This window comes from Paracoccus sp. (in: a-proteobacteria) (genome assembly GCF_030538495.1).
GTDB lineage: Bacteria > Pseudomonadota > Alphaproteobacteria > Rhodobacterales > Rhodobacteraceae > Paracoccus.
Map to the genome: position 1 here is coordinate 1 of NZ_JAUNTW010000002.1, position 54,597 is coordinate 54,597.

The window sequence follows — 54,597 nt, forward strand, 5'->3', positions numbered from 1 at the left end:
TTCACCAAAAAGTTGATTAGGCCCTGATCCTGAGACGCGGCAGCTTTCCGTTTCCGGTTCATTCCGCGCTTTCCGGTGGTGGCGTGCTGCCGCTGACCTCCAGTCACAAGGACGCAGAGATGCAGGCGAACCGACCCGTAACCATCCCGTTCAGCGCGCGGGGGGGGGGGGGCGCGTCACAAGCAACTGATCTCGGCAGCGGTGCAACTGGCGGTTCAGGCGCGGGCTGGTCGGGAAGCGGGCCTGTAAACATGGTTTCACCCATGAATATGCAATGTGCTGGAGGTCGTGAGCCAGCTTCCGTGACTCACGAATCTGGTTCAACCTGTGAATGAATAGCCCCGCGTTTCTTAGACGCCGTCGCGCCTCATCACATGCTGTCGTTCAAACTCGGTGGGCGACAGCATCCCGTTCCTCGTATGTTTTGTTCCTCGGCTTTCGCCGCCAGACGGCCATCAGCAAAGCCTGCGAAACGGCATCGATTGTTTGACGGCTCTGCATGGACCGCGCCGATCACGCGCCGGGAACACGGCCGCATCTTGCGCTTTTGCAATAATCAGACATTTTCGCGCAGAACCTCGTTTATATTTGCCGGGATCCACCATATCGGCGATAAATCCTAAGCTGACTGCCAAGGTCTGCACTGATCATTTGGTCGTCCTGTTGGCGAGCATAATGATAGGCGGTTTGATAATAGCTATTAACACGCCGATCATTGAGGCGTTCATTTCTGATTTTCTGCAAACCTGCCGGATCGGATTTGCGGCATTCTGGCTGCCGGCGGGTTAGTCAAGCATCGCATCTTTGGCTTCGCGGCGCGGGCCTATCCGCGGTGCAGGTGTTATTTCGCAAAACGCCGATAGGCGCCCGTTACAGCTTGTGCGTATGCCAATCAGCCCCCTCTTTTTTCCTCACCTGAAAAAAGGGGCTGTATTTTAAAAAGCTGACAAATCACACCGCCCCAGCACTCAACCGCCCACGATTATCCCGAACAACATCACGCAAAAATTCCGCAACCACCTGAATACGCGGGGCCTGCGCAAGGTCGGAATGGGTGACAAGATAAATCGCCTGATCAATGTCCAGATCGGCCGCCACACAATCCAAACCCGCATCTTGGGCCAGAAAATGCGGCAGCACGCCGAGGCCCAGCCCGGCTTTGACCGCAGCGATTTGCGATGACAGCGATGTGGTCGTCAGGGCTGGGGGGCGGCCGCGCAGGGTGCGTTCGATCCACTGCGCGGCGGGCAGATGCGCGTGGGTTTCGTCCCAGCCGATAAAGGCGTCGGTGTCGTCCCCACGCGCCCGATAACCCGGCGCGGCATAGAGGCCGTAACCCAGCGTCCCCAGCCTCTGGACCGTGACATTCCCGCGTTCCGGTTCCACCATACGCAGCGCGATATCGGCGTCCCGGCGATGCAGATTGGCGGTTGCGATGTCGGTCACGCATTCGATCAACAGGCCCGGATGCTTGGCCGTCAGTTCCGGCAGCCGCGGCAGGATCAGGCCGGTCGCCAGATTTTCGGCCGTGGCCAGTCGCACGGTGCCGGCGATTTCGGCCCGCTGGTTGGCGCTGCGCAGCTGGGACGCCGCCGTCTCCATCAGGGTCGCGCTTGGGATCAGCTGTTCGCCATCGGCGGTCAGCGTATAGCCGGACTGCTGGCGGGTAAACAGCGCGACATTCAGCGCCTGTTCCAGCCGGTCAATGCGGCGCGAGACCGTCGCCAGACCCAGCCCCAATTCGCTCGCCGCGCCGCTGAGCGTGCCGGTCCGCATGACGGCAAGAAAGACCTTGGCGTCATCCCAGACCAGCCGTTTGTCGATGCGCTTTCCGATAATGGAAATCCCCTCTCCGCAGTTTGCTGAATATGTCGCGGCGGTGTTGTGGCAATGTATCGCTGCACAGATCGCGCGTGCAAGGCAAGGAAATAGGGGGCGTTATGGAAAAACGAACATTGGTCGACGGGTTCCGCGTATCGGCGCTGGGTCTGGGCTGCATGGGTATGTCCGAATTTTACGGCCCGCGCGATGACGCGAACGCCATGCAGGCGCTGGCCGCTGCGGTCGATTTGGGCATTGATTTCTTTGACACCGCCGATATGTATGGACCGCATCACAATGAAATTCTGCTGGGCCAGTTTCTGCGCCAGCACCGGGCGGATGTGAAAATCGCCACCAAATTCGGGATCGTGCGCGAACCGGGGCAATACAGCCGCCGCATCGACAACAGCCCGGCCTATGCGCGCCGGTGCTGCGAGGCGTCGCTGCGGCGGTTGGGTGTCGAACGGATCGACCTCTATTATGTGCATCGGATCGAGAAAGATCGGCCCATCGAAGAAACAATCGGCGGACTGGCCGACCTGATTTCTGAAGGAAAAATTGATCGCATCGGGTTGTGCGAGGTCAGCGAGGCGACCCTCCGCCGCGCCCATGCCGTCCATCCGATTACCGCCGTGCAAACGGAATATTCGCTGTGGTCGCGCGATGTGGAACGCGCGATCCTGCCGACCTGTCGCGAACTTGACATCGGGTTCGTGCCGTATTCGCCGCTGGGGCGTGGGTTTCTGACGGGACGATTCCAAGGCGGCATGGATATTGATAAGACCGATTTCCGCAACGCGCTGCCGCGTTTTCAGGATGGCGCGGTTGATGCGAACCGTCGGCTGGTCGATGTGGTTTTGGGCATGGCTGCGGATAAGGGGTGCAGCCCGGCGCAGCTTGCTTTGGCGTGGCTCTTGGCCAAGGGCGACGATATCGTGCCGATCCCCGGGACAAAGCGCGTCAGCTATTTGCGCGATAATGCCGGTGCGGTTGATGTGCGGCTGTCGGTTGATGACGTCGCGCGGCTGGAAGCGGCGGTTCACGCGCTGCCGGTGGTGGGCGCGCGATATACCGACGAAGGGATGAAGGGGGTGGATGTCTAGGCGGGCGCGCGTTACCGTTCGCTGAAGGACGGGGGGCGTGGAATGTCAAATAACGGCATGATGAACGTCGATATTTTGCTTTACGATATTGATCTGTTCGACGTTCAGGGCTGAGCGGATCGCTTGGCCGTCATGGAAGCCTTGCCAGATTTTGGAAACCGCGACGATTACATCCAAGAGGCTCGGCGCATCATTGCATTGCAGCGCGAACATGGCCTGATCCCCGACGCGCCGGAATACCCGCCGATGACCAGCGGTGAACGGCCTGCGGTCTTGTCCGAACGCGCGCAAAGGGAATTGGACGCCATCCGGCGCATGCTGGAACCCTGTGTCAATTCACCGATAAAGGGCCGGTAAACAGGAAACCCCGCATATGGCAATTCTGATCGACGACGATCTGTCGCTGGAAATAAAATACCGCGAATTAGAAGATGACTGGGTTTATTACGACATTTGGCTGCGTTGGCGCGGTGAGCCGGTGATCAATGACGCGATCCTGAAACGGTTGAGCGACCACTGAGCCAAAAGCGGATATGGCGCGATCACGGGGTGCGAATATCGGGAATGTGGGATTCTGCCCCTGCTGCGCCGCGTTCTGAAAGCAAACGAAGCCGATTATTGGGAACCTACGGAACCCGACATTCTGCTGGCACTTTATCCGAACGACGTTTTTCCGTTTCTGCCGCCAAAATGGCGGACAGTGGCACATATAAAAGGCGCCGATCATACGCCGCGTCCCGATGATTGCCTTGAAATGCTGCTATTCGTCGATGTTTATAACTTTGAAGGTTCGGCGGCCTTATGCCGGGTCGGGGCTGTGCTTTCGTCCGGGGTCCACCCGCGCCCGGATGCAGGCATTTTACGACGAATTGCGGCGCGAATATGTGGCCTTTCGCGACACATGGCAGGTGCAGGAAACGAACGAAACGGATTGGGGTCCGAGTTATAAACCCCCGCCGTTTTGATTGGCGGGACGCCCTTTAGCGCATAATCCCGCCAATAATAAAACCCGCCAGATGCGCACGCTGCAACCGGGCCAGCCTATCCAGCCCCCACGCCACAAAACGGCGCAACCTTTGGTTCGGCTCTGTATCCATCAATAATCCGTGCAATGGCGACCCCGGAAGGGCTCGAACCCTCAACCTGCCGATTAGAAGTCGGCTGCTCTATCCAGTTGAGCTACGGGGCCGTTTGCGTGGTGATGGCGCAAAACGCGCCGCAGGGCAATGGGTTTTGGTGGGTGCAAAGCGCGGCCACATCTGCTATCGCCACCCCAAATCACCAAGGAGCATCCCGTGCAAGACGAGCGTAAGCAATCCGAGGCGCTGTGGCGCGGTTTCATGATGCGCTGCCCCAAATGCGGCGAAGGTAAGATTTTCAACGGCTATCTGACCGTTGTTCAGGAATGTGACCATTGCGGCGAACCTTTGGCGAAATATCCCGCCGCGGACGGGCCTGCGTTTTTCACCATCACCATTGTGATGCTGCTGCTGATCCCGATGATCGGGTTTTCTTGGGTGCTGTTCCGCTGGGATCCGATCACGCTGCTGTTGGTGAACGGCATCGCCAGCACCGTCATCACGCTGGTTTTGTTGCGCTATATCAAAGGGATGTTCGTTGGCTGGCTCTGGGCCAAAAACGAACGCGACCGGGGGGCGTGACGCGCCTTTAGGCCGCGTCGTAATGGGTGAACACCTGCGCCGTGCCGTCGCGCGCGATCAGGAACACGTCGAACGCGTCGCGCTGATCCCACGGACCCATGCCGGGCGAGCCATAGGGCATCCCCGGCACGGCCAGCCCCACGGCATCGGGGCGCAAGGCCAGCAGGCGGCGAATATCGGCGGGGGGAACGTGGCCCTCGATCGCGTAACCGTCGATATGGGCGGTGTGGCAGGATGTCATATCCAGCGGGATCCCGCTGTCGATTTTGTGACGCGCCAGAACGGTGCCGATCTGGTTTTCCATCGTCACGCGGAACCCGTCATCCTGTAACACCCGCGCCCATTCGGTGCAGCATCCGCAATTGCGATCCTTGACGATGTGGATGACGGGGGCGTCCGCCGCGCGCGCCATCACCGGCACACACGCAGCCCCAAGGATCATAAACTGACGGCGATTCATGGCTTGTCCTTTCGTGGTTGATGACAGATGACCGCGAAATGCCGCCATGCCAATGCGTGTCACGCAGATGTGCGGCGGGACGAAAGGACGCATCATGACGCGCGCATTGCTGATTTACACGCTGACCGCATTTGCCGAAATCGCGGGCTGTTTCGCGGTTTGGGCATGGTGGCGGGCGGGGGCCTCGGTTCTGTGGCTGATCCCCGGCGCGGCGTCGCTGGCGCTGTTTGCGTTTTTGCTGGCGCTGTCGCCGGCGGAATTTGCGGGGCGGGCCTTTGCCGCCTATGGCGGGGTGTATCTGGGCGCCACGCTGATCTGGCTGTGGGCGGTCGAGGGACACCGCCCCGACATTTGGGACATGACGGGCGCGGTGCTGTGCATCATCGGCGCGGCGGTGATTTTGTTCGCGCCGAGGGCGGTCTAAACCTCGTCCTCGGGTGACGGGTCATCCCAATCGCGCGCGTTGCCGTCCCGCGCGCCCCAGACCGGAACCTGCAACGGCAAAATCCAGTCATTCCGGCGCAGGGGGTGGTTCTGAACCGCCGTCAAATCCACCGTCGGATCAATGAATTGCTGATAGGGGCGACCGTTCAGCGATTTCCAGATGTCGGCGCGAACCTCGATATCGGCATAGCCTTCGGCCCGGTATTCGCGTTCCAGATGCGCGGCAAAGGCGTGGATCATATCGGCGCGGGTCATCATTTTGCCCGTCTGGCGCGCGGTCAGATAGTGATACGGGTCAATCAGCCAAACCTGATCGGGGGTGCCATCCGCAGTCCGCGCCGTCACCAGAAAGCTGCCGAACGCGTCACGGTCGTAAATCCGCATCCGCCAGCTGAAGCGATGCCCTTCGCCGGACCAGCGGATGTCGCTGTCAAACATCGCGCCGCGCACGGGCAGGGCGATCTGCACCGCCAGCCACAGCGCCATGACCGCCAGCACCGCACCCGGCAGGCGGCGCGTGGCGGGCGCGGGGGCTGACGCGCGGCCCAGCAACCGCCCCGGCCAATCGGGGGCAAAAAAGATCGTCGTGGCGGCAATCGTCATCCACGGAAAAATCCCGATATTGAAATAAAAACTGTTCGAGATATGGAACGCGCAATACACCAGAAACACCGCCAGCCGCGTGCGTTTCCACATCAACAGCGGCGCGCCCAGCACATGCAGCGCGATCACGCCCCAACTGGCCAGCGGAAAAAACCAGTCATAGGCGAACAGAAACCCGAACGGGCCGGGATTATCTGCGCCACGCAGCCACAGCTCTAACGGTTGCCCCGCCAGCCAGTCGGGCGTCAGTTTGACCAGACCGGCATAGATCAGCATAATCTCCATCTGCGCGCGCAGCATGAACGGCGCGGCATAAGGCACGGTGTCCGACCGCAGACCGGGCCGCAGCCACGCATCCAGCGACCAGGCCCGATGCGCGGGCATCACCGCCAGAAGCGCCGCGAACAGGATCACCAGATAGAAATGGTTCAGATATTCGGCCCGATCCAGCAGAAAGAAATAGCTGAAGATCACCAGCAACGCGACACTGGCCACCCGGTAAAACAGCCCCACAGCCACCATGGCCGCCGCAACGCCCATCCCGATCCACAGCCCGGTCAGGTAAGGTTCCGGCAGTGGCGTGACCCAACCAAACCCCGGATAGGGAAACAGCACCTGCGGATCGGCCCAGTATCGCGCGATGCGGTCGTATTTCACAAACCGCCAGCAATCCCACACCAACAACAGGCCAAACATAATCCGAAACGCGGCCAGCGACTGGATGGATACGGGGGTGGACAGGTTTTTCATGGCGGTGTTCCTCTGCATCTTGCGGAATAACGGGCGGCGCGGCACGTTATTCCGACATGACAGATGAAAATTCACTTATCGAAGTTGTTTATGACGGTGAATGTCCGTTCTGTGCGGATTTCACCCGCATGGTCGCGTTGCGCCGTCTTGGGCCGGTGGATCTGATCGACGCGCGCGGGGATGATCCGCGCGTGGCGCAGATCGGCGCGGGGCTGGATCTGGATCGCGGTATGGCGGTGCGTCATCGGGGGCGCGTGATGTATGGCGATGGGGCCATGGCGTTTTTGCTGGCGATGTCGCAGCCGCGCGGGGTGTGGGGGCTGGCGCGTTGGGTCTTTGCCAGTCCGGCGCGGGGGCGGCTGGTCTATCCGGTCCTGGTCGCGGGGCGGCGGATTGTGCTGCGTTTGCTGGGGCGGCGACCGATTGGCGCGAAAAATCGCGATGCGGCGGAATAAACCCGGCGGGCGCGCGTAACTCCCACACATGACCAGCAGAAAAGGAGATCGTCATGTTTCGCACCATCGGAATCGCCGCCGTTTTTGCCGTCATGGCTGGCGGCGCAATCGCTCAATCGGCCGAAAGCCACATTCGCCAACAACTGCGCGCCCAAGGTTTTAGCCAGATCGAAATCGAACGCGACGACGGCAAGATCGAGGTCGAGGCCCGTCGCGGCAATCAGAAAATCGAACTGAAATATGATGCGCGGACGGGGCGTTTGATCAGTCAGGACATTCAGCGCAGCGACCGCCGCGACGGCAACCGGGCAACGCCTGCGCGCAATGCCCGCGACAGCGTGGTCCGCAGCCGCGTGAATGATGACGACGACGATGACGGTCGCGTCAGCAACAGCCGCAAATCGCGCGATACCATCTCCCGCAGCCGCGTGAATGACGATGACGATGATGACGGTCGCGCCAAACGCGGCAAACGATTGGGGCGCGACGACAACGACGATGACGATTGATCGTCACGCCAGATCGGCAAAGGGGGCGCAGATGATGCGCCCCTTTTCAGTTGTCCGTGCATCCGGTCGGGGGCGTCAGCAGCCCATGCCCGAACACATCGTCATGCCCCGCCGCCCCCAGATCGCGGGCTGATCCGCGCAGGCGGTCGCGCAACTCTGCCGCGTTCAGACCCGGTTCGTTTTGCAACAGCATCGCCGCCGCCGCCGTGACAAAGGGCGCGGCAAAGGACGTGCCGGTTTTCGTGCGCGCGCCGCTGACCGATGCGGCGGTCCACACATCCACGCCGGGCGCGGCAAGGTCGATATGCGCCCCCCGGCCCGCGCGGCGATACACCTGTTCGCGCCGGTCAACCGCCGTCACCGCCAGCACGCTGTCATATGCCGCCGGAAAGGCCGGTTCCGCGCGCGGCCCGCCATTCCCCGCCGCCGCGACCAACAACACGCCCGCCTGTTCCAGCGTTTCAACCTTTTGCGCCAGTAAGTCGTTATCGGGTCCTGACAGCGACAGGTTGATGATCCGCACATCCTGACCCGCCAACCAGTCCAGCCCCGCGATCAGGGCAAAAGCATCGGCGCGTTCATCGGTGTTGTCGCGGTGAAAGGCGTCCACGGCCAGCAAGGGCAGATGCGGCATCAACCCCGGCGACCGTGTGTCAGCCGCGCCGACCAGCAGTGCGGCCACAGCGGTGCCGTGCATCGCGGCGGATGGGGCGGCGTCGGTGTCCAGACGGTGAATGGTCAACGCGGCATCGGTCAGCGCCGCATGACCCGCGTTCAACGCGGTGTCGATCATGCCCACGCGCGGCGGGCTGCCGCAGGATGTGTCGCGGGGCCAGTCGATCATGGCGCGCGCCGGGCAGTCGGCGCCCCGGCAATCGATGCCCTGTTCTCCGCGATAATAGTGGTTGAAATCGGCCCGCGCGCCGGCGTCCTGAACCCTCTGCCGTGCTTGATCCATGGTCAGGCTGGCCGGTTTTTGCAGGCGGTGCAGCACCTGACCGTCGCGCAAAGTGGTTTCGCGCAGCGTCGTAAACCCATCCGCCACCAACCCGGCCAGCCCGTCCGGCGTCAGCCCGCGCGTCAGAATTTCGTTATCCGCCCGCACTGGCGGGGGCGGCGGGGCAGGCCGCGCCTGTTGGCGGGCTGGCGCGCGGCGGATCACGCGCGGGCCGTCGCGGTCGCGCGACAGGCTGGGGCCGTCATCGTCGTCGTCATCGTCACGGCTGCCGTCATCGTCATCATCGGCCCATGCCACCGACAGCACAGGCCCACCGTCCCGCGGGTGCCAGCCCGATGACAGGGCCAGCGAAAACATCAAGACTGCAATGACGATCCGCGGAATCATTCGGACTTTCCTTCTTGGCTTCACTCAGGATAGACGCACAGATATGTTAATTATTCCTCAATATCCGCAAAAAAAACACTGGATAACATGCCCCCTGATTTCGCTGACAACCTGATCGGGCTGCTGCCGAATTTGCGTCGTTACGGCCTGTCGCTGTCGCGCAAGGCTGATATTGCTGACGATCTGGTGCAGATCACGGTGGAACGCGCGCTGTCCAACTGGACCAGTTTTGATGCCCAAACGCGGCTGGAACCGTGGCTGTTTCGGATCATGCGCAACGCCTTTATCGACATGACGCGGCGGGACCGGACGCGCGGAACCGGCGTGGATGTCACCGAACAGCCCGAGGTGTTGGCCCATGACCCCGCCGCCGGGATCGAGGCGCGGATGATGCTGCAAACCGTTGAACAGGCAATGGAAACCCTGCCGGATGCCCAGCGTGAGGTTCTGCACCTCGTCTGTGTGGCCGACCTGTCCTATGCCGAGGCCGCGCAGCTTTTGGGTGTGCCGGTCGGAACGGTCATGAGCCGCCTGTCACGCGCCCGCATCGCTTTGGCCGAAAAATTAGGAATAAATTCATAACTGCGGCGTATAGGGTGTGTAAGACGATGCAGGACGGACGAAAGATGCAGATGGATGACGACATTCTGATGGCATTTGCCGATGGTGAACTGTCCGCAGAACAGGCGGCGCGGGTGGCGGATGCGGTGGCCTCTGACCCGGCGATTGCTGCGCGTGTCGATCTGTTTCGCCAGACCCGCGCAATGGTGGCGGTGACGCGCGACGCGGTGCCTGCGGGGGATGATTCGGATTTGATTGCGCGGATCAGGGCCGCGCAGGTCGCAGCGCCGCCGGTGGTGGCGGCGGTCGAAACACCCGCGCCCGCAAACCGCAACTGGGCGCCCTTGGCAGCGGCGGCGTCGTTGGTGATTGCGGTGGGTCTGGGCTGGTGGTCCGGCTTTTTCGGCGGCGCGCAACCGGCGTTGCAGCCGGTGACTCCTGCGATTCTGGCGGCCTTGGACAGCGTGCCTTCGGGCGAATCCGCGCCGGTTGAGGGCGGCGAATTCACCGCGATTGCGACGTTCCGCGTGGCCGATGGCCGTGTCTGCCGCGAATATGACGTGACGGGCGATAACGCGCAGGTGGCCGTTGCCTGCCGCACCGATGGGGCATGGCAAAACCTGTTCGCTGCGGCGGCGACCGAATCGACCGGATATGTTCCCGCATCCGGCGATATTCAGGCGCTGGACGTGTTTCTGACCCAAATCGGCGCAGGTAACCCCCTGACCGCCGAAGATGAGGCCGCCGCCCTGAAATGATTCAGATCCGCGATGCCGGGGCTGATGATCTGCCCGCGATCATGGCGATCTATAACCACGCGGTCGAACATTCGACGGCGGTGTGGAACAGCGCCGTCGTGGATCTGGCCAACCGTCAGGCATGGTTAACCGACCGTCAGAACGCGGGTTTTCCGGTGATTGTTGCCGTGGGCGCGGACGGCGTTCAGGGCTATGCCAGTTTCGGGCCGTGGCGGGCCTTTGACGGCTATCGGCACACGGTCGAACATTCGGTTTATGTCCGCCATGATCTGCGCGGCGGCGGGGTTGGCACGGCGCTGATGCGGGCGTTGATAACCCGTGCGCGGGGTGCGGGAAAACACGCCATGATCGCCGCGATCGAGGCCCGGAATACCGGGTCGATTCGCCTGCATCAGCGTTTCGGATTTGAAAAAGCGGGCGTTTTTCCGCAGGTTGGCACGAAATTTGGCGGCTGGCTGGATCTGGTTTTCATGCAGCTTTTGCTGGACAATCGGGCGGTCCCGGATCACCCACCGTCCTAATAATTGTGTATTGTCACAACCACGTCATCACGCAGCGTTAACCAAAAAGGGCATTTTCCCGGAGGTAACAATGCGTCTTCAACTCGCAACTGCAATCAGCCTTGTTCTGACCGGTGCCGCTGGCGCCGAGGTTACGATCGCGCAAAAAGAATCCAAGTGGTTCACCGATGCGCAGGCTCAGTTGGCTGAACTGGAGCAAATCACCCATAACACCAACCGCGCCAAGAACATCATTCTGTTCATCGCGGATGGTAACGGTGTTGCGACCAACTATGCCACGCGTCTGTGGATGGGCCAGCAAGAAGGTGGCCTGGGTGACGATTACGTCATGTCATATGAAAAATTCCCGCATATGGCGTTGATGAAAACCTATACCAGCAACGGTCAGACGCCGGATTCGGCCCCGACCGCCAGTGCCATGAACACCGGCGTGAAATCGCGCAACGGCACCATCAATATCGACGATGCCGGCGATTACCGCGATTGTAACGCGGCTGCCGAACACGGTCTGACGACCTTTGCCGAACTGATGACCGCTGACCGCGACATGAAAATCGGCATCGTGTCCACCGCGCGCCTGACCCACGCAACCCCGGCCGCCGTTTACGCAAAAACCGCGCATCGCGACTGGGAAGACAATTCGCGCCTGCCGGAAAACTGCGCCCAGAAAGACATCGCCGCGCAGATGGTTGACGCCATCGAAGAAGGCCGTCTGCATCTGGCACTGGGCGGCGGTCGCCGTCACTTCCTGCCGACCACCGTCACCGACGAAGAAGGCACGAACGGCAACCGCACCGACGACCGCAACCTGGTTCAGGAAATTCAGGACAAGGGTTGGCAATATGTCTGGAACGACGAAACCTTTGCCGCTGCGGATAAATCGCAGCCGGTTCTGGGCCTGTTCGAAGCCAGCCATATGAAATACGAAAACGACCGCGTGGGTGAACCGTCGCTGGCCGAGATGACCGAATTCGCCATCAACGCGCTGGACGGTGCCGAGGGTGGTTATTTCCTGGAAATCGAGGCAGGCCGCGTTGACCACGCCAACCACGCCGGCAACCTGCACCGCGTTGTCACCGACGGCGCCGCATTCGCCGACGCGATCGCCAAAGCGGCGGAAATGGTTGACCTGAACGAAACCCTGATCATCGTCACCGCTGACCATGAACATGTTCTGTCGTTCAACGGTTACTGCGGTCGCGGCACGCCGATCACCGGCCTGTGCTTTGACGTGGACGACAACGGTATCGAACACACCGGCACGCCCTCGCTGGCGCTGGACGGCAAGCCCTATACCGTTGCGGGTTACCTGAACGGCCCCGGCTCGATCCTGACCCATGAAGAGGGCCAGAACGACTGGACCGGTTCGCGTCCGGAAATCACTCAGGAACAGGCAACCGACCCGGATTATCTGCAACAGTCGCTGATCCCGATGTCGTCGGAAACCCATTCGGGTGTTGACGTTCCGCTGTTCGCCGCAGGCCCGTGGTCGCATCTGTTCCAAGGCGTGATGGAACAGAACCTGATCTTCCACGTGATGATGAAGGCCGTCCACGCGGACGAAAGCTGATAACATCCGGCCGGGCCAATTGCGGCCCGGCCATCCCAACAGGGGCCCAACAGGGGGAACCACCATGACCAATATCACCCGCCGCGCCACGCTGTCGTTGGCGCTTTTGCCGTTTTTGCCGCGCATGGCCGTTGCGGCACAGGAATCGGTGCGTTTGCGTGAACTCTATAACCGCGACATGTCCTTTTCCGATCTGGCGCTGGAATTAGAGGGTAAGCGCGTCACCATCGACGGCTTTATGGCCCCGCCTTTGCGCGCCGAAAGCGATTTTTTCGTGCTGACGAACATTCCCATGGCAATCTGCCCGTTTTGTTCCAGCGAAGCCGAATGGCCCAATGACATTATGGCCGTATACACCAAACGTCAGGTGCGCGTGATTTCGTTCAACGCCCCCATCGCGGTGAATGGCGTGTTGGAACTGGGAACCTATACCGACCCTGAACTGGGCTTTGTCAGCCGGGTGCGGTTGATGGATGCGGAATACGGGCGGCGCTGATGCGACTGACGGCGCAGGATGTCACCGTGCGCGCCGGGGATCGGGTGCTGCTGCATCTGGACCGGCTGGAGCTGCCTCGGGGCAGTTTGACCGGCGTGATGGGACCATCCGGCGCGGGCAAAACCACGCTGTTGAACGCGCTGTCGGGGTTAACGGCGGCGCAGGGGGCGCTGCGTTGGGATGACACCGATCTGGCGCGGATGGGGCAGGCGGCGCGCGTCCGGTTCCGCCGCGATCATATCGGCCTGATCTTTCAGGATTTTCTGTTGCTCGAAGAATTGACCGCCTTGGAAAACGCCACCATTGCGCGGGCGTGGCGCGGGGACGCGCAGGCGCTGACGCAGCGGGCGGCGGCGTTGTTTGACCGGCTGGGCATTGCGGCGCTGACGCATAGGCGGGCCGAACGGTTGTCGGGGGGCGAACGCCAGCGGGTCGCCGTGGCGCGCGCGCTGGCCCATGATCCGGCGATTTTGCTGGCCGATGAACCCACGGCCAGTCTGGACCGCACGACCGCCGACCGCCTGATCGGCGATCTGGCCGCTTTGGCCCGCGACGAAGGCCGCACGGTGCTGATCGTCAGCCACGACCCGGCGGTTCATGCCGCCATGGACCGGATGCTGACCATTCGCGACGGGGTGCTGATATGACGGATTGGTGGCGCGGCCTGTCCGCCACATCCCAAGACGCGTTGATCTTGCTGGCGATTTTGCTGCCCGCGCTGATGCTGGGCGTGCTGGTGTGCCGAGGCTTTTCGCTGCGTGTGCTGCTGCGGGGGTTGCTGCTGCGGTATCTGTGGACGAACGCGGCCTTTGTTGTTCTGGTTGCGCTGTCGGTGGGCTTGGGCGTCGGGCTGATCGCGCAGGAACGCGGCTTGCGTCAGGCGAGCGCGCGGATCGCAGAAAAGTTCGACCTGATCATCGCCGCACCGGGTGACGAAGTGTCGATGCTGATGGCGACGGTTTATTTGCAACCGACCGCCGCCCCGCTGTTGGATGGCGCGGTGTATGAGCGCGTCCAGAACGCGCCGGGGGTGCGGTTTATCACGCCGCTCGCCTATGGCGATTCATGGGGCGACAGCCCGATTATCGGATCGACTGCGGATTTCGTCGCCCATCTGTCCGGCGATCTGGACGATGGCCGCATCTTTGCCCGCGACGGAGAGGCGGTGATCGGCGCGCGTGTCCCTCTGGATTTGGGCGCGACCTTTGAGCCGGCGCATGGCCACGGCGCGACGGCGGAACATGGCGCGCATGACGGTGTGCAGATCACCGTCACCGGGCGTATGGCACCGACGGGCAGCCCGTGGGATCGCGCGATTATCGTGCCGGTGGAAACCGTCTGGCTGACGCATGGTTTCGGCGACGGCCACGCGGAGCAAGACACGCATCTGGGTCCGCCCTTTGCGCCCGAATTTTTCCCCGGCACCCCTGCAATTCTGGTCGTGACGCGCGATCTGGGCGCGGCTTACGGGCTGCGCGCGCAGTTTTCGACCGATCAGACGATGGCCTTTTTTCCCGGCGCGGTGCTGACGCGGCTGCATGGTCTGATGGGGGATGTGCGGCAAATCATGTCGGTGATGTCTTTGGGAACGCAGGTGCTGGTGGCCGCCGCCGTCATGACCGGGCTGATCGTTCTGGCGCGGCTGTTTGCGCGGCGGCTGGCGTTGCTGCGGGCCTTGGGCGCGCCGGGGCGCATGGTCTTTGCGCTGGTCTGGTCCTATGCCGCTGTGCTGCTGGGGCTTGGCACCGTGCTGGGGCTGGCGGTCGGGCTGGTCGCCACGCGCGCGATTTCCACCGTGCTGACCGCGCGCACCGATCTGTTGATTACGCCGCGTTTGGGATGGCCTGAACTGCACCTGACGGCGGCGTGTTTTTCGCTGGCGCTGATTGTGGCGCTGGCCCCGGCGGTGGTCGCGCTGATGCGCCCCGTGACCGATGATCTGCGTAAATAAGGATGAATCCGATGAAAAAAGCCTTTGCCGTTCTGGCGCTGTTGGCCGCACCGGCCTTTGCGGGCGATGACCATGATCACCATGTGACCGAGGTGGACGGCATCCGCATCCAGCATGTCTGGACGGTGGCCGGTGCCGATCCCGCGCCGGTTTATCTGGAGATCATTAACGATAGCGATGTGGAACTGACCCTGACCGGGGCGGAATCCGACTGGGCCGAATTTGCGCTGGTCGGTGCTTGGCTGTCGGGCGGGCAATCGACCGCGCAAGGGATTGACGCCCTGCGCATCGCCCCCGGCGCGCGGATGCATCTGGAACCGGGCGGGGTGTCGCTGATGGCGGGGCCGTTGTCGGAGCCTCTGACGGTGGGCGACCATCTGGATATTCACCTGCACTTCAACGACTTGGAGATCGAGGCCGAGGCCGAGGTCTTTCCCACCGGCACCAAACGCCACCCCCATGCGGGGCATGACCACTGACCAAAGGGGCAGGGCGGCGCGACGCCGCCCTTTACCATTTTGACACGTCGCTGCCGCCAAATTGTCACATCGCGGGCCTACCCTGACCCCAGGTAAACCACCCAAACCGGAGCCTGTGATGCGTCTGACCCTGCCGCTTTCGTTAACCCTTTTGGCCGCGCCTGTGATGGCGCAGGACACCTTTCCCGCCACGCTGGCCGGTCATGCCAAGCTGCCCGCGTTCAGCATGATCACGCCCCCCGCCGATGCGCCGCGCGATCTGTGGGTGTCGGGCAAATTCACCGGGGCCGAGCGCAACGATACCCCCTTCAGCGTTCCGGGCAATACCGGGTCGGGCTATGGCAACCACCCGACGGGCATTTCCATGCCCTTTATCGGGCAGCCTTTGCAGGGCTTTTCCGGCTTTGCCATGGACCGGGACAACAACGGCAATTGGTTTGTGCTGACCGATAACGGCTTTGGGTCCAAGGCCAACAGCCCCGACGCGATGCTGTTTTTCAGCCTGATGAACCCTGATTTCGACACCGGCACCGTGGAGGTCGTGGAAACCGTGTTCCTGCATGACCGCGACCACAAGGTGCCGTTCCGCATCGCCAACGAAGGCACCGACAGCCGCTATCTGACCGGCGCGGATTTCGACCCCGAAAGCATCCAAGTGATCGACGGCGATATCTGGATTGGCGAGGAGTTCGGCCCCTATCTGATCCGCGTGGCGCGGGATGGGGCGGTGATGTCCGTCCATGAAACCAAGCTGGACGGGCAGGTTCTGAAAAGCCCCGACACGCCGGGCGTCCGCGTTCCGGCTCAGCCGGGCGTGGATTATCAGGTGCCGCGTTCGGGCGGGTTTGAAGGCATGGCCAAGAACCCCGACACCGGCCATCTGTGGGCGATGCTGGAAAAGCCGCTGCTGGTCGCGGGCGGTGACAACGAAGGCGATTTCCTGCATGTCATCGTGTTTGATCCGGCGGCGGGGGAATGGACCGGCGACAGTTACCGCTTTGCCCTGACCGAAGGGGCCAAGGCGATTGGCGATTTCAACTTTATCGACGCGACGCGCGCTTTGGTGATCGAACGCGACAATGGCGAAGGCGACGCGGCCCGCGCCTGCGCGCCGGGGGCGACCGACACCTCCGATTGTTATCCCAACCCCGCCCGCGTGAAAAACGTGGTTCTGGTCGATACCGCGACCGTTGACGACGACGGTTATATGCGCCGCATCGGGCAGGTCGACCTGATGAACATCGCCGATCCCGACAACCGCGCGCTGCCCGGTCTGTCACAGGCGGATGGGCCGTTCACCTTCCCGTTCTTTACCATCGAAAACGTCGCACGGGTGGATGACACGCATATTATGGTCGCCAATGACAACAACCTGCCATTCTCAGCGGGGCGCGAGATTGGGCGCGCGGCGGATAATGAATTTATCCTGCTGTCCGTGCCGGAATTGCTGGCGGCGGAATAAATAAACAAGGTTGATCCCGTCATGCGCGGCGGGATCAATCCTTTTTGGTTATTGAGTGCGCTTGTTATCAGGTTTTTGTTTTGATCAATGCATTGGCATATTAAAGTCGGCCAGAGCGTTTGGGTGAAATAATTCTGTGATTCCTTGATGATAGCGTCAGGGTGTTTCGTTATCCGCGCGCGCCAAAATATCGACACCTGCACGGCGATAAACGTCTTCATGCTGTCCGCTTTAACTGATCCAAAACAAATAACCGTAATGCCGTGGCCAATCCCACCTGAGGCGGGCGGGCATGGTCGATCTGGCCGATCAACGCCGCGCGGGTCGTGCCGCGCATTTCGGCCAAGCGGGCCAGTTCGCGCCAGAACGCGTCTTCTAACGTCACGGATGTGGCGTGGCCGTCGATGGTGACGGACCGTTTCACCGGCGCGGCCATGGGGGGCAGGTTAATCATCGCGCTGATGCTGATCCAGATGCGTTTCCGCGCGGTCTCGGTCGTCTTGTTCGCGCCGCCGCTGCGCCGCCGTGCGGCCGAATTTCGCCGCGTTTTCATCGCCCTGCTGACGCGCCTGTTCGCGGGCTTTTTGTTTGCGGAAACGGTTGAGGTTGGTGATCTGGGTCATTGCGGGGTGTGCATTAGCGGTATGTTAAGACATTGGTGTTAGGCATGGAACCATCGGTAAACGGGGAACTATGCGCAACTTTGGCATCAAAATGGCCGTTTGGCTGATTATCCTAGGCGCAATTGCGATCTGTGGCGTGGTCATCTGGAAAACCACCGGCGGGGTGGCTGCGATGCTGTTTATTGTGGCGGGACTGATCCGTGTTAATGTCAGTTTACGAACGCAACGGGGTGCTGCGCAATGGCGGGCTATGGTTCCACCCTGACACTATGAAAAAGGGCGCGGTCTGAACCGCGCCCGTCTGGATCAGTCTTTCGGGCCGATCATGTCTTCGGGGCGGACGATGCGGTCGAATTCGTCTTCGGTCACAAAGCCCATGCCGACGGCCTCTTGCCGCAGGGTGGTGCCGTTTTTATGGGCGGTTTTCGCGACTTTGGTGGCGTTGTCGTAACCGATGGTCGGGGCAAGCGCCGTGACCAGCATCAGCGATTCCTTCATCAGGCGGTCGATGCGTTCGACATTGGCCTGCGTGCCGACCACCATATTGTCGGTGAACGAACCCGCCGCGTCGCCCAGCAACTGCATGGATTGCAGCAGGTTATAGGACATCATCGGGTTATACACGTTCAGTTCGAAATGCCCCTGCGACCCGGCGAAACCGATGGCGGCATCGTTGCCCATGACATGGGCGCAGACCATGGTCAGCGCCTCGGCCTGGGTGGGGTTCACTTTGCCGGGCATGATCGACGAACCGGGTTCGTTTTCCGGCAGGATTAATTCGCCCAGACCCGAACGCGGACCGGACCCCAACAAACGCATGTCGTTTGCGATCTTGAACAGCGACGCCGCAACCGTTTTCAGCGCGCCCGAGAACATGACCATGGCGTCATGCGCGGCCAGAGCCTCGAATTTATTCGGGGCGGTGACAAAAGGCAGGTCAGTGATGCGCGCGATTTCGGCGGCAATCGCGGCGTCCCAGCCTTTTTTCGTGTTCAGGCCGGTGCCAACGGCGGTGCCGCCCTGCGCCAGTTCATAGATGTCGGGCAGGCAGGCCTTGACCCGTTCGATGCCTTTGGCGACCTGATGGGCGTAACCGCCAAATTCCTGACCCAGCGTCAGCGGCGTGGCATCCTGCGTATGGGTGCGGCCGATTTTGATGATGTCTTTGAATTCATCCGATTTCGCGACCAAGGCGGCGTGCAGTTTTTCCAGCCCCGGCAACAGAACGTCGCGGGCCATCATGCCGGTGGCAACGTGCATCGCGGTGGGGAAGGTGTCGTTTGACGACTGACCCATATTGCAATGGTCGTTGGGGTGAACCGGGGTTTTGCTGCCCAATTCGCCGCCCAGAATCTCGATAGCGCGGTTGCTGACGACTTCGTTCGCGTTCATGTTCGACTGCGTGCCGGACCCGGTTTGCCACACGACCAGCGGGAAGTTATCGTCGAATTTGCCCTGAAACACCTCGGTCGCGGCCTGTTCCATGGCGGCGCCGATGTCAGCGGGGATGCGACCTTCGGCGGTGTTAATGCGCGCAGCGGCCAGTTTGATGGCACCCAAAGCGCGAATGATCGCGACGGGCTGACGTTCCCAGCCGATGGGAAAGTTCATGATCGAACGCTGCGTTTGCGCGCCCCAATATTTGGACTGGTCAACCTCAAGCGGGCCAAAGCTGTCGGTTTCGGTGCGGGTGTTGGTCATGGCGATGCTCCGTCACGGTTTTGGCGTGTCTTACCGCATGACGCGGGATTCGCAAAGGGTATACCGATGTATGCCGTCGGCGCGGCGGCTGGCTGGCGGGCGGTTATTTGGTCAATAAGGCTGCCCTTTTAGTGCGGAAAGATTAAGTTTGCATCCACGGCGTGAAATAATTTTTACACCATCTGTAATAATGCACGTTAAGGTTGTTTTTTGTTTTGGCAATGAAAACAGCATATTGTGCAAAGTACTTGAAATGGCGAGGTAACGGGATGGCATCTGGCCGTTAACGATGAAAAAGTTAAGAAACAATTAAAATTATATGGATTTGTCCGCGCCCTGTGCTATCTTCACACGCAGAAGCCGAATCTTGTATGTATGAGGATTGTTATGGTTAAATATTTTTCCCTGTCGGCGCTTGGCTTTGCGGCTGTGGTTGCGGCCTCGGCTGGTGCGGCTCACTCTTCGCCCCGCCTGCTTGAGGACGGAGGCGTCTATTCCATTACGACCCCGGGTCGCCACACCTATAGCGGTGCCATGGACGTCTATCTGGCCGGTGAAGGTGGCACGGTCACCGGGCCGGACAGCATCTGGGCGATCTTTTCCGTCGCCAACAACCTGCGCGGCACTGCGTCGGCGCAGCTGACCTTTACATCGTTGAGCCGTGAAATTTTCAACGGCGGCTATCTGGTGGCGACGTGGTATAACAGCGTCACGAACGCCATTCTGGCGAGCTATGACATTCCGAAATCCGTTGACGACATGCCGGTGACGGCTGTTTTGCGCACCGTTTTCGACGCTGACAATCTGTCGCAGCGTCTGGAACTGAAATGGGAAACGCTGACCGTTCCGCTGGTGCCGCACACCACGGGTCTGGATCCGGCGGTGATCATCAATGTTCAGCCCGCCGCGATCCCGCTGCCGGCCTCGGCTGCGCTGCTGGTTGCTGGTCTGGGTGGTTTTGCCGCTCTGCGTCGTAAGAAAAAAGCAACCGCCTGATCGGCCTTTGCCTTTGGCGACATTGGAAAACCCCGCCCGACCGGCGGGGTTTTTTCGTTTGTGCATGGCGGATTATCGGCTGATGACGGCACGATTCGTGCGCCGGCCGGAACGTATATTTAACAACATGCATGATATTTCCGCTTTCCGTTTGAAGCATATGGAAATTCTTGCGACTTTCCAGTGTAAGATTATTTTGACAGGCGGCAAAATTAAGGCAATATTAACAAAAGGCAATTCAGCCGGGAGGAAGGTTAAATGTTCAAACAATTTGTTATGGCGACCGCTACGATGTCGGCGGTCGCGTTCGGCGCCGTTACCGCGCAGGCGTCCACGATCCCCGAAGTCCAGATGGTGCATGGCGGCAGCTATACCGTGACCGGCAACACGCTGTTCATGGGCGTGATGGAGCTGGCAACGGCGGGCACCCCCGGCAGCCAAACCGGCCCCGGCGGCGTCTGGGCGACCTTTACCGCGCCCAGCGGCAGCATCGGTTTGGCCGGGATCGCGCTGACCCCGTGGCATGTGGATCTGTTCACCAATCTGGTTGCCTCTTGGGTGGATGAGGCGACGAATATCGTGCTGAACACCCGCACGATCGGGGGCGAAGGTTATTATTCCCTTGTGACGATTTTTAACGATGCCGCCCCCACGCAGCGCCTGCAATTCGAATGGGATGATTTGTTGGTGCCGGATGATTCCGACCGGTATGTGATGAATCCGGGGATGTTGGCGATCACGCCTGCGCCGGTGCCGCTGCCGGCCTCGGCCGTGTTGCTGGTCGCGGGGCTGGGCGGTCTGGCCGCGCTGCGTCGTAAAAAGCGCGCCTGATCCGGGCGTGCAACGGAAAGCCCCGCTGACGCGGGGCTTTTTGCGTTACTGCATCTGCTGGCGGAACACATAGACCTGCGCCGGGGGCAGGTTCGCCCAGACGCGCGCGCTTTTGGTATAGGTCAGGCCAAACCGGCGGCGCGTGGCGTCCGACAGCGGCGGGTTCGGGCCATAGGTGATCTGAACGAACGGCGCGCCGGGGCGCATCATCTCGAACGCAGCGCCGACGATTTCGGCCTGCAACTCATCCGGCATCGGCAGCGTCGGCACACCCGAAATCACCGCATCCAGATCGCGCCGCCCAATCCGCGCCATGGCCTGCGCCGGGCGGTTATGCACCACGGCCCCCGGAAAGCGTTCCGCCAGACGTTCGCAAAACACTGGGTTCAGTTCATACAGCTCCAGCCGTTCGGCGGGCAGGCCGGTGGCGAGGATCGCCTCGGTTATGGTGCCGGTGCCGGCGCCGATTTCGGCCACGGCCTGCATATCAGAGGTCACGACGCGCGCCATTTCACGCGCGGCGGCGCGACCTGTGGGCAGAACGGCGCGCACCTCGGACGGGTTGCGGATGAATTGGCCAAAGAACAGCGACAGATCGGACATATTCCCCCCAGGGCAAAAGATGATTTCCCCTGTCTATGTCCCTAATATGGCAGAAATATGGCGCGCGCGTGGCGGAACCGTGACGTTACTTGCGCCAGCGATCCAGTTGCACAACCTCGCCGCCGCCGGGTGGGGGCGGGGTGTCGTCGTCGCCGTCATCGTCCAGATCGGGTTCGTCATCGTCCGCGTCCTGCGTTTCAAACCGCAGGCCAAATTCAACCGACGGATCCACAAAGGTGCGCAGCGCGTGGAACGGAATCCGCAGCGGTTCCGGCGCATTGCCGAAATTCAGCGTCACGGTAAAGCCCGCATCATCCACGGTCAGATTGTCGAACCAATGCTGAATAACGATGGTCATTTCTTCGGGGTAACGGTCACGCAGCCATTGCGCCATTTCAACGCCATGCTCGCGCGTGTCAAAGGTAATGAAAAAGTGGTGATCCCCCGGCAGCCCGTCCTGACCGACGCGCCGCAGCACGTCCCCGATCAGCCCTTGCATCGCGCGGTGCATCATCCCGCCATAATCAATCCCACGCGCCATTGCGTCACCCCCGTATCTTTCGCGTCAGCATAGGGATCATCGCCGCAATGAAAAGGGGGGAAAGTGCAGGATTCTGTTGCCAGGTTCCTGCGGACCCCGCCTTAGGCTGCTAGGCGTAAGGACTTAAGTTTCGGTCTTTCGAGCTGCTTACGCAGCCAGAGCGACCGGAGCACGGTTGTCGTTGGCAACTGTACATTTTGCACCGATAACGGTGGTAGCTCACCGAGACAAAGCAAACAGCTTTAGACGTTCGTCGATCCTGTTTCGGCCCCATGTTCCCCCAACGAAGGGTGTTTGGTGGAGCCGCCGGGTACCGCCCCCGGGTCCGATCCGCTTATTCCATGCGCGTTTATGTCCATAGTCCGGGTTGCCCCGAACAGGATCAGATATAGGATGCCCGACCCGCCGGTGCAAGTGCCGCTTGCGCAGGGGGCGCGACGGCGTAAAGTTGCGCCATGGGGGTGGGGCATGACATCGGTTTTTCATCTGGCGATTCACGTGGACGATCTGGACCGGGCGCGTGAATTCTATGGCGGCGTTTTGGGCTGTGCGCAGGGGCGTTCCGCGCCGACCTGGGTTGATTTCGACTTTTTCGGCCATCAACTGTCGCTGCATCTGGGCGCGCCTTTTGCGACGGCGCGGACGGGCGTTGTGGGCGAATATCGGGTGCTGATGCCGCATTTCGGCGCGGTGTTGCCTCTGGCGGATTGGCTGGCATTGGCCGACCGTCTGGCCGCGGCGGGCGTCGCGTTCGACATTCCGCCCGTCATCCGCTTTGCGGGTGAGCCGGGCGAACAACGCACGATGTTCTTTCGCGACCCGGCAGGAAACCCGATCGAGATCAAAGGCTTTGCCGATTATCAGGGATTATTCGCAACATGACGGACTTTGTAATTCCGGCCCCGCGCGTGGTGGCGATTCCGGTTCATGGCGGCGGGCAATTCCCGGTGCGGCGGATTTTCTGCGTGGGTCAGAACTATGCCGAACATGCGCGTGAAATGGGCGGCGACCCGGACCGCGCGCCGCCGTTTTTCTTTACCAAACCCGCCGATGCGGTGGTGACGGATGGGGTCATGCCCTATCCCCCCGGCACCGATAACCTGCATTTCGAAGGCGAACTGGTCGTTGCCATCGGGCAGGGCGGCCGCGACATTCCGGCCGCGCAGGCGCAGGGCCATATCTGGGGCTATGCGGTGGGCTTGGACATGACGCGGCGCGATATGCAGGCGCAGGCGAAAGCGGCGGGCCGCCCGTGGGATATGGCCAAGGGCTTTGACGCCTCGGCCCCTATCGGGCTGCTGCACCGGGCGGACAGGCCGCTGGACCGCGCCGCGCTGCGCCTGACGGTGGATGGAGACACCCGGCAACAGGGCGACCTGTCCGATATGATCTGGCCCGTCGCCGATGTGATCGCGCATCTGTCGGGTCTGGTCACGCTGGCACCGGGGGATCTGATCTTTACCGGGACGCCTGCGGGCGTGGGCGCGGTGACGCAAGGGCAGGTGATCCGCGTCACCATCGACGGTCTGACGCCGCTGGAAATTCGCATCACATAGCTGCATTTTTTAACGGTTTATCAATGTTTTGTTGCGTATGATTGAAACAGGGGTTGCCATTTGATGCGCGCGTATGTTTCTTTCGCTGCCAATGAACAAAGATGACCACGAAGGCACGCCGGAACGGGGGGTTCTGACAGATGGCTGATGATTATGCCAAGGTTGACCGCGCATTGGGTGGGCCTGCGGGCTGGGTATCTATTGCGGTTCCGGCGCTGTTATTTCTGTATTTTCTGGGCCTGACGCCGCAGATCGCCACCGGGCCGCAGGTGCATGGCTTTGACTGGGTGCCGTCGCTGGGCATCCGCATGTCGGTGCTGCTGGACGGGCTGAGCATGACCTTTGCCCTGCTGATCACCGGCATCGGCACGGCGGTGACGCTGTATTCCGCGCGCTATCTGGGCGACCACCCGCATTATCCGCGATTCGTCAGCTATTTGCTGATGTTCATGGCGGGGATGCTGGGGCTGGTCTTGGCCGATAACCTGATCGCCCTGTTCGTGTTCTGGGAGGTAACGACAATCGCGTCTTACCTGCTGATCGGGTTTAACGCGCACAGCGCCGATTCGCGCCGGTCCGCGTTGCAGGCGCTGTTGGTGACGGGGACGGGCGGGCTGATCCTGCTGGCGGGTATGATCATCGTCGGCAATATCGCCGGGACGTTTGAACTGTCTGAAATTCTGGCCCAAGGCGATCTTCTGCGCAATCACCCGTGGTATTTTGCCATCCTGCTGTTGTTTTTAGCCGGGACATTTACGAAATCCGCGCAATTCCCGCTGCATTTCTGGCTGCCCAATGCCATGGCCGCGCCGACGCCGGTATCGGCTTATCTGCACAGCGCGACTATGGTTAAGGCCGGAGTGTTCCTGATGGCGCGGATGAACCCGGCGCTGGGCGATACGGTCGCGTGGTTCACCATCCTGACGCTGTTTGGCGGAGTGACGGCGGTGTTTGCGTCAATCATGGCGATGCGCCAGACCGATATCAAACAGATGCTGGCCTATACAACGCTGATGGCGCTGGGGACGCTGACCATGTTTATCGGCGCCGGAACGCATTACGCGATCATGGCCGCGATGACGTTTCTGGTCGTCCATTCGCTGTATAAAGCTGCGCTGTTCCTGATGATCGGGATTGTCGATCACGCCACGGGGACGCGCGACGCCCGCATCCTGCGCGGGCTGTCAAACGCCATGCCGCTGACCGCGATTGCGGCGGGGCTGGCGGCGGTCAGCATGGCAGGCATCCCGCCGATGGTTGGCTTTATTGGCAAAGAATTCATGTATAAAGCCGGGATTGGCCTTGGCGGATTTGGTGCGCTGTGGGTCACGGTGATGATCTTTGCCGCCTCGGTGATGATGGTTGCGGTGGCGGGCATGGTCGCGGCGCGGCCGTTCATGGGCGATCTGAACCACGACACCCCCTATCACGCGCATGAAGGGCCGTGGCCCATGCTGGCCGGGCCGATGGTGATGGGCGCGCTGTCGCTGATCTTTGGCCTGTTTCCGGGGGTGCTGGCCTATTATCTTGTGGGGCCTGCGACGCATGCCGTTTATGGTCAGGTGCTGCCGGTGCGGCTGTATCTGTGGGGCGGGTTTAATCTGGCGCTGTTGCTGTCGCTGGTGACCTTTGCCGCCGGCTGGCTGGTCTATCGCCGCCATGACGCAATCCGCAACCGGTTCAATAAGATGGCCGAGCGTAACATCTTTAACCTTGATGCCTTCTGGGACCGGATTCTGGACGGGCTGAAGGCGGTTGCGGGCTGGCAAACGCGCATCCTGCAAAATGGCAGCCAGCAACGCTATATGGCGGTGATGTTTGCGACCTTTGCCGTGGCGGTTGGCGTGACCTTTGTTCTGCGCGGCGCGCTGTCCAGCGGGATTCACTACACCGATCACGGCATCCATCCGATTCAGTGGACGGTGATTGCGCTGATTATCATGGGCGCGTTCATGGCCACGATGACGCAAAGCCGGATGACGGCGATTGCCAGCCTTGGCGTGGTGGGGATCGGGGTTGCGCTGATCTTTATCATGTTCAGCGCACCCGATGTCGCCATCACGCAACTGCTGGTCGAGGTGTTGGTCGTCGTGCTGGTCACGCTGGTGATGCTGCGCCTGCCGCATCTGCCCTGGCGTCGGGCAGGGACATTCCGCACCGGTCACGCGATCATCGCAACTGGCGCGGGGGCGGTCACCACGATGATGCTGATCGCGATGCAGCAAGCTCCGATCAACCGCCGCCTGACCGATTATTTCGAAATCGCATCCTGGCCCGAGGCGCATGGCCGCAACATCGTGAACGTGATTCTGGTCGATTTCCGCGCTTTGGATACGTTCGGGGAAATTACCGTCGTGGCGATTGCGTCAATCGCGGCCTATGCGCTGCTGCGCGGTGCGCCGCGTGACAACCTGCCGGTTGTGGCCCCCAACACTCAGCCCACCAAGCAGGAGGATGTCTGATGCAGTCCCTGATTCTGACCACGGCCACCCGCCTCTTGGTCGCGCTGCTGTTGGTGTTTTCCATCTATGCGCTGCTGCGGGGGCATAACCTGCCCGGCGGCGGCTTTATCGGCGGGCTGATCGGCGCGACCAGCTTTATTCTCTATGCCATCGCGACGACCGTTGACGATGCGAAACAGGCGCTGCGGGTCGATCCGAAAAACATCGCCATGGCCGGGATCGGCGTTGCGGGCCTGTCGGGGCTGTCGGCGGCCTTTTCCGATCAGCCGTTTTTTACCGGCCAGTGGCTGTTTCTGTTTGCCGGAGACGGCGATAAGGGCCTGCCGATTTCGTCGGTCCTGTTCTTTGATATTGGCGTCTATATGGCCGTGTTCGGCGGTATCCTGACGCTGGTTTTCGCGCTGGAAAAGGAGGTCTGAGGGGTGGAGCTTCTTCTGGCTATAACCATTGGCGTTTTGATCGCCACATCCGTTTATCTGATGCTGGATCGCAACCTGATCCGGTTTTTGTTCGGTCTGGTGCTGCTGTCAAACGGCGCGAACCTGTTGATTTTCATGTCGGGGCGTCTGACCGCTGGTGCGCCGCCGCTGATCCCGGACGGGGCGCTTGCGCCGCAGGGCGTGGTGGCGAACGCGTTGCCGCAGGCCTTGGTTCTGACGGCGATTGTCATCAGCTTTGGCTTGTTGGCGTTTGTGATTGCGCTGGTTTACCGCGCCTATAAAACGCTGGGGACGGTGGACGCCGAATCCATGCGCATCGCCGAACCCAAGGAGGCCGGGAAATGAGCTGGCTTCTGGTTTACCCGATTATCGTGCCGATGATGACGGCGGTTGTGTCCTATCTGTTCCGCGACACACCGGCGGGCCGTTGGATTTCGGTTGTTGGCACCATTATTCTGCTGGTCGCCAGCCTGCTGCTGATGGCCGAAGTGCTGGATCAGGGTGTCATCGCGGTGCAAATGTCCGACTGGGCCGCGCCGTTTGGCATTACGCTGGTCGCGGATTTGCTGGGCGCGGTGATGGTTGTGATCACAGCGATCACCGGCCTTGCGACCGTGGTTTACAGCCTGTCCGATATTGATCAGCGGCGCGAAGGCTTGGGCTTTCACGGCTTGTTGCAAATCCTGTTGGCGGGCGTCTGCGGCGCGTTTCTGACCGGCGACCTGTTCAATATGTATGTCTGGTTCGAGGTGATGCTGATCGCCAGCTTTGGCCTGTTGGTGCTGGGCAGCGACCGCGAACAGCTGGATGGCGGCATTAAATATGTGGCGATGAATCTGGTCTCGACGGTGATGTTCCTGTCGGCCATCGGGATCCTGTATGGCATGACCGGCACGCTGAACATGGCTGATCTGCATCTGGCCGTGCGGCAGGTGGACAACACCGGCCTGCTCACGACGGTTGCGGTGATGTTCATGGTCGCCTTTGGGGTCAAGGCCGCGCTGTTCCCGCTGTTTTTCTGGCTGCCGGCGTCCTATCACACGCCGCCGGTCACGGTGTCCGCGATCTTTGCGGGCCTGTTAACCAAGGTCGGCGTTTACGCGCTGATCCGCACCTTTACCCTGATTTTTGACCAAGACGTGGGTTACACACATCAAATCATGATCTGGGTTGCGGTGCTGACGATGGTCACGGGCGTTCTGGGCGCGGCAGCGATGAATGATTTCCGCCGCATCCTGTCGTTCCACATCATCAGCCAGATTGGTTACATGATCTTGGGGCTGGCGCTGTTCACGCCGCTGGGGATCGTGGGGGGCGTGTTCTATTTGGTCCACCACATCATCGTTAAGGCCAACCTGTTCTTTGTCGCAGGCGTCGCGAACCGCATCGCCGGGTCCACCGATCTGGCGCGGCTGGGGGGCTTGTATAAATCCGCGCCGCTGCTGGCGTTTTTGTTCCTGATCCCGGCCTTTTCGCTGGCAGGGTTCCCGCCGCTGTCGGGGTTCTGGGCCAAATATGTCGTGGTGAAGGCCGCGATTGATCTGGAAATGTGGGTTGTGGCCGGGGCGTCGCTGGCGGTGGGTCTGCTGACGATCTATTCCATGACGAAAATCTGGGGCGCGGCGTTCTGGCCCGATCACCCGGACGGGATCAAACCGCGCCTGAGCGACCTGCCGATGTTTGACCGCATCGCGTTGATGGCGCCGATTGTCGGGCTGGCGATGCTGACCTGTATCATCGGTCTGTTCCCCGAACCGTTCGTGCAATTTGCCGAACGCGCGGCGGCGCAGTTGCTGGATCCGACCGATTATGTGACGACCGTTCTGGGGGTGCAGCCATGAACCTGTTCGCAATTAACATCGTTCTGGCGGTCGCATGGGTCGCGCTGACCGGCGCGAACAGCATCAGCGGGCTGCTCACCGGCTTTCTGCTGGGGCTGGTGGCGATGTGGGTGGTGCGGCCGCTGTTTCCGAACACCGGCACCTATTTCCGGCGGCTGTATTGCGGGCTGCGGCTGATCGTCATGTTCATCTATGAATTGGCGGTCAGTTCGATTGCGGTGGCCAAGGCGGTTGTGTCGCCCGGCCATAATTACCAGCCGGCGTTGATCGAGGTGCCGCTGACCGTCAAAACCGACCTGCAAATCATGCTGGTTGCGAATTTCATCACCCTGACCCCCGGCACGCTGACGCTGGACGTGTCCGAAGATCGGACGACCCTGTATCTGCACAGCATGTTCGGCGATGACCCGGACGGCGTTCGCGACCAAATCCGCGACCGGTTCGAGGTGTGGGTCCGCGAAGCGACGGAGTAAGACGATGAGTTTTCTGGATTACGCAGTTCTGTTCGCCTTTGCGATGGTCATTCTGGGCGTGGCCTTGGCGTCCATCCGGTTGATCAAGGGGCCGACGCTGGCCGACCGGGTGGTCGCGCTGGATATGATGACGGTGCAGCTGGTGGCCTTTGGCGGCTTGTCCGCGTTGCAGGCGCGCAATGCCGCGTTTCTGGATGTGGCGGTGGTGCTGGCCTTGGTCGGGTTTTTGGCCACGGTCTGTCTGGCGCGCTATCTGGACCGGCAACATAACCTGAAAAAACAGGGGGATCAGGCATGATCTGGGAAGTGGTCATTTCGGGTTTTGTGCTGGTCGGCGGGTTTTTCTGTTTCGCGGCGGGCCTTGGCGTGCTGCGCTTTCCCGATCTGCTGATCCGGATGCACGCCTCGACCAAGGCCGGGACGCTGGGATCGGGTCTGATCCTGACCGCGGTTGCGTTAACCTTTGCCGAAGGGACGGTGATCGCGCGGGCGGTTGCGGCGATCCTGTTTTTGCTGCTGACCGCGCCGGTTGCCGCGCATCTGATGGGTCGTGCCGCGTTCCGCACCGGCGTTCCCATGGTCCCCAACACCGAAGATAAAGACGGCGTGGAACCCAAACTGATGGAAGCGCAGCCCGATCAGGCGCCGCGTTAGGTCTTTTCAAAACCACGAACGCGGCGTAAGGGGGCGGAATTGGCGGACGAACCGCCCCATCTGAAAGCTGATATGACACAGAACATCATTACCATCACCCGCACCGACGAACTGGCCCTGTTCTGCGATGCGGCGAAAAGCGCGCCCTATGTCACTGTTGACACCGAATTTTTGCGTGAACGCACCTATTATTCCAAACTGTGCCTGATCCAATTGGCCCTGCCCCCGGCGGGCGAAGATGGCGGGCAGGCGGTGCTGGTTGATCCGCTGGCCGACGGGCTGTCGTTGGAACCGCTCTATGATCTGTTCCGCCACACGGCGACGGTCAAGGTGTTCCACGCCGCGCGTCAGGATTTGGAAATTTTCTTTCACGATGCTGGCTTGTTCCCCGATCCGCTGTTTGACACGCAGGTTGCCGCGATGGTTTGCGGCTTTGGCGAACAGGTGGGGTATGAAACGCTGGTGCGCAAAATCGCGCGGGCGAATTTGGATAAATCGTCGCGGTTCACCGACTGGTCGCGGCGGCCGCTGTCGGATGCGCAGAAATCCTATGCCTTGGCCGATGTCACGCATCTGCGGTCGATTTACGAATTTCTGACCGCCGAATTGCGCAAAACCAACCGCGAAAGCTGGCTGGAACAGGAGTTGGGCGTTCTGACCGACCCCGAAACCTATATCACGCGCCCGGATGAAGCGTGGCAAAAAGTGCGCACCCGCACAAATTCACCGCGTTTTCTGGCAATTTTGCGTGAATTGGCTCGGTTCCGCGAAGCCTATGCGCAGGAGCGCGACATTCCCCGGTCGCGCGTGTTCAAAGACGATGCGATGATCGAACTGGCATCGACCAAACCCGTGACCGAAGCGGATCTGGGCCGGTCCCGCCTGCTGCTGCGCGAGGCGCGCAAAGGCGACATCGCCAACGGGATTCTGGCGGCGGTCAAGGCCGGGTTAGAGGCCACCGATTTGCCGCAACCCAAACCGGATGAGCCGGGCCGTCCCGGCAATGCGGCGTTGTCGGACCTGCTGCGCGTGCTGTTAAAGGCCAAGGCCGATGCGGCGGGGGTTGCGCCGAAACTGATTGCCTCATCGGCGGAACTGGATGCGATTGCCACCGGGCTGCGCGACGTTCCCGCGCTGCAAGGCTGGCGGGCCGAGGTGTTTGGCAATGACGCGCTGCGGCTGGCGGATGGTCAGATCGCGCTGTCGGCCAAGGGCGGCGTTGTGCAGGTGATCCCGGTCGGATGATCGAATTAACCACGTTTCGCGCCAGCGACGCCGCCGATATTGCGGCGGGCTTGGGGCATTGGGACGTGGTTAAATGGTTAACGGCGGTGCCGTGGCCCTATGACGCCGAACAGGCCGCGCGGTTCATCCGCGATTTGGCCGGACCCGATGAATACGCCATTCGCCGCAATGGCCGGGTGATTGGCACGGTGCGCGCGGGCGAAACGCTGGGCTATTGGGTCGCGCCGGATTGGCAGGGGCAGGGGGTTGGTTATCGCGCGGCGGTGCTGGCGCTGTCGCGGCGCTTTTGGCGCGACCCGTCCCCGATCCGCGCCGATTATTTGCAGGGCAATGACCGATCCGCGCGGCTGTTGGCGCGTCTGGGGTTTCGCGAAACCGCGCGCGGCGTGGCGTTCTGCGCCGCGCGTCAGGCCGATGTTCCGGCGGTTGTCACCGAACTGACCGCCGATGATTTTGCCGCGCGCCACCCCATTTCGTTAACCACGCCGCGTCTGAGCATTGGCGCGATGACGACGGATGACCTGCCGCATCTGCACCGGGTTGTGACGCATCCGCATGTCGCGCCGATGTTGCTGCGGTTTCGCACCGATATGCCCCCCGACAGCACGGCGGCGATCCTGACCGAAGGGGCGAGCCTGCCGCCGATCCGTCTGGCGCTGCGCCGGGATGGGCGGGCCATCGGCATGATCGGCGTCAGCGCGGGTGATCCGATGCGGCTGTATTACGCGCTGTCGCCCGACCATGCCGGCCATGGCCTGATGACCGAGGCCGCCCGCGCCATGCTGGCCGAGATCCGCCTGCGTTTCGCGCCGCCCCGGATCGCGGCGGAAACATTCGACGATAACCCGGCATCAGCGGCGATTTTGGCGCGGCTGGGATTTCGCGCCGTGGACCGCTCGGCCATGGTCAGCATGGCGCGCGAATGTGCCGCGCCCGCGACCATCTGGCATCTGACGTTTTAGTCGTTCGAAATCACCCGGAACATGGCGCGGCGTTTTTCCGTCGAATCCAACCGGTTGACCGGCGGCTGAGGCGCGGGTGTTTCGCTGTCGGGCTGCGCGCGGCTGCGCACCGGGCGGCGGGGGGTGAGGGATGGTGACGGCTCCATCGTGATGCCGCCGGGCAGGATGGGCAGCACGGCATCATCGGCCAGATCAAAGCGTCGCGGCGCCAGTCCCGGCGCGGGATGCGCCACCAGACAGCCCAAAGCGCGCGTGACATCGCCCAAATCCGACCGCAGCGGCAGCAAAATCACCTGCGCCTGCAATTCGGGGCGGCCGTAATCCGCCGGGGCGTGCAGGCTCAGCTGCGCGATTTGCGGCGCGCGAAACACGGTTTCCAGCACATCCGACAGCCGCCCGCGCGACCCCGGATTCACCAAGGTGCAGAGCGGCATGCCCCGCACCTCCATCCCCATCAGGTCGATCAGATGCTGTCCGGCCAGCCGGAAACGCGCCGCACCCATGGCCACGCGTTCCAGCAAAAAGGCGTATTCCAATGCGGCCCCGATGCCCGTCGGGGTAATGTCCGACCGGTCCGGCACGTCGCGCGCATCCCGCAGCCCGTCCCAATAGGACCGGACATGGTCGATCAGATCCTGCGGCTGATGCGCGAAAAGCGGCTGAACGGACCCGCCGCCATTGTGGTATTCATCATGCCCTGACACCAAGGCCCTCATCATTAAAAGGAAAACCGGGGCAATTCTTTGCCGATCGTGTCATCATACGACAGCCCGCGTCCTCGTCCTAGAAAAATCACAACAATAGGTTAAAGCGCGGGCGGGCTTGACGATGGGGTGGCGGTGGTTCATCGACGTGATACGTTCTGACCAGCCGCAGGGGGATGTTATGATGAACCGCACCGGATTGATGATCATTCTGTCGTCACCATCGGGGGCCGGGAAATCCACGCTGGCCCGGCGGTTGATGGAGTGGGACCCCAGCCTGCGGTTTTCGGTGTCGGCCACCACGCGCCCGCCGCGCCCCGGCGAACAGGACGGCGTGCATTATTATTTCACCAGCCGCGATGCGTTTCAGTCCATGGTCCGCGACGACCAGATGCTTGAACATGCCGAGGTGTTCGGCAATTTGTATGGCAGCCCCCGCGCGCCCGTGGAATCGGCAATGCGCGAAGGCCGCGACACGCTGTTTGATGTGGACTGGCAGGGCGGGCAGCAGATCCGCGCATCTGCGTTGGGCGGACATGTCGTGTCGATCTTTGTTCTGCCGCCGTCGCTGGTGGAACTGGAACGGCGGTTGCGCAGCCGCGGGCAGGACAGCGACGAGGTGATCGCCGGCCGCATGGATAAATCGCGCGCCGAAATCAGCCATTGGGCCGAATATGATTACGTTCTGGTCAACGACGATCTGGACGACACCGAAATGCGGTTGCGCGCGATTTTGACCGGTGAACGCCTGCGTCGGGATCGTCAGGCGGGGCTTGGCCCATTTGTGAAAAACCTGATGGAGGAGTCGCAATGATCTGGGAACTGGACGGCATCGCGCCCGAGATCGCCCCAGACGCCTGGGCCGCGCCGGATGCGCAACTGATCGGGCGGGTGGTCTTGGAACCCGGTGCTTCGGTCTGGTGGGGGGCGGTGCTGCGCGGCGATAACGAAGAAATCCGCATCGGTCAGGGCAGCAATGTGCAGGATTTGTGCGTCTGTCACACCGATCTGGGCTTTCCGTTAACCATTGGCGCGAACTGCACCATCGGGCATCGCGCGATTCTGCACGGCTGCACCATCGGCGACGGCGCGTTGATCGGCATGGGCGCCACCATTCTGAACGGCGCGAAAATCGGCGCGGGCGCCTTGATCGGTGCCGGTGCGCTGATCGCCGAGGGTAAGGAAATCCCCCCCGGTGCCTTGGTCATGGGCGCGCCGGGTAAGGTCGTGCGGATGCTGGATGAGGACGCGCAACAGGGGCTGTTGCGGTCGGCGCAGGGCTATCGCGCCAATGCGGCCCGGTTCCGCGCCGGTCTGCGGCGGGTGGCCGATGCCTGACGCCATCAGCCAGATTGCCGGCTTTGTCGAAGCGGTGCCGATCCCGATGCTGGCCGTCGATGCCCGCGCGCGCACCATTGCCGCGAACCGGGCGGCGGTGACGCTGCTTGGAGGCGGGCTGGTGGACCGGCCCTTTGTCACGGTGCTGCGTCAGCCGCAGATCGTGCAGGCGGTTGATTGGGTGCTGGCCCCGTCGAAAAACATCGCGCCGACGCCGGATCCGGCGCTGCCCGATCCCGCTGACGGAGTCGTCACGATGCGGGTGCAATTCGCCGCCGATGGCCGCGATATTTCGGCGCAGGTGACGGTCTCGCCCTTGCCTGTGGGGATGGGGACGGGGGCCATGGTGGCGATCATGGATCATTCCGTCGCGGATGAGGCCGAACAGGTCCGCCGCGATTTCGTCGCCAATGTCAGCCACGAACTGAAAACGCCGTTAACCGCGATGACCGGGTTTATCGAAACGCTGCGAGGGCCTGCGCGCGATGACGCCGCCGCGCGCGACCGGTTTCTGGGCATCATGGGCCGCGAGGCCGCGCGCATGAACCGCCTGATCCACGATCTGTTATCCCTCAGCCGGGTGCAGTCCGAAGAACGCCGCCGCCCCGTCACTTTGGTCGATCTGCCCGCGCTGTTGCGCAGCGTGCTGGCCACCATGGCCCCGGTGGCACAGGATAACGATGTGACGGTCGAAACGCAGGGGCTGGATCAGCGCGTTTTTATACCCGGCGACGCGGATCAGTTGGTGCAGGTGTTCCAGAACCTGATTGAAAACGCGTTGAAATATGGCGGAACGGGCGGTTATCTTGGCGTGTCCATGCGCCCGATTTCGCACGAACCCCTGCTGCGCGGCCCCGCCTGGGCGGTCGAGATTCAGGACCGCGGCGACGGCATCGACGCCATCCATCTGCCGCGCCTGACGGAACGATTCTATCGCGTGGACACCCACCGTTCCCGCGCTCAAGGCGGCACCGGGCTGGGGCTGGCGATTGTGAAACACATCATCAACCGGCATCGCGGGCGGCTGCGCATCGACAGCACGCGCGGCAAAGGCACCACCTTCACGGTCATTTTGCCCGAACGCATGTCGCGGGGGTGATGTTTACGAAATCTTAGGACGCTTGTGTTAGGCCGTGCATTGCGGGGCAGGGCGACCTATATACCACGGCAAAGCGATCAAAGGGGTGCATCATGTCGCAAACACAACAGGTTGATCCGGCCAAACTGGCCGCGTCGCAGGCCGCCGTTGCCTTGGTCACGGATGGAATGCGGCTGGGGCTGGGGACGGGATCCACGGCGGCAATCATGGTGCGCGAACTGGCCGCGCGTGTCGCGGCCGAAGGGCTGACCCTGCGTTGCGCCGCCACATCGCAGGCCACGGCGGATCTGGCCGCCAGTCTGGGCCTGACGGTCGAACCGCTGGATCAAATCGGCTGGCTGGACCTGACCATTGACGGCGCGGACGAAGTGGACCCCGACCTGCACCTGATCAAAGGCGGCGGGGCGGCGCATCTGCGCGAAAAAATCGTCGCTGCGGCCAGCGACCGCATGGTGGTGATCGCCGATCCGGGCAAAGTCGTGGAACAGCTGGGCGCATTTCCCCTGCCGGTTGAGGTGTTGGCCTTTGGTTTTGAAACCACGCGCACGCTGATCCGCCGCGCGCTGGATGGGCTGGATTTGGGCGAAACCGATGTGCTGCAACGCCTGCGCGGCAGCGATCCGGTCATCACCGACGAAGGCAACCTGATTCTGGACCTGCATTTGAAGGCGATCCCCGACGCCCCCGCCCTGGCCCGCGCCCTGTCGGCTATTCCGGGCGTGGTGGAACATGGGCTGTTTCTGGGCCTGTGCGATCTGGCCATCATCGGCCGCCCCGACGGCAGCGTGGTTGAACTGACCGCAATGGGCGATGTGGACGCCGATCTGCTGGCGGGCGAAGGGGAATAATCATGGATTTCGATTTTGACCTGTTCGTCATCGGCGGCGGTTCCGGTGGCGTGCGCGCGGCGCGCATCGCGGCATCTGAACATGGCGCCCGCGTCGGTCTGGCCGAAGAAAGCCGCATGGGCGGCACCTGCGTTATTCGCGGCTGCGTTCCGAAGAAACTGATGATCTTTGCCGCGCAGGCCGGGGGGCTGGCGGCTGAAATGCGCGGCTATGGCTGGCAGGACGCGGTGACGGGACCGTTCGACTGGGGCTTTTTCCGGCAAAAACTGGATGCCGAATTGTCCCGGCTGGAGGGGATTTATAACGGCGGTCTGGAACGCGCCGGCGTGCAGGTGTTCAATCAACGCGCGCGTCTGGCCGATCATCACACGGTCGAACTGGCCGATGGCACGCGCAAAACCGCGAAACATATCCTGATCGCGGTCGGTGGCCGCCCCGTCAAAACCGGCATCCCCGGCGAAGAACTGGGCCTGATCTCCGACGATCTGTTCCTGATGGACGAATTGCCGCGCCGGGTTTTGCTGGTCGGCGGCGGCTTTATCGCATGCGAATTTGCGACGATTCTGGCGGGCTTGGGTGTCGATACGGTGCTGGCCTATCGCGGGGATAAGGTGCTGCGCGGCTTTGACAGCGAACTGCGCGACATGGCGACGGCGCAACTGCGCGATGTTGGCATTGACCTGCGGCTGGGGCTGAACCCGGTGGCGCTGTCGCGCGATGATGGCCGTATCCGGGCCGATTTCGGTGACAGTCATGATCATTTCGACGCGGTGATGTTTGCGACGGGACGCGCGCCTTATACTGGCGATCTGGGGCTGGAAAACACCAGCGTTCAGGTGAAAAAGAACGGCGCGATTCAGGTCGATGAATGGTCACAGACCAGCGTTCCGTCGATTTTCGCCGTGGGCGACGTGACCGACCGCATTAACCTGACCCCTGTTGCGATCCGCGAAGGTCACAGCTTTGTCGACACCGTGTTCGGCGCGCGCGCGCGCAAGGTGGATCACAGTCTCTATGCCAGTGCCGTTTACCTGCGCCCGCACGAAGTCGCGACCATCGGCATGACCGAAGATCAGGCCAAAGATCGAGGCGATACCGTGGTTTATCACACAACCTTCCGCCCGATGCGGTCGATGTTTGCGGGCAGCGACGCCAAGGTGATGATGAAGCTGATCGTTGATGCCAATGACGACATCGTTCTGGGCTGTCATATTTTCGGCCCCGAAGCGGGTGAGATGATCCAGCTGGCCGCAATCCCCATCGGGATGCGCGCGACCAAGGCCGATTTTGACGCGGCCATTGCCGTGCATCCGACGCTGGCCGAAGAATTGGTGACCATGCGCAGCCCGGCGCGGCGGTATTAACCTGACAATTGCGTGGGGCGCGTGCGTGCCACGCAGGGAAATAGGGGGGCAAGGGTTGACCTTTTCGACCCCGCCCCCCAATTTCCCGGCAACGAAGATGATAGTCAAAAAAGGTCGGACGAATGGCTAATCAAGGCCCTTGGGGTGGTGGCGGCGGCGGAAACGGCGGCGGCGATGATCGTGATAAACGCCCCGGCAACCGCCCTTGGGGTGAACAGCAACCGCCGCAGGGCCAGAACCGCCCGCGTCCGGGCGACCAGATGCCCGAAATCGACGACCTGATGCGCAAAGGGCAGGAACGCCTGCGCGTTTTGATGGGCGGCGGTGGCGGCAATGGTCCGCAGGGGGGCGGTCGTGGCGGCAGCCAGATGCCGCCGAATATGGGGCTGAACCGGCGCACGCTGGGGCTGGCCGCGCTGGTCGGCGTCGCGATGTGGGCCTTTGCCAGCTTTTACCGCGTGCAAACCAACGAACAAAGCGTTGAATTCCTGTTCGGTCGCGCCATTTCCGTGGGGACCGAAGGTTTGAATTTTGCCCCCTGGCCCTTTGTCACGGCCGAGGTTGTTCCCGTCACCAACGAACGCGTGACCGAAATCGGCACCGGGCGCGGCGGTCCTATGGACAGCGGGCTGATGCTGACCCGCGACCAGAACATCGTGGATATGGAATATCAGGTCGTGTGGAATATCTCGGACCCGCAGATGTTCCTGTTCAATCTGGCTGACCCGAACGACACGATCCGCGCTGTGGCCGAATCCGCGATGCGCGACATTATCGCACGGTCCGAACTGGCGCCGATTCTGAACCGCGACCGGGGCGCGATTGCGGGCGATTTGCGCGATGCGGTCCAACGAACGCTGGACGCCTATCAGTCAGGGATCCGCGTGGTGCGGGTGAACCTTGACCGCGCCGACCCGCCGGGTGAAGTGATCGACAGCTTCCGCGAGGTGCAGGCCGCGCAACAGGAACGCGCGCGTCTGGAAAACGAAGCGGATGCCTATGCCAACCGTGTTCTGGCGCAGGCACGTGGTAACGCTGCAACCTCGCTGGAACAGGCCGAGGCATACCGGGCCGAGGCGATCAACACCGCCGCCGGTGAAGCGTCGCGATTCAATTCTATCTACGAAGAATATGTCAAAGCGCCCGAAGTGACGCGCCGCCGTATGTATTTGGAAACAATGGAACAAGTTCTGGGTGATGTGGATAAGATCATCCTGGGCGACGGCATCAGCGGCGGTTCTGGCAGTGGCGGCGTCGTGCCGTATCTGCCGTTGGACCAACTGCGCCGCAACGACTCACAGGGGGGTAACTGATGGCCCGGAAAATGAATTTGACCATGTTTGCCCTGCCGGTTGTCGTGGTGGTGGGCGTGGCCGCAGCGGCATCGCTGTTTATCGTGGATGAACGCGAAAAGGCGCTGGTCATGCGTATTGGCCGCGTCGTGGATGTGCGCGAAGAACCCGGTCTGGCGTTCAAAGTGCCGTTTATCGACAATGTGGTGAAATATGACGCGCGTATTCTGGGCCTGCCGACCAGCCCGCTTGAGGTGACGCCGCTGGACGATCGCCGTCTGGTTGTCGATGCCTTTGCCCGCTGGCGGATCGCGGATCCGGTGCGGTTCCGTCAGGCCGTGGGTGCGGGTGGGATTCAGGCCGCGCAGGGCCGGTTGGAACCCATCGTCAACGCCGCCATTCGTGAGGTGCTGGGTTCGGTGCCGTCAACGAATGTGCTGTCGGACGACCGCACCGTGCTGATGAACCAAATCCGGGATGAGGCACGTTCGAATTCGGCTGGCTTGGGCATTGAAATTATTGACGTTCGCCTGACCCGGACCGATTTGCCGGAACAGAACTTGAATGCGACCTATGCCCGGATGCGCGCCGAACGCGAACGCGAGGCTGCCGACGAAATCGCCCGCGGGGGCGAGGCGGCGCAGCGTGTCCGCGCCGCCGCCGACCGGACCGTGGTTGAATTAACCTCTGAGGCACAGCGCCGCGCCGAAATCGTTCGGGGTGAGGCTGACGCCGAACGCAACGCGATTTACGCCGATGCCTTTGGCCGCGACCCGGAATTTTTCGCGTTTACGCGGTCGATGACGTCCTATTCCCGCGCGCTGCGGGGCAGCAACAGTTCGATGGTGCTGCAACCGGATGGCGAATTTTTCAGCTATCTGGCCGATGACGGCGCGTCGCGTGCGAATCCGTCGCCGACTCCGGTTCCTGCCGGGACGTCGGCGGCTGAACGCGGGATCGGGCTGGATACGCAGACCCCGGATGAAGGGCTGATCACCCCCGAAGTGACCGACCGCGAAGGCAATGTGCTGGGCGAATCAGCCGGTGTGCGCCTGACGCCGCTGCCGGAAAGCCTGTCCCCTCCGGTCGATGATGGCACCGAAATTCTGTTGCCCGACGCGGTGACGGACGCGCCTGCGGATGCACCGGCGGAAGCTCCGGCCAACTGATCCATAGGGGCGGCAACGATGCCGCCCTTTTTGCAACAAAAGTCACGATCAGTTCATAGCGCGCGAGCGTGGTTTTCTTGCAACGATTTCTTAATTGTTTTTCATTAGAAACAGGTCAGCGGGCAGCCCGCAGCCGTTAAGAAATGAGGTCCGTTTATGAATCCGCTTTCCCCCCGCCACCTGATGACGGCATCCGCGCTTGCGCTGGGTTTGGGGCTTGGCTCTGCCACGGCGCAGGTCGCCGAAGTATCCCCCCAGGTCAGCCAGCAGGCGCAAGAAGCGGCAAACGCCAATGAACCCTTGGGCAGCGTCGTGGCCAAGGATGGCCCGCAGGGGATGCCGGGCAGCTTTGCCGATCTGGCGGAAATGGTGTCGCCTTCGGTCGTGAACATCACCACGACCGCGCTTGTGTCGCAGCCCACGGGCCGGGGCGGCCCGATGTTCCCCGATGGCAGCCCGTTTTCCGACCTGTTCCGCGATTTTGGCTTTCCCATGCCGGGGCCGGATGGACGCGGGCCGCAACAGCCGCGCCGGTCGAATGCCTTGGGTTCGGGTTTTGTGATTTCTTCGGACGGGTTTATCGTCACCAACAACCACGTCATCGACGGCGCCGACAGCATCGAGATCGAGTTTTATTCCGGTGACAAACTGCCCGCACGCGTGGTTGGGCGTGACCCGAACACGGATGTCGCGCTGCTCAAGGTGGACAGCGATAAGCCGCTGCCGTTCGTGAAATTCGGCGACAGCGACACCGCGCGCGTGGGGGATTGGGTGCTGGCGCTGGGTAACCCGCTGGGGCAGGGCTTTTCGGCCAGCACGGGGATTGTGTCGGCGCGAAACCGCGAATTGTCAGGCAGTTACGACGACTATCTGCAAACGGACGCGGCAATCAACCGTGGCAATTCCGGCGGCCCTCTGTTCAATATGCAGGGTGAGGTTGTCGGCGTGAACACCGCGATTTTGTCGCCCAGCGGCGGGTCGATCGGGATCGGATTCTCGATGGCGTCGAATGTTGTGTCGCAAGTCGTTGATCAGTTGCAACAATTTGGCGAAACGCGTCGCGGTTGGCTGGGCGTCAGCATCCAGGACGTCACCCCCGAAATGGCCGAGGCATTGGGCATCACCATCTCTGGCGGCGCGATGGTGACGAATGTGCCGGACGGTCCGGCCAAGACGGGGGGCCTGCGGGCGGGCGATGTGATCACGCGCTTTGCCGGGACCGAGATTGACAGCACCCGCAGTCTGGTGCGCCGCGTGGCCGACGCTCCGGCGGGGGAAACGGTGCAGGTCGTCGTCATGCGCGACGGTCGGGAACAGGTGCTGGATGTCACGCTGGGCCGCCGGGAAGAGGCCGAGGGAACCGCCCGCGCCACCACCTCTGACGCGCCGGTGGAAACGGATTTGCTGGGCCTGACCGTCAGCCCGCTGACGGCGGAAATGGCGCAGGAACTGGAATTGCCGGCGGATGCGCGCGGGCTGGTCATCACCGGCGTCAATCCCGACAGCGACGCGGCGACCAAGGGGTTGGCCGCCGGCGATGTCATCACCGAGGCGGGGCAGCAGCCTGTCACCAGCGTCGCCGATCTGCAAGCCCGCATCACCGAAGCGCGCGAGGCTGGGCGCCGGTCCGTTCTGGTCCTGATCCGGCGGGCGGGTGAGCCGCGCTTTGTCGCGCTGCCTGTGGCGGATGCGAACTGATCCAAAAGGGGCGGCAACGCCCCTTTTCATTTGCGGGGCAATCCCCTAACTGCGTCGCAACAGAAAGGATCAGCCATGGCAAAGATCACCTATATTGAACATAACGGCACGAAACACGATGTGGACGTGCGCCCCGGCATGACCGTGATGGAAGGCGCGCGCGACAATGGCGTTCCGGGTATTGACGCCGATTGCGGCGGGGCCTGCGCCTGTTCGACCTGCCATGTTTATGTCGATGCGGCATGGGCGGATCGGCTGCCTGCGATGGACCCGATGGAGCAGGACATGCTGGATTTCGCTTATCAGCCCGACCCGGCGCGGTCGCGTCTGACCTGTCAGATCAAGGTCACGGATGATCTGGACGGTTTGGTGGTGCATCTGCCGGAACGTCAGATCTGATCCGATAGCGCCGGGGGTTTCACCCCCGGACCCCCAGAGTATTTGCGCACAGAAGAAGCGGCGGGGCTGGTGGTTTCGGCGTGGAGCAGTGGCGTGGTGTCGCCATCTGGTTGGCAGTCGCGCAGATTTTGTGCGCGATTCTATGGTGGGGCGTTGAGTTTTCGCCCAGATTTCTGAAGAAAAATGAAAATTCGTTCGCGGTGTGACCGGGATGTCGTGCCTTTGCTTGCGGTTTGGGCGCTTCGTTCTGTTTGGCAAGATGAGTTAATTGGGGCTGCGACATGGCGCGGGCCAGTTGTTCGATGTGGAATGCCATCTGGCGTCATCACAGCGAAGCGGTGCCGTTATCGGCTTCGGCAAAGGTGGACCCGGTATGTATAGGGGCGTCTTTATTATGCGCGAGCGCGGAATTTGCGCTGATCGCGGATGCTTTGCTGTTGCGGGGACGAACCGCGCCTTTGGGCGGTTTTATGTGGCGGCTTGGTGATCCGCGGGTTGTTGTGTTCATGGTGCCGACCCGGTCGTGATACCACCATCCAGAAAGCTGGAACGGTTCATCTTGGCGTTTGAATCAGGGGCCTCCATGCGAGACAGGAAAGCCATAATTGAACAAACGGCCCCTTTATCGCGCAACGTGAAAAAGCAAAGGCGGCAGAACGCCGCCTTGCCGTAAGTCTGTTTTTTTTTGGCTTTGATTATCCAAGACGATAGTTCGGGCTTTCCCGCGTGATCTGCACGTCGTGCACGTGGCTTTCCTTCAGGCCTGCGCCGGTGATCCGCACGAATTCGCAGTTTTTGCGCATTTCCGCCACGGTTGCGCAGCCGGTATAGCCCATGGCTGCGCGCAGACCGCCGACCAGTTGGTGAATAACCGTGCCTGCTGGGCCTTTATAGGGGACTTGCCCCTCGATCCCTTCGGGGACCAGTTTGTCGGTGGCGGCGTCTTTTTGGAAATAGCGGTCGGCGGAGCCGCGCGCCATGGCGCCCAGCGAGCCCATCCCGCGATAGGATTTGAACGACCGGCCTTGATACAGGATCACCTCGCCCGGGGATTCGTCGGTGCCGGCAATCGCGCTGCCGACCATGGCGCAGGACGCGCCGGCGGCAATCGCCTTGGCAAAGTCGCCCGAAAATTTGATGCCACCATCGGCGATCACCGGCACGTCACCGGCGGCACTGGCGGCGTCCATGATGGCGGTCAGTTGCGGCACGCCCACGCCTGCGACGATGCGGGTGGTGCAAATGGACCCCGGCCCGATGCCGACCTTTACCGCGTCGGCGCCCGCGTCGATCAGGGCGCGCGTGGCGGCGGCGGTTGCGACATTGCCCGCCACGACCTGCACATCGCCGCCCAAGGCCTTGACCCGTTCCACGGCCTTGGCCACGCCCGCGGAATGGCCGTGCGCGGTGTCGATCACGACCATATCCACGCCTGCGTCGATCAGCGCCTGCGAGCGTTCAAACCCTTCGTCCCCCACGGTCGAGGCCGCGGCGACGCGCAAACGGCCCAGATCGTCTTTGCAGGCCAAGGGGTTCAGCACTGATTTTTCGGTATCCTTCAGCGTCAGCAGGCCGGTCAGATGCCCCTGCGCATCGGTGATCAGCAGCTTTTCGATGCGGCGGGCCTTCATCAGGCTGATCGCCTCGGCACGGTCGGCGGGTTCGCGCAGGATCGCCAGATTATCGCCGGTCATCATCGCGCGCACCGGGGTGCGGTCATCACTGGCAAAGCGCATATCGCGATTCGTCACGATTCCCACCACGCGACCATCCGCGTCAACCACCGGAAAACCGCTGACATTATAACGGTCCTGCAGCGCCTTGGCATCGGCCAGCGTCTGGTCGGGCGTCAGCGTGATGGGGGCATAGACGATGCCGGATTCGAACCGTTTCACCCGGCGCACCTCGGCGGCTTGCTGTTCGGTGGTCAGGTTGCGGTGAATCACGCCCATGCCACCGGCCTGCGCCATGGCAATCGCCATCCGGCTTTCGGTGACGGTATCCATGGCGGACGACAGCAGCGGAATATTCATCCGAATGTTGCGCGTGACAAAGGTGGTCACATCGGCCGTTGACGGCATCACCGTCGAGGCCGCGGGAACCAAAAGAACATCGTCGAAGGTCAAAGCCTCACGAATCTGCATGGCGGGTATCCTTGGGGCAAGATCGTTTGGCAGTTTCCCCTTTCACGATCTGCGCCAAATGTCCAGAGGCAACTCTGATCCATCAATTTCGCATTTTAGATAAAATTTTGTTGCGAAAGCGTCGTCATGTGCGGCACAACAAAAGCGTATGTTCAGCGGGAAAACATTCCCGCCGCCATAAGCGTTGTCGCAAGGCCCTGGACCCTATTGACTGAGTGGAGAGACGTATGAAATTTGCAGTGACCGGCGCGGCGGCGCTTTTGCTGGGGACGACGCAACTGATGGCGGGCGGGATAGAACGCGCGCCGCAATCGCTGAACGTGCTGTTCGAACCGGGAAATTACGCTGAACTGAGCTTTGGCCATGTCAGCCCGACGGTGACCGGGCGTGATGTTCCGACGGGCGCACCGGTGGCGAATGTCGCCAAATCCTATGGCTTTGTTGGTGTTTCGTATAAACATCAGTTCACGCCGGAATGGTCGGCGGCGTTTATCGTCGATCAGCCGTTCGGTGCCGATCTGTCCTATCCGGGCAATCCGGCTGCATCCATGTTGGGCGGCACCAATGTCACCGTCACGGATACGCATTTCACCGGCGTTTTGCGGTACAAAGTCACCGATGCCTTCGGCGTTCACGGCGGTATTCGCGGCGGGCGTGCCAGTGCCGATGTGACCTTGTCCGGTTTGGCCTATGGTCCGTTGAACGGCTATCGCGTGACCTTGGACCAGGATACGCGTTTCGGCTGGCTGGCGGGTGTGTCGTGGGAACGCCCGGATATCGCCGCGCGCGTCGCGCTGACCTATAATTCGCCGATCACGCGGAAATTCGGCACGACGGAATATCTGACGGCATCCATGATTGGCGTGCATGCCATGATGGGCAACAGCTTTGACGCGGTGACCACCGGCACCACCAAAGTGCGGACGCCGCGCAGCATTAACCTTGATTTCCAGACCGGCGTTGCCGAAGACACGCTGGTCTTTGGTTCGGTTCGCTGGGTCAAATGGTCGGAATTTCTGGTTGAACCGCGCGGCTATTCCACCTTCCCGGATCAGGATCAGAACACCGGCGCCGTTGTCGGCACTTTGGGCAGCCTGACCGATCTGCAAGACAGCACCACCTATACCCTTGGTGTGGGCCGCAAATTTACCGACAACTGGTCGGGCGCGGTGTCCTATAGCTGGGAAAAGCGTGGCAATGATCTGGTGTCGCCGCTGGCACCGACCAATGGCAAAAAAGGCATCACGCTGGCCGCGATCTATAATCAGGACAATTTCACCGTCACCACCGGCATTAACTATACCAAGCTGGGCAATGCCCGCCCGGAAACCGGCACGCCGGACACTGCGCGCGCCGAAATGACCGGCAATGACCTGTGGGGTATCGGTATCCGCGTCGGTTATCGCTTCTGATCCTTAATCGCCCCGGTTCGCGCCGGGGCGGTTAACCTGCGTTCAGCAACAGGGCAAAGCCAACGGCGCAGATGACGGCCCACAGGACCAAAGCGGCGGCGATAAGCTGGGCAAGCAATGGGCGCATGTTACACCATCTCGAATATTTCGCTGTCGATTTCGGATTTCGGCACGCCCATATCCTGTAACGCGGCCTTGACGGCATCGACCATCGGCCCCGGACCACACAGCAGATGCGGCCAATTCGCGGTTTCTTGGGGCAGGGTGTCGAACAGCAGGTCAGGATTCACCTGACCTTCGATGGTGATTTCATCGCTGGGTGCGGTTTCGGCGTTTTCCAGCACATGAATAACGCGCAGGTTTAGATCCAACGTTAACCGGCGCAACTCGTCGCGGAACGCCACGTCGTCCCATTCCGAATTGGCATAGATCAGGAAAATCGGGCGCGGATCGCGGCGCTCCTGCAAGGCGTGCAGATTAGAGATAATCGGGGTGATCCCGACGCCGCCCGCGATCATGACAAAACCCTGCGCGGCCGCGTTGCGATCCACCGAAAACACCCCATACGGCCCGTCGATATAGGCCGTCGCGCCCGGTTGCGTCTGGCTGAGCCGTTTGCTGTCATCGCCCAGTGGTTTGATCGAAAAGGTTAATTCTGGTCCCTTTTCCGGCGCGGTCGAGATCGTAAAGGGATGTTCGCGCAGCGAAAACGGCGAATTGCCGATCGAGAGCCACGCGAATTGTCCCGGCTTCCACCCGCGCAGGGGGCGGCCATTGGGGCGCAGGGTCAGGCTGCGGACGTCTCCGCCTTCGTCGGTGTTTGACACCACGGTCCACGGATTGCGCAACTGCCACCACGGGCGGATGATGCGGGTATAGATCATCAGCGTTAACCATGCCGCCGTCACCGCCAGCCACAAGGCGCGGGTGCCGTCCGTGCCGGTGAAATGCCCCGCGCCCAGCACATGCCAGATCGCCGCGCCAAAGCCGGTCAGCGCCAGAACCACATGCAGCGACCGCCACCACAGGTAATCCAGTCGCAGCATTTTGCGAAATTCAGACGACACGATCAGCGCGATAAAGCACAGCAGCGCCACCCGCCCCGCCGTCATGTAAAGCGGGGCCTGAATCGGGTTCAAAACCCCCATATCATCTTGATGAAACACATAAAAAACCGCGAAATGCGCCGCCATCAACGCAACCGCGCCCCAGCTGACAAAGCGGTGAAACACCACCACGATATCGGCACCAAAAGGATGCAGCAGCGGTTTTAACCGTCCAGTCAGCGCAAATTGCAACCCGGCCAGCGACAGCGCGGCAAAGCCGAACCCGACCGCCAAATCCCGCGTCCACGCGCCCGAGGTCGGCGGGCTGCCCATCAGGATAACAGCAAAGGGCAGGGCCAGCAGAAACAGCGCAACCGTTAACCAAAATATCGCCACCAACCAGACCAGAGCGGGCCGGTCGGGCGGTCGGATATGCGTTTCTGGCGGGGCCGCGTCGGCGGCGGAACGGGGCGCTGTCATAGGGGCGAAACGTCTTTTCACGCAATGGGTTCCACAGATGACGGAACCGCGCGCGCTGTGGGTGGTTATGGTTATGCCCGCCCTGCGGCGCACGCGATGGTTTTTAAAGGAAACGCAGCTAAGTCGATGCCAGAACAGGATTTTCCTTATTGTGGCCCCGCGCCTTTTCCGGGGAATATCTGGGCGGCGTGGAACACCGATCCGCTGTTGCTGGCGGGATTGGCGATGTTCGGCGCCGTTTTGGCGTGGCGCGCTGTGAACCCGAAGGCTGCGGCGATTGCGTGGGCGGGGCTGATTCTGGCGTTTGTGTCGCCGCTCTGCGCGTTGACGGTTGCGCTGTTTTCGGCGCGCGCGGCGCATCATCTGGTGATTGTCACACTGGCCGCGCCGGCACTGGCGATTGCATGGCCGATGATGAGCCGGGTTCCGGCGGCGCTGTCTCTGGCGGGGTTAACCGCCGTGATGGTGGCGTGGAATCTGCCGCTGATTTACACGGCGATGTGGGGGTCGGATGCGGTCTATTGGGCGCTGCAACTGGCGATGCTGGGGACGGCTTGGGCGTTTTGGTCGGCGGTTCTGTCGGATGGGGAACCGATTGCGCAGCGGGCCTTGCTGACCGGTGGCCTTGCGGGGGTTATGGGGTTGATCGGAGCCATTCTAACATTCGCGCCCAACATCATGTTTTTTCAGCACATAGACGGCGCTGTTGCGTGGGGTCTTGACCCGCTGGCGGATCAGCAACTGGCCGGGTTGGTGATGTGGGTGCCGGGCTTTGTCCCGGTTGCGGTCATCGCGGCGCTGATGCTGCGGCGCGGTTGGCAACGAGGCTTTGCCGCATGATCGCCGCGCTGAAATTCCTGCATCTTGGCACCATGCTGATCTGGTGCGCGGCGCTGATCGCTCTGCCGGTTATTTTGTGGATTTACGAAGGCTTATGGCGCAAACGTGGCGCGGGCAAGGCGCAGACTCGCTACGCCGAATTTCGGTTAATCACGCATTACGGTTATATTGCCGTGGCCACGCCTGCCGCAGTGATCAGCGTGGCGGCGGGGACGGGGCTTATCTTTGCCGCAGAGGTGTTTGATCTGTGGTTCGCGGCCAAGCTGACCTTGGTGTGCGTCATGGTTTTAACCCATGCGTGGATCGGGCAGATGATCCTGATCACCGGAGAATCGCGCGGGATGGTGCGATTGTCCTCGCCCCCGGTCGCCCTGAGCTTGGGCGCGGCCGCGATGCTGGGCGTGCTGTGGCTGGTTCTGGCCAAGCCCGATCTGGCAGGCCTGACCGCGTTTATGCCGCGATTCATGTTAACGCCGTGGGGGGCGCTGTGAGCCAATCAATCCAGCCGATGCGTGCCGATTTGGTAATCAAACACCAGCTTGCCCCCGTGCCAGCCGGTGATGCCGGTCATCAGCGCGGCCAGCATCGACAGCAACCCACCCCAGGGCAGAACGGCCCCCACGGGATCGTCCAGCCGGAACCCCCAGTTCAGCCCCAGAACCGACAGCAGCATCACCGCCAGAATGAAATGCGTCCAACTGGCCGAGCGGATGCGGATCCCCGGCACCAGCAGCAATTCGATGGTCCCGGCAATTCCGGCCAGCACGCCGATGAAAAAGGCAATCCCTGCGGCCCACACGGCAACGCGGGGCCAGAAGCTGTCCCCGGTCAGCCAATACATGCCGTCCGCGCCCAAAGTCGCGAAACACATCGCAATCGGGAAAGCGACCATCATGGCATGGATCGGGTGACCCGCGACGGCGATTTTCGATTCCGTGTCGGAAAAGCTGGTATGTTCTTCGATCGGGTCTTTCAGGCGGCGGCGTTTGGTCCAGCGCATTGGCTTTCCTTTCGGCGGTTCTGGAACAGAAAGCCGGTTCTGGCCGTGCTGGTTCCGTTGGCGGGCTGTTCGGGACCGTTAAGCACGTTGACGCCCGCAGGGCCAGCCGCGCGTGATATTGCGACGCTGTGGTGGGCGATGCTGGCGGGGGCGGGCCTGATTTCGCTGCTGGTCTGGGTCATGGTCTGGCTTGCCATTCGCCGGGGCGCGCGGCCTCAGAACGAACGCCGCTGGATCATGGGCTGGGGGCTGGGGTTCAGCCTGTCGGTGCTGGCTTTGGTTCTGGGCTTTGCGCTGTGGATCGGGGAACGGATGCTGGCGCGCGATGACGGCGCGGTTCAGGTCAGCGCGCAGGCGTATCAATGGGGCTGGACCTTTACCCAGCCCGGACCGGACGGCCCGGTGGAAACGCGCGGCGCGCTTTATGTTCCCGCCGGCCAGCCCTTTGACGTCGAGATCACGGCCACGGACGTGATCCACAGCTTTTGGGTGCCGCAGCTGGGCGGCAAGATGGACGCGATCCCCGGCCATGTGAACCGCCACCGTCTGACCGCCGACGCGCCCGGCGTTTATGAAGGGCTATGCGCCGAATTTTGCGGTCTGGGGCATAGCGATATGCGCTTTGTCGTTGTCGCCTATGACCCCGCCGGGCCGCTGCCTGACTTTGCCGATGAGGCCACCGAATGACCAATATTCCCGACAATCCGCCGCAACGCGCCCTGCGTCTGCACCGCGAACTGGATGCGGTGTGGCGCGACCTGCCGGGGTGGAGGGGGTTCTTTACCTCGGTGAACCACAGCACCATCGGCGCGCGGTTCATGATCACGGCATTTGTGTTTTTCGCCATTGGCGGCGTGTTGGCCATGCTGATCCGGGCGCAGCTGGCCACGCGGAACGGCGCGTTTCTGGACACGGATCTGTATAACCAAATCTTTACGATGCATGGCAGCATCATGATGTTTTTGTTCGCCATTCCCATGCTGGAAGGGCTGGCCCTGTGGCTGCTGCCTAAAATATTGGGCGCGCGGGATATGGCGTTTCCGCGCCTGTCCACGCTGGGGTATTTTTGTTACCTGTTCGGCGGCGCGGTGATTGTGCTGTCCCTGCTGGCCGGAGTGGCGCCCAAAGATGGCTGGTTCATGTATGTGCCGCTGACCGGGCCTGTCTATTCGCCGGGGATTAACGCCGATGTCTGGCTGCTGGGCGTGACATTCGTTGAAATCAGCGCGGTTGCGGCGGCGGTCGAAATCACCGTCACGATCCTGCGCTGCCGTGCGCCCGGAATGGCGTTAACCAAGATGCCGCTGATGGGCTGGTATCTGCTGGGAACCTCGGTGATGATGCTGGTGGGCTTTCCGCCGCTGATCCTTGGGTCGATCTTGTTGGAGGTCGAACGCGCCTTTGACTGGCCGTTTTTCGACATCACGCGGGGCGGCGATCCGCTGTTATGGCAGCACCTGTTCTGGCTGTTTGGCCACCCCGAAGTCTATATCATCTTTCTGCCCGCCGCCGGGGCGTTATCGACGATGATCCCGGTTCTCAGCCGGACGCAGATTCTGGGCTATGGCGCGATTGTCGCGGCGGTCATTGGGCTGGTGTTTTTGTCGTTCGGCCTGTGGGTGCATCACATGTTCACGGTCGGGATCCCGCATATGGCGCTTGCGTTTTTCTCGGCTGCGTCGGCCTTGGTCGCGGTGCCGACGGCGGTTCAGATATTCGCGTGGATCGGCACGATGGCGGCGGGTCAGGTGCAGTTCCGCCTGCCGATGCTGTATATCATGGGGTTCTTTGCCACCTTTGTTCTGGGCGGGCTGACGGGGGTAATGTTGGCCATGGTGCCGTTCAACTGGCAGGCGCATGACACCGCATTTGTGACGGCGCATCTGCATTATGTTCTGGTCGGCGGGTTCGTGTTTCCGATGCTGGCCGCGGTGACGTGGTGGATGCCACTGATGACGGGCCGCTGGCGGGTGCGAGGCTTGGGCGAATCCGCATTCTGGCTGATCTTTGTCGGCTTTCACGGCACGTTCTTTCTGATGCACCTGACCGGGCTTCTGGGGATGCCGCGCCGTATCGACGTTTACCCCAACAACCCGGAATGGGAATGGTTGAACCTGACCTCATCCTTTTTCGGGATGATCCAGTCGGCGGGCTTTGCGCTGTTGGTGATTGATCTGGCATCGCAGGCGATCTTTGGGCGGCGCAGTTGGCGCAATCCGTGGCAGGCTCCGACGCTGGACTGGGCGATGCCGATGCCGGCGCCGTCCTATAATTTCGCGTCTCTGCCGCGTCCGGGCGATGATTCCGGCGCGATCCTGTCGCTGGCCAAGGGGCAGGGGCTGCTGCCCGGCGCGCCGCGTGGGGTGCGTGAAATCATCGTGACGGACGCGGCAACCGCCCGCCCGCAGCATATCGCGGTGCTGCCGGGGAACACATGGTTGCCGCTGGCCACGGCGGCGGCGATTGGCAGTTTCTTTGCGATGATGCTGGCCGGTCTTTATTGGCTGTCCCTGATCGGGGTGGCCGCAACGCTGGCTGTCGCATGGCGGTGGGGCGCGATCATGGGCGCGGATCAGGACCGCGCGCCGGTCAATGTCGCGCCGGGGCTGGACCTGCCGGTGCATTGGCAGACGCGCAACACGCTGGCCTATTCCGGGACGGTGGCGCTGCTGGTGGCGGATGGAACTTTGTTCGCCAGCCTGTTGTTTGGCGTGGGTTTTCTGACCGTTGTTGCGCCGGGCTGGCCCGCGCCCGACAGCGGCATCACCTCGCAAATGGGCCTGCTGGCCGGGGGCGCGCTGCTGTTGATGGCCGTGGGCGCAGTCGCCGCGCGTCTGGCCGAGGCGCGGCGCGAAACAGCCGCTGTTCTGTGGTCGGGCATCGGTCTGGTGGCGGCGGTGTTGGCGCTGCTGCTGCTGGCGGGGATCGCATGGGGGCTGGACGATCCGCGCCGCCATGCCCGCGATGCGCTGCGGGGGGCGGCTCTGGGCTATGCCGTGGTGCATGGGGTTGTTGCTGCGATGCTGGCCGCGCGGAGCTTTGCGGATGCGCGGACGGGCCGCATGGGCGCGAACCGGCGCGGCGCGGCCCCGGTCTGGCGGTTGTTCCAGGATTTCTGGTTCACAACCGCCGCCATCCTGACCGCCACCGTCATCATGCAAGAGGTGTTGTAATGGGCTGGCTGGCGCGCGCCTTGGCGGGGCCGACCCTGTGGGCGCTGATGTTTTGCGTGGTGTATGCGCTGCACGGCATGGGCTGCAATCTGGGCTGGACGGGGCGGCCCGCGCCGTTCGGTGACCTGCATCATGTCGCGATGTGGTCCGCGTGGGGCGCGGGGTTGGCGCTGCATCTGGCGCTGTTTACGCTGATCCCGCGCGAACCGGGGCGGCATCGCACGATCATCACCGCAGGCGTCTGGATTGGTCTGGTCAGCACCGCATTCACCCTGTTTCCGGTGATTGCGACCTCGACCTGTGGTTAGGGGCTGTGCTAACCGAGGCGTATGACACCTGCCGCCCGTATTTCCGCCGCCATCACCATTCTGGACGACATTCTGACCGGCACCCCGGCCGAGGCCAGCCTGCTGCGTTGGTCCCGCGCCAGCCGCTTTGCCGGGTCGGGCGACCGCGCGGCGGTGCGCGATCTGGTCTTTCAGGCGCTGCGCCAGCGGGGCAGCCTGTCCGCGCGCGGGGGCAGGCTGTCGGGGCGGGGGCTGATGATTGGCTTGGCTCGGGCGCAAGGTCATGATCCGGCGGGCTTTTTCACCGGGCAGGGCCATGCGCCTGCGGTTCTGACCGGCGATGAACGACACGACCCCGGTGCGCCCGATGATCCGCTGATAGACCTGCCCGATTGGCTGCGCCCGATCTGGCAGGCGTCGCTGGGCGATCAGGCGGCGGCGGTTGCGGCGGCCATGACGGACCGCGCGCCGGTCTGGCTGCGGGTGAATACGGCGCGGGCGACCCCGGCGCAGGCCATGGCGATTCTGGCCGCCGATGGGGTTGATGCGCAACCACATCCCGACCTGCCCACAGCCCTGCGCGTGACGGCGGGGGACCGCAAGCTGGCGGGGGGCACGGCCTATCGTGACGGAGTCGTTGAACTGCAAGACCTGTCGCCTCAACTGGCCTGTGCCGCCTTGCCCCGTGCTGCGCGCGTGCTGGATTATTGCGCGGGCGGCGGGGGCAAATCGCTGGCGATTGCGGCGCGTGATCCGGGCGCGCAGGTCTTTGCCCATGACGCCGACCCCGCGCGGATGGGCGATCTGCCCGCCCGAGCGGCCCGCGCAGGCGCGCGCATTACGGTTGGCAAACCCAAAGGACACTATGATCTGGTCGTCGCCGATGTGCCGTGCAGCGGGTCAGGAACATGGCGGCGAACGCCCGACGCCAAATGGCGCCTGACGCGGGAAAAGCTGACCGATCTGATTGAACTTCAAGCGCAGATTTTGGATCAGATCGCGCCGCTGGTGACGCCGGGCGGGCATCTGGTCTATATGACCTGTTCGCTGTTTGATGGTGAAAATGCGCGTCAAATCAATGCGTTCACGGCGCGCCATTCCGATTTTTCTGTGGTTGCTGACCGCCGCCTGACCCCGGACACCGGCAGCGACGGGTTCTATTACGCGATCCTGCAACGGATAAAAGCGGGTGCGTCTTAACCGATTGTTAAACCTTTTGCGCCTATCACGGACGGGAAAACCGGTCTGGGGAACGAATCATATGGCGCATTGGGATGACCGCGCAGGCGTGCCGCGCAGCGCATTGGTGGCGGTGCCGTTTCTGATGATACCCGCGCTGCTGGGCGCGATTTTGCTGCTGATCCTGCCCGGATGGCGCGCCGGAATGCCGCTGATCATCGGCGGCACGGTTGCGGTTGCGTGGTATCTGCTGGGCGGGGCGATTTCCGTCGCGCATCTGATGCGGCGCGCGAATGGTCGCCGCACCCTGCGCCGCATCCGGGCCGAGGTGGCGCAGGTCTCTGAACCGATCTGGATTTGCGACAATGACGGACGGGTTTTGTATCACAACACCGCCGCCTATGACCGTTTTGGTCCGATGCAGGGGCAGGCGATTGCGCGCATGGTCGGCACGCTGCGCGCTGATGCGCAGGGCGAGGTGGAATCTCTGCTGAACCGCGCCGGGCCGGTGGGCCATGCCGAACTGCATCTGGCGGATGGCGATGTGATTTCCGTGACGCGCGCGTCGGATGCGCCGCTGCAAATCTGGTCCTGTCAACGCCATGATCAAGTGCCCGATCCGCATATGGTGGCCGCGTTGATCGACCGCTCCGCGCCCTCTGGTGATTTTGACGCCATCCCGGTGCCGCTGTTGCGCGTGTCGTCTGATGGTGCCATTCGCGCCGCCAATAACGCGGCGCAGCGGCTGTTGTTTGATGATCCGCAGGTCGATGAACTGCCCCATCTTGGCACCCTGTTCGAAGGTCCGGGCCGCCCTGTGGCCGATTGGCTGGCCGACATCGCCGCCGGTCGCGCCCAAAACCGGGCCGAGATGTTGCGCAAACGCGGCCCCGAACGTCGCGGCGGTGAACAGCATCAGTATTATCAGGTCGCCCTGGCCCCCGATCCGACCGATGACGGGCAGATGCTGGCGGTCCTGACCGATGCAAGCGCCCTGAAAACCATGGAGGCGCAGTTTACCCAAGGCCAGAAAATGCAGGCCATCGGCCAGTTGGCGGGCGGAGTTGCGCATGACTTCAACAACTTGCTGACAGCGATTGGCGGGCATTGCGACCTGCTGATGCTGCGCCGCGATAAGGGCGACCCCGATTATGCCGATCTGGATCAGATCAGCCAGAACGCCAATCGCGCGGCGGCCTTGGTTGGGCAATTGCTGGCCTTTTCCCGCAAACAGACTCTCCGGCTCGA

Annotated in this window: 61 protein-coding genes, 1 tRNA gene and 1 other RNA gene (1 of these 63 only partly in view); 47 read left to right on the forward strand and 16 right to left on the reverse strand. The window is 62.1% G+C overall.

Annotation, left to right across the window (positions count from 1 at the left end; genetic code table 11):
- Nucleotides 1-951: 951 nt before the first annotated feature.
- Nucleotides 952-1,908 (reverse strand): LysR family transcriptional regulator, encoded by a 957-nt coding sequence (locus Q4G20_RS01570; protein WP_368660771.1) that lies wholly within the window; start codon nt 1,906-1,908, stop codon nt 952-954.
- 32 nt (nt 1,909-1,940) lie between these two features.
- On the opposite strand from Q4G20_RS01570, the gene Q4G20_RS01575 reads away from it, so the two are divergent.
- Entirely contained in the window at nt 1,941-2,924 is a 984-nt protein-coding gene (locus Q4G20_RS01575) for an aldo/keto reductase (protein ID WP_303341448.1), read from the forward strand.
- 45 nt (nt 2,925-2,969) lie between these two features.
- Here Q4G20_RS01575 and Q4G20_RS01580 read toward each other — a convergent pair whose 3' ends face one another.
- A complete protein-coding gene (locus Q4G20_RS01580; RefSeq protein WP_303341450.1) occupies nt 2,970-3,137 on the reverse strand; it encodes a hypothetical protein in 168 nt (55 codons plus the stop codon).
- Nucleotides 3,138-3,297: 160 nt separating this feature from the next.
- On the opposite strand from Q4G20_RS01580, the gene Q4G20_RS01585 reads away from it, so the two are divergent.
- Nucleotides 3,298-3,444, forward strand: a complete 147-nt coding sequence (locus Q4G20_RS01585; protein WP_303341452.1) for a hypothetical protein — start codon at nt 3,298-3,300, stop codon at nt 3,442-3,444.
- Nucleotides 3,445-3,694: 250 nt separating this feature from the next.
- The gene (locus Q4G20_RS01590) at nt 3,695-3,889 is read left to right on the forward strand and encodes a hypothetical protein (protein WP_303341454.1); all 195 of its coding nucleotides are present in this window, start codon (nt 3,695-3,697) and stop codon (nt 3,887-3,889) included.
- 147 nt (nt 3,890-4,036) lie between these two features.
- On the opposite strand, the gene Q4G20_RS01595 is transcribed toward Q4G20_RS01590, so the two are convergent.
- Nucleotides 4,037-4,113, reverse strand: a tRNA-Arg gene (locus Q4G20_RS01595).
- A gap of 106 nt (nt 4,114-4,219) precedes the next feature.
- Between Q4G20_RS01595 and Q4G20_RS01600 the strand changes: the two genes are divergently transcribed.
- The gene (locus tag Q4G20_RS01600) at nt 4,220-4,585 is read left to right on the forward strand and encodes a DUF983 domain-containing protein (protein WP_303341455.1); all 366 of its coding nucleotides are present in this window, start codon (nt 4,220-4,222) and stop codon (nt 4,583-4,585) included.
- A 7-nt stretch (nt 4,586-4,592) separates the two neighbouring features.
- Here Q4G20_RS01600 and Q4G20_RS01605 read toward each other — a convergent pair whose 3' ends face one another.
- Nucleotides 4,593-4,997 (reverse strand): DUF411 domain-containing protein, encoded by a 405-nt coding sequence (locus Q4G20_RS01605; protein WP_303341892.1) that lies wholly within the window; start codon nt 4,995-4,997, stop codon nt 4,593-4,595.
- 142 nt (nt 4,998-5,139) lie between these two features.
- Between Q4G20_RS01605 and Q4G20_RS01610 the strand changes: the two genes are divergently transcribed.
- The gene (locus Q4G20_RS01610) at nt 5,140-5,469 is read left to right on the forward strand and encodes a YnfA family protein (protein ID WP_303341457.1); all 330 of its coding nucleotides are present in this window, start codon (nt 5,140-5,142) and stop codon (nt 5,467-5,469) included.
- On the opposite strand, the gene Q4G20_RS01615 is transcribed toward Q4G20_RS01610, so the two are convergent.
- Entirely contained in the window at nt 5,466-6,842 is a 1,377-nt protein-coding gene (locus Q4G20_RS01615) for an HTTM domain-containing protein (RefSeq protein ID WP_303341479.1), read from the reverse strand. The two genes, Q4G20_RS01610 and Q4G20_RS01615, sit on opposite strands and share 4 nt — an antisense overlap.
- Nucleotides 6,843-6,898: 56 nt before the next feature.
- Here Q4G20_RS01615 and Q4G20_RS01620 point away from each other — a divergent pair, with 56 nt between their 5' ends.
- Nucleotides 6,899-7,297, forward strand: coding sequence for a DCC1-like thiol-disulfide oxidoreductase family protein (locus tag Q4G20_RS01620; protein ID WP_303341481.1), 399 nt, complete (start codon nt 6,899-6,901; stop codon nt 7,295-7,297).
- Nucleotides 7,298-7,350: 53 nt separating this feature from the next.
- The gene (locus Q4G20_RS01625; protein WP_303341483.1) at nt 7,351-7,806 is read left to right on the forward strand and encodes a PepSY domain-containing protein; all 456 of its coding nucleotides are present in this window, start codon (nt 7,351-7,353) and stop codon (nt 7,804-7,806) included.
- Between the two features lie 46 nt (nt 7,807-7,852).
- Here the strand turns inward: Q4G20_RS01625 and Q4G20_RS01630 are convergent, their stop codons facing one another.
- On the reverse strand, nt 7,853-9,151 hold the full coding sequence (locus Q4G20_RS01630) for a S8 family serine peptidase (protein WP_303341485.1): 1,299 nt from the start codon (nt 9,149-9,151) through the stop codon (nt 7,853-7,855).
- Nucleotides 9,152-9,238: 87 nt separating this feature from the next.
- Here Q4G20_RS01630 and Q4G20_RS01635 point away from each other — a divergent pair, with 87 nt between their 5' ends.
- The 9 genes from Q4G20_RS01635 (at nt 9,239) to Q4G20_RS01675 (ending at nt 16,949) form a co-directional block, all read left to right on the forward strand.
- Nucleotides 9,239-9,733, forward strand: coding sequence for an RNA polymerase sigma factor (locus Q4G20_RS01635; RefSeq protein WP_303341487.1), 495 nt, complete (start codon nt 9,239-9,241; stop codon nt 9,731-9,733).
- A gap of 50 nt (nt 9,734-9,783) precedes the next feature.
- Nucleotides 9,784-10,470 carry an anti-sigma factor gene (locus tag Q4G20_RS01640; RefSeq protein ID WP_303341488.1) on the forward strand — a complete coding sequence of 229 codons (687 nt, stop codon included), beginning with the start codon at nt 9,784-9,786 and terminating at the stop codon, nt 10,468-10,470.
- Entirely contained in the window at nt 10,467-10,991 is a 525-nt protein-coding gene (locus tag Q4G20_RS01645) for a GNAT family N-acetyltransferase (RefSeq protein WP_303341490.1), read from the forward strand. The genes Q4G20_RS01640 and Q4G20_RS01645 overlap by 4 nt, the downstream gene beginning before the upstream one ends.
- Before the next feature lie 70 nt (nt 10,992-11,061).
- The gene (locus tag Q4G20_RS01650) at nt 11,062-12,561 is read left to right on the forward strand and encodes an alkaline phosphatase (protein WP_303341492.1); all 1,500 of its coding nucleotides are present in this window, start codon (nt 11,062-11,064) and stop codon (nt 12,559-12,561) included.
- A gap of 64 nt (nt 12,562-12,625) precedes the next feature.
- The gene (locus Q4G20_RS01655; RefSeq protein WP_303341494.1) at nt 12,626-13,057 is read left to right on the forward strand and encodes a hypothetical protein; all 432 of its coding nucleotides are present in this window, start codon (nt 12,626-12,628) and stop codon (nt 13,055-13,057) included.
- A complete protein-coding gene (locus tag Q4G20_RS01660) occupies nt 13,057-13,704 on the forward strand; it encodes an ABC transporter ATP-binding protein (protein WP_303341496.1) in 648 nt (215 codons plus the stop codon). Before Q4G20_RS01655 ends, Q4G20_RS01660 begins: the two co-directional genes overlap by 1 nt.
- Nucleotides 13,701-15,008 (forward strand): FtsX-like permease family protein, encoded by a 1,308-nt coding sequence (locus Q4G20_RS01665; protein ID WP_303341498.1) that lies wholly within the window; start codon nt 13,701-13,703, stop codon nt 15,006-15,008. The genes Q4G20_RS01660 and Q4G20_RS01665 overlap by 4 nt, the downstream gene beginning before the upstream one ends.
- Nucleotides 15,009-15,019: 11 nt before the next feature.
- On the forward strand, nt 15,020-15,487 hold the full coding sequence (locus tag Q4G20_RS01670; protein ID WP_303341500.1) for a copper chaperone PCu(A)C: 468 nt from the start codon (nt 15,020-15,022) through the stop codon (nt 15,485-15,487).
- A 118-nt stretch (nt 15,488-15,605) separates the two neighbouring features.
- Nucleotides 15,606-16,949, forward strand: coding sequence for an esterase-like activity of phytase family protein (locus Q4G20_RS01675; RefSeq protein WP_303341501.1), 1,344 nt, complete (start codon nt 15,606-15,608; stop codon nt 16,947-16,949).
- A gap of 217 nt (nt 16,950-17,166) precedes the next feature.
- On the opposite strand, the gene Q4G20_RS01680 is transcribed toward Q4G20_RS01675, so the two are convergent.
- Nucleotides 17,167-17,403, reverse strand: a complete 237-nt coding sequence (locus Q4G20_RS01680; protein WP_303341503.1) for a ribbon-helix-helix domain-containing protein — start codon at nt 17,401-17,403, stop codon at nt 17,167-17,169.
- Nucleotides 17,396-17,572, reverse strand: coding sequence for a DUF4169 family protein (locus Q4G20_RS01685; protein ID WP_303341505.1), 177 nt, complete (start codon nt 17,570-17,572; stop codon nt 17,396-17,398). Before Q4G20_RS01685 ends, Q4G20_RS01680 begins: the two co-directional genes overlap by 8 nt.
- Before the next feature lie 70 nt (nt 17,573-17,642).
- Between Q4G20_RS01685 and Q4G20_RS01690 the strand changes: the two genes are divergently transcribed.
- The gene (locus Q4G20_RS01690) at nt 17,643-17,837 is read left to right on the forward strand and encodes a hypothetical protein (protein WP_303341507.1); all 195 of its coding nucleotides are present in this window, start codon (nt 17,643-17,645) and stop codon (nt 17,835-17,837) included.
- Between the two features lie 41 nt (nt 17,838-17,878).
- On the opposite strand, the gene fumC is transcribed toward Q4G20_RS01690, so the two are convergent.
- Complete coding sequence (gene fumC / locus Q4G20_RS01695) at nt 17,879-19,273, reverse strand: class II fumarate hydratase (protein ID WP_303341509.1); 1,395 nt, start codon at nt 19,271-19,273, stop codon at nt 17,879-17,881.
- A gap of 387 nt (nt 19,274-19,660) precedes the next feature.
- Between fumC and Q4G20_RS01700 the strand changes: the two genes are divergently transcribed.
- Both Q4G20_RS01700 and Q4G20_RS01705 read left to right on the forward strand, forming a co-directional pair.
- Nucleotides 19,661-20,269: a VPLPA-CTERM sorting domain-containing protein gene (locus Q4G20_RS01700; protein ID WP_303341511.1), complete on the forward strand. Its 609-nt coding sequence runs from the start codon at nt 19,661-19,663 to the stop codon at nt 20,267-20,269.
- 258 nt (nt 20,270-20,527) lie between these two features.
- On the forward strand, nt 20,528-21,100 hold the full coding sequence (locus tag Q4G20_RS01705) for a VPLPA-CTERM sorting domain-containing protein (protein ID WP_303341513.1): 573 nt from the start codon (nt 20,528-20,530) through the stop codon (nt 21,098-21,100).
- Nucleotides 21,101-21,145: 45 nt separating this feature from the next.
- On the opposite strand, the gene Q4G20_RS01710 is transcribed toward Q4G20_RS01705, so the two are convergent.
- From Q4G20_RS01710 to ssrA, 3 genes are all read right to left on the reverse strand, one after another.
- Nucleotides 21,146-21,703, reverse strand: coding sequence for a class I SAM-dependent methyltransferase (locus Q4G20_RS01710; protein WP_303341515.1), 558 nt, complete (start codon nt 21,701-21,703; stop codon nt 21,146-21,148).
- Nucleotides 21,704-21,788: 85 nt separating this feature from the next.
- Nucleotides 21,789-22,244 carry an SspB family protein gene (locus Q4G20_RS01715; RefSeq protein ID WP_303341517.1) on the reverse strand — a complete coding sequence of 152 codons (456 nt, stop codon included), beginning with the start codon at nt 22,242-22,244 and terminating at the stop codon, nt 21,789-21,791.
- Between the two features lie 62 nt (nt 22,245-22,306).
- Nucleotides 22,307-22,662: a transfer-messenger RNA gene (gene ssrA / locus Q4G20_RS01720) on the reverse strand.
- 50 nt (nt 22,663-22,712) lie between these two features.
- Here ssrA and Q4G20_RS01725 point away from each other — a divergent pair.
- The 11 genes from Q4G20_RS01725 to Q4G20_RS01775 all read left to right on the forward strand — a co-directional run bounded on the left by Q4G20_RS01725 (nt 22,713) and on the right by Q4G20_RS01775 (nt 31,877).
- Nucleotides 22,713-23,126 carry a VOC family protein gene (locus tag Q4G20_RS01725; RefSeq protein WP_303341519.1) on the forward strand — a complete coding sequence of 138 codons (414 nt, stop codon included), beginning with the start codon at nt 22,713-22,715 and terminating at the stop codon, nt 23,124-23,126.
- Nucleotides 23,123-23,800, forward strand: a complete 678-nt coding sequence (locus tag Q4G20_RS01730; protein WP_303341521.1) for a fumarylacetoacetate hydrolase family protein — start codon at nt 23,123-23,125, stop codon at nt 23,798-23,800. The genes Q4G20_RS01725 and Q4G20_RS01730 overlap by 4 nt, the downstream gene beginning before the upstream one ends.
- Nucleotides 23,801-23,940: 140 nt before the next feature.
- Nucleotides 23,941-26,262, forward strand: coding sequence for a putative monovalent cation/H+ antiporter subunit A (locus Q4G20_RS01735; RefSeq protein WP_303341522.1), 2,322 nt, complete (start codon nt 23,941-23,943; stop codon nt 26,260-26,262).
- Nucleotides 26,262-26,681, forward strand: a complete 420-nt coding sequence (locus tag Q4G20_RS01740; RefSeq protein WP_303341524.1) for a Na+/H+ antiporter subunit B — start codon at nt 26,262-26,264, stop codon at nt 26,679-26,681. Before Q4G20_RS01735 ends, Q4G20_RS01740 begins: the two co-directional genes overlap by 1 nt.
- Before the next feature lie 3 nt (nt 26,682-26,684).
- The gene (locus Q4G20_RS01745) at nt 26,685-27,047 is read left to right on the forward strand and encodes a Na+/H+ antiporter subunit C (protein WP_303341526.1); all 363 of its coding nucleotides are present in this window, start codon (nt 26,685-26,687) and stop codon (nt 27,045-27,047) included.
- Nucleotides 27,044-28,543 carry a Na+/H+ antiporter subunit D gene (locus tag Q4G20_RS01750; protein ID WP_303341528.1) on the forward strand — a complete coding sequence of 500 codons (1,500 nt, stop codon included), beginning with the start codon at nt 27,044-27,046 and terminating at the stop codon, nt 28,541-28,543. The genes Q4G20_RS01745 and Q4G20_RS01750 overlap by 4 nt, the downstream gene beginning before the upstream one ends.
- On the forward strand, nt 28,540-29,016 hold the full coding sequence (locus tag Q4G20_RS01755; RefSeq protein ID WP_303341529.1) for a Na+/H+ antiporter subunit E: 477 nt from the start codon (nt 28,540-28,542) through the stop codon (nt 29,014-29,016). Before Q4G20_RS01750 ends, Q4G20_RS01755 begins: the two co-directional genes overlap by 4 nt.
- A 4-nt stretch (nt 29,017-29,020) precedes the next feature.
- Nucleotides 29,021-29,314 carry a cation:proton antiporter gene (locus Q4G20_RS01760; protein WP_303341531.1) on the forward strand — a complete coding sequence of 98 codons (294 nt, stop codon included), beginning with the start codon at nt 29,021-29,023 and terminating at the stop codon, nt 29,312-29,314.
- Nucleotides 29,311-29,670 (forward strand): monovalent cation/H(+) antiporter subunit G, encoded by a 360-nt coding sequence (gene mnhG, locus Q4G20_RS01765; RefSeq protein WP_303341533.1) that lies wholly within the window; start codon nt 29,311-29,313, stop codon nt 29,668-29,670. Before Q4G20_RS01760 ends, mnhG begins: the two co-directional genes overlap by 4 nt.
- Before the next feature lie 84 nt (nt 29,671-29,754).
- The gene (rnd, locus tag Q4G20_RS01770; protein ID WP_303341894.1) at nt 29,755-30,915 is read left to right on the forward strand and encodes a ribonuclease D; all 1,161 of its coding nucleotides are present in this window, start codon (nt 29,755-29,757) and stop codon (nt 30,913-30,915) included.
- Nucleotides 30,912-31,877, forward strand: coding sequence for a GNAT family N-acetyltransferase (locus tag Q4G20_RS01775; RefSeq protein ID WP_303341535.1), 966 nt, complete (start codon nt 30,912-30,914; stop codon nt 31,875-31,877). The genes rnd and Q4G20_RS01775 overlap by 4 nt, the downstream gene beginning before the upstream one ends.
- Here Q4G20_RS01775 and Q4G20_RS01780 read toward each other — a convergent pair.
- Nucleotides 31,874-32,581, reverse strand: a complete 708-nt coding sequence (locus tag Q4G20_RS01780; RefSeq protein ID WP_303341537.1) for a PAS domain-containing protein — start codon at nt 32,579-32,581, stop codon at nt 31,874-31,876. The two genes, Q4G20_RS01775 and Q4G20_RS01780, sit on opposite strands and share 4 nt — an antisense overlap.
- Nucleotides 32,582-32,765: 184 nt before the next feature.
- On the opposite strand from Q4G20_RS01780, the gene gmk reads away from it, so the two are divergent.
- The 9 genes from gmk to Q4G20_RS01825 all read left to right on the forward strand — a co-directional run bounded on the left by gmk (nt 32,766) and on the right by Q4G20_RS01825 (nt 41,788).
- Nucleotides 32,766-33,395, forward strand: a complete 630-nt coding sequence (gene gmk / locus Q4G20_RS01785) for a guanylate kinase (protein WP_303341895.1) — start codon at nt 32,766-32,768, stop codon at nt 33,393-33,395.
- A complete protein-coding gene (locus Q4G20_RS01790; RefSeq protein ID WP_303341539.1) occupies nt 33,392-33,919 on the forward strand; it encodes a gamma carbonic anhydrase family protein in 528 nt (175 codons plus the stop codon). Before gmk ends, Q4G20_RS01790 begins: the two co-directional genes overlap by 4 nt.
- Nucleotides 33,912-35,018, forward strand: coding sequence for a cell wall metabolism sensor histidine kinase WalK (locus Q4G20_RS01795; protein WP_303341541.1), 1,107 nt, complete (start codon nt 33,912-33,914; stop codon nt 35,016-35,018). The genes Q4G20_RS01790 and Q4G20_RS01795 overlap by 8 nt, the downstream gene beginning before the upstream one ends.
- A 92-nt stretch (nt 35,019-35,110) precedes the next feature.
- The gene (gene rpiA, locus Q4G20_RS01800) at nt 35,111-35,866 is read left to right on the forward strand and encodes a ribose-5-phosphate isomerase RpiA (RefSeq protein ID WP_303341543.1); all 756 of its coding nucleotides are present in this window, start codon (nt 35,111-35,113) and stop codon (nt 35,864-35,866) included.
- Nucleotides 35,867-35,868: 2 nt separating this feature from the next.
- Complete coding sequence (gene gorA / locus Q4G20_RS01805; RefSeq protein WP_303341546.1) at nt 35,869-37,230, forward strand: glutathione-disulfide reductase; 1,362 nt, start codon at nt 35,869-35,871, stop codon at nt 37,228-37,230.
- 122 nt (nt 37,231-37,352) lie between these two features.
- Nucleotides 37,353-38,543: an FtsH protease activity modulator HflK gene (gene hflK, locus Q4G20_RS01810; RefSeq protein WP_303341548.1), complete on the forward strand. Its 1,191-nt coding sequence runs from the start codon at nt 37,353-37,355 to the stop codon at nt 38,541-38,543.
- Nucleotides 38,544-38,554: 11 nt separating this feature from the next.
- Nucleotides 38,555-39,691 carry a protease modulator HflC gene (gene hflC, locus Q4G20_RS01815; RefSeq protein ID WP_303341549.1) on the forward strand — a complete coding sequence of 379 codons (1,137 nt, stop codon included), beginning with the start codon at nt 38,555-38,557 and terminating at the stop codon, nt 39,689-39,691.
- A gap of 336 nt (nt 39,692-40,027) precedes the next feature.
- A complete protein-coding gene (locus Q4G20_RS01820; RefSeq protein WP_303341896.1) occupies nt 40,028-41,389 on the forward strand; it encodes a DegQ family serine endoprotease in 1,362 nt (453 codons plus the stop codon).
- Between the two features lie 75 nt (nt 41,390-41,464).
- Entirely contained in the window at nt 41,465-41,788 is a 324-nt protein-coding gene (locus tag Q4G20_RS01825) for a 2Fe-2S iron-sulfur cluster-binding protein (RefSeq protein WP_303341550.1), read from the forward strand.
- 695 nt (nt 41,789-42,483) lie between these two features.
- Here Q4G20_RS01825 and guaB read toward each other — a convergent pair.
- The gene (guaB, locus tag Q4G20_RS01830; RefSeq protein WP_303341551.1) at nt 42,484-43,932 is read right to left on the reverse strand and encodes an IMP dehydrogenase; all 1,449 of its coding nucleotides are present in this window, start codon (nt 43,930-43,932) and stop codon (nt 42,484-42,486) included.
- A 227-nt stretch (nt 43,933-44,159) separates the two neighbouring features.
- Here guaB and Q4G20_RS01835 point away from each other — a divergent pair, with 227 nt between their 5' ends.
- On the forward strand, nt 44,160-45,344 hold the full coding sequence (locus Q4G20_RS01835) for an OmpP1/FadL family transporter (RefSeq protein WP_303341552.1): 1,185 nt from the start codon (nt 44,160-44,162) through the stop codon (nt 45,342-45,344).
- Nucleotides 45,345-45,472: 128 nt separating this feature from the next.
- Here Q4G20_RS01835 and Q4G20_RS01840 read toward each other — a convergent pair whose 3' ends face one another.
- Entirely contained in the window at nt 45,473-46,870 is a 1,398-nt protein-coding gene (locus Q4G20_RS01840; protein WP_303341553.1) for a ferredoxin reductase family protein, read from the reverse strand.
- Between the two features lie 126 nt (nt 46,871-46,996).
- On the opposite strand from Q4G20_RS01840, the gene Q4G20_RS01845 reads away from it, so the two are divergent.
- A complete protein-coding gene (locus Q4G20_RS01845; protein ID WP_303341554.1) occupies nt 46,997-47,710 on the forward strand; it encodes a cytochrome c oxidase assembly protein in 714 nt (237 codons plus the stop codon).
- Nucleotides 47,707-48,201, forward strand: coding sequence for a CopD family protein (locus Q4G20_RS01850; RefSeq protein ID WP_303341555.1), 495 nt, complete (start codon nt 47,707-47,709; stop codon nt 48,199-48,201). The genes Q4G20_RS01845 and Q4G20_RS01850 overlap by 4 nt, the downstream gene beginning before the upstream one ends.
- Nucleotides 48,202-48,206: 5 nt before the next feature.
- On the opposite strand, the gene Q4G20_RS01855 is transcribed toward Q4G20_RS01850, so the two are convergent.
- Nucleotides 48,207-48,710, reverse strand: coding sequence for a DUF2231 domain-containing protein (locus Q4G20_RS01855; protein WP_303341556.1), 504 nt, complete (start codon nt 48,708-48,710; stop codon nt 48,207-48,209).
- 45 nt (nt 48,711-48,755) lie between these two features.
- Here Q4G20_RS01855 and coxB point away from each other — a divergent pair, with 45 nt between their 5' ends.
- The 5 genes from coxB to Q4G20_RS01880 all read left to right on the forward strand — a co-directional run.
- Nucleotides 48,756-49,397 (forward strand): cytochrome c oxidase subunit II, encoded by a 642-nt coding sequence (coxB, locus tag Q4G20_RS01860; RefSeq protein WP_303341558.1) that lies wholly within the window; start codon nt 48,756-48,758, stop codon nt 49,395-49,397.
- A complete protein-coding gene (locus Q4G20_RS01865; protein WP_303341560.1) occupies nt 49,394-51,883 on the forward strand; it encodes a cbb3-type cytochrome c oxidase subunit I in 2,490 nt (829 codons plus the stop codon). The genes coxB and Q4G20_RS01865 overlap by 4 nt, the downstream gene beginning before the upstream one ends.
- On the forward strand, nt 51,883-52,191 hold the full coding sequence (locus tag Q4G20_RS01870) for a hypothetical protein (protein ID WP_303341562.1): 309 nt from the start codon (nt 51,883-51,885) through the stop codon (nt 52,189-52,191). The genes Q4G20_RS01865 and Q4G20_RS01870 overlap by 1 nt, the downstream gene beginning before the upstream one ends.
- A gap of 21 nt (nt 52,192-52,212) precedes the next feature.
- A complete protein-coding gene (locus tag Q4G20_RS01875) occupies nt 52,213-53,370 on the forward strand; it encodes an RsmB/NOP family class I SAM-dependent RNA methyltransferase (protein WP_303341564.1) in 1,158 nt (385 codons plus the stop codon).
- A gap of 61 nt (nt 53,371-53,431) precedes the next feature.
- A protein-coding gene (locus tag Q4G20_RS01880) for an ATP-binding protein (protein WP_303341566.1) crosses the window boundary here: on the forward strand, nt 53,432-54,597 show its 5' portion. 919 nt of this gene lie beyond the right edge of the window; the window shows 1,166 of its 2,085 coding nt (coding positions 1-1,166); its start codon is at nt 53,432-53,434; its stop codon lies beyond the right edge, outside the window.

Bases quoted from the DNA above. Each gene is read 5' to 3' on its own strand.
- Q4G20_RS01795 (WP_303341541.1), top strand. From the start codon at position 33,912: ATGCCTGACGCCATCAGCCAGATTGCCGGCTTTGTCGAAGCGGTGCCG.
- hflK (WP_303341548.1), top strand. From the start codon at position 37,353: ATGGCTAATCAAGGCCCTTGGGGTGGTGGCGGCGGCGGAAACGGCGGC.
- Q4G20_RS01660 (WP_303341496.1), top strand. From the start codon at position 13,057: ATGCGACTGACGGCGCAGGATGTCACCGTGCGCGCCGGGGATCGGGTG.
- Q4G20_RS01675 (WP_303341501.1), top strand. From the start codon at position 15,606: ATGCGTCTGACCCTGCCGCTTTCGTTAACCCTTTTGGCCGCGCCTGTG.
- Q4G20_RS01665 (WP_303341498.1), top strand. From the start codon at position 13,701: ATGACGGATTGGTGGCGCGGCCTGTCCGCCACATCCCAAGACGCGTTG.
- Q4G20_RS01650 (WP_303341492.1), top strand. From the start codon at position 11,062: ATGCGTCTTCAACTCGCAACTGCAATCAGCCTTGTTCTGACCGGTGCC.
- Q4G20_RS01575 (WP_303341448.1), top strand. From the start codon at position 1,941: ATGGAAAAACGAACATTGGTCGACGGGTTCCGCGTATCGGCGCTGGGT.
- Q4G20_RS01580 (WP_303341450.1), bottom strand. From the start codon at position 3,137: ATGTTCGCGCTGCAATGCAATGATGCGCCGAGCCTCTTGGATGTAATC.
- Q4G20_RS01635 (WP_303341487.1), top strand. From the start codon at position 9,239: ATGCCCCCTGATTTCGCTGACAACCTGATCGGGCTGCTGCCGAATTTG.
- Q4G20_RS01625 (WP_303341483.1), top strand. From the start codon at position 7,351: ATGTTTCGCACCATCGGAATCGCCGCCGTTTTTGCCGTCATGGCTGGC.
- Q4G20_RS01840 (WP_303341553.1), bottom strand. From the start codon at position 46,870: ATGACAGCGCCCCGTTCCGCCGCCGACGCGGCCCCGCCAGAAACGCAT.
- Q4G20_RS01605 (WP_303341892.1), bottom strand. From the start codon at position 4,997: ATGGCGCGCGCGGCGGACGCCCCCGTCATCCACATCGTCAAGGATCGC.
- Q4G20_RS01590 (WP_303341454.1), top strand. From the start codon at position 3,695: ATGTTTATAACTTTGAAGGTTCGGCGGCCTTATGCCGGGTCGGGGCTG.
- Q4G20_RS01725 (WP_303341519.1), top strand. From the start codon at position 22,713: ATGACATCGGTTTTTCATCTGGCGATTCACGTGGACGATCTGGACCGG.
- Q4G20_RS01775 (WP_303341535.1), top strand. From the start codon at position 30,912: ATGATCGAATTAACCACGTTTCGCGCCAGCGACGCCGCCGATATTGCG.
- Q4G20_RS01730 (WP_303341521.1), top strand. From the start codon at position 23,123: ATGACGGACTTTGTAATTCCGGCCCCGCGCGTGGTGGCGATTCCGGTT.
- Q4G20_RS01740 (WP_303341524.1), top strand. From the start codon at position 26,262: ATGCAGTCCCTGATTCTGACCACGGCCACCCGCCTCTTGGTCGCGCTG.
- rpiA (WP_303341543.1), top strand. From the start codon at position 35,111: ATGTCGCAAACACAACAGGTTGATCCGGCCAAACTGGCCGCGTCGCAG.
- Q4G20_RS01820 (WP_303341896.1), top strand. From the start codon at position 40,028: ATGCCGGGCAGCTTTGCCGATCTGGCGGAAATGGTGTCGCCTTCGGTC.
- Q4G20_RS01850 (WP_303341555.1), top strand. From the start codon at position 47,707: ATGATCGCCGCGCTGAAATTCCTGCATCTTGGCACCATGCTGATCTGG.
- Q4G20_RS01630 (WP_303341485.1), bottom strand. From the start codon at position 9,151: ATGATTCCGCGGATCGTCATTGCAGTCTTGATGTTTTCGCTGGCCCTG.
- Q4G20_RS01610 (WP_303341457.1), top strand. From the start codon at position 5,140: ATGACGCGCGCATTGCTGATTTACACGCTGACCGCATTTGCCGAAATC.
- Q4G20_RS01875 (WP_303341564.1), top strand. From the start codon at position 52,213: ATGACACCTGCCGCCCGTATTTCCGCCGCCATCACCATTCTGGACGAC.
- Q4G20_RS01620 (WP_303341481.1), top strand. From the start codon at position 6,899: ATGACAGATGAAAATTCACTTATCGAAGTTGTTTATGACGGTGAATGT.
- Q4G20_RS01735 (WP_303341522.1), top strand. From the start codon at position 23,941: ATGGCTGATGATTATGCCAAGGTTGACCGCGCATTGGGTGGGCCTGCG.
- Q4G20_RS01705 (WP_303341513.1), top strand. From the start codon at position 20,528: ATGTTCAAACAATTTGTTATGGCGACCGCTACGATGTCGGCGGTCGCG.
- Q4G20_RS01865 (WP_303341560.1), top strand. From the start codon at position 49,394: ATGACCAATATTCCCGACAATCCGCCGCAACGCGCCCTGCGTCTGCAC.
- guaB (WP_303341551.1), bottom strand. From the start codon at position 43,932: ATGCAGATTCGTGAGGCTTTGACCTTCGACGATGTTCTTTTGGTTCCC.
- hflC (WP_303341549.1), top strand. From the start codon at position 38,555: ATGAATTTGACCATGTTTGCCCTGCCGGTTGTCGTGGTGGTGGGCGTG.
- Q4G20_RS01750 (WP_303341528.1), top strand. From the start codon at position 27,044: ATGAGCTGGCTTCTGGTTTACCCGATTATCGTGCCGATGATGACGGCG.
- fumC (WP_303341509.1), bottom strand. From the start codon at position 19,273: ATGACCAACACCCGCACCGAAACCGACAGCTTTGGCCCGCTTGAGGTT.
- Q4G20_RS01755 (WP_303341529.1), top strand. From the start codon at position 28,540: ATGAACCTGTTCGCAATTAACATCGTTCTGGCGGTCGCATGGGTCGCG.
- Q4G20_RS01700 (WP_303341511.1), top strand. From the start codon at position 19,661: ATGGTTAAATATTTTTCCCTGTCGGCGCTTGGCTTTGCGGCTGTGGTT.
- Q4G20_RS01710 (WP_303341515.1), bottom strand. From the start codon at position 21,703: ATGTCCGATCTGTCGCTGTTCTTTGGCCAATTCATCCGCAACCCGTCC.
- Q4G20_RS01655 (WP_303341494.1), top strand. From the start codon at position 12,626: ATGACCAATATCACCCGCCGCGCCACGCTGTCGTTGGCGCTTTTGCCG.
- Q4G20_RS01825 (WP_303341550.1), top strand. From the start codon at position 41,465: ATGGCAAAGATCACCTATATTGAACATAACGGCACGAAACACGATGTG.
- Q4G20_RS01855 (WP_303341556.1), bottom strand. From the start codon at position 48,710: ATGCGCTGGACCAAACGCCGCCGCCTGAAAGACCCGATCGAAGAACAT.
- Q4G20_RS01835 (WP_303341552.1), top strand. From the start codon at position 44,160: ATGAAATTTGCAGTGACCGGCGCGGCGGCGCTTTTGCTGGGGACGACG.
- Q4G20_RS01680 (WP_303341503.1), bottom strand. From the start codon at position 17,403: ATGATTAACCTGCCCCCCATGGCCGCGCCGGTGAAACGGTCCGTCACC.
- Q4G20_RS01715 (WP_303341517.1), bottom strand. From the start codon at position 22,244: ATGGCGCGTGGGATTGATTATGGCGGGATGATGCACCGCGCGATGCAA.
- Q4G20_RS01760 (WP_303341531.1), top strand. From the start codon at position 29,021: ATGAGTTTTCTGGATTACGCAGTTCTGTTCGCCTTTGCGATGGTCATT.
- Q4G20_RS01645 (WP_303341490.1), top strand. From the start codon at position 10,467: ATGATTCAGATCCGCGATGCCGGGGCTGATGATCTGCCCGCGATCATG.
- gorA (WP_303341546.1), top strand. From the start codon at position 35,869: ATGGATTTCGATTTTGACCTGTTCGTCATCGGCGGCGGTTCCGGTGGC.
- Q4G20_RS01670 (WP_303341500.1), top strand. From the start codon at position 15,020: ATGAAAAAAGCCTTTGCCGTTCTGGCGCTGTTGGCCGCACCGGCCTTT.
- Q4G20_RS01615 (WP_303341479.1), bottom strand. From the start codon at position 6,842: ATGAAAAACCTGTCCACCCCCGTATCCATCCAGTCGCTGGCCGCGTTT.
- Q4G20_RS01790 (WP_303341539.1), top strand. From the start codon at position 33,392: ATGATCTGGGAACTGGACGGCATCGCGCCCGAGATCGCCCCAGACGCC.
- Q4G20_RS01685 (WP_303341505.1), bottom strand. From the start codon at position 17,572: ATGACCCAGATCACCAACCTCAACCGTTTCCGCAAACAAAAAGCCCGC.
- Q4G20_RS01870 (WP_303341562.1), top strand. From the start codon at position 51,883: ATGGGCTGGCTGGCGCGCGCCTTGGCGGGGCCGACCCTGTGGGCGCTG.
- gmk (WP_303341895.1), top strand. From the start codon at position 32,766: ATGAACCGCACCGGATTGATGATCATTCTGTCGTCACCATCGGGGGCC.
- mnhG (WP_303341533.1), top strand. From the start codon at position 29,311: ATGATCTGGGAAGTGGTCATTTCGGGTTTTGTGCTGGTCGGCGGGTTT.
- Q4G20_RS01640 (WP_303341488.1), top strand. From the start codon at position 9,784: ATGGATGACGACATTCTGATGGCATTTGCCGATGGTGAACTGTCCGCA.
- Q4G20_RS01585 (WP_303341452.1), top strand. From the start codon at position 3,298: ATGGCAATTCTGATCGACGACGATCTGTCGCTGGAAATAAAATACCGC.
- Q4G20_RS01845 (WP_303341554.1), top strand. From the start codon at position 46,997: ATGCCAGAACAGGATTTTCCTTATTGTGGCCCCGCGCCTTTTCCGGGG.
- Q4G20_RS01690 (WP_303341507.1), top strand. From the start codon at position 17,643: ATGCGCAACTTTGGCATCAAAATGGCCGTTTGGCTGATTATCCTAGGC.